At 71.3% G+C, this 55,925-nt stretch carries 58 protein-coding genes and 1 pseudogene (2 of these 59 only partly in view); 35 read left to right on the top strand and 24 right to left on the bottom strand.

The features are described from left to right. Positions 1–537 carry the 3' end of a GGDEF domain-containing protein gene (locus tag OWR29_RS15925; protein WP_267563607.1) on the top strand. It extends 924 nt beyond the left edge of the window, so the window shows 537 of its 1,461 coding nt (coding positions 925–1,461); its start codon lies beyond the left edge, outside the window; its stop codon occupies positions 535–537. Here OWR29_RS15925 and OWR29_RS15920 read toward each other — a convergent pair. Beyond that, positions 486–1,565 carry a DUF3866 family protein gene (locus OWR29_RS15920; RefSeq protein WP_267563606.1) on the bottom strand — a complete coding sequence of 360 codons (1,080 nt, stop codon included), beginning with the start codon at positions 1,563–1,565 and terminating at the stop codon, positions 486–488. The two genes, OWR29_RS15925 and OWR29_RS15920, sit on opposite strands and share 52 nt — an antisense overlap. Positions 1,566–1,576: 11 nt before the next feature. Then, complete coding sequence (locus tag OWR29_RS15915; protein ID WP_438872605.1) at positions 1,577–2,575, bottom strand: cation diffusion facilitator family transporter; 999 nt, start codon at positions 2,573–2,575, stop codon at positions 1,577–1,579. Between the two features lie 133 nt (positions 2,576–2,708). On the opposite strand from OWR29_RS15915, the gene OWR29_RS15910 reads away from it, so the two are divergent. From OWR29_RS15910 to OWR29_RS15875, 8 genes are all read left to right on the top strand, one after another. Next, positions 2,709–3,689, top strand: a complete 981-nt coding sequence (locus OWR29_RS15910) for a helix-turn-helix transcriptional regulator (protein WP_267563604.1) — start codon at positions 2,709–2,711, stop codon at positions 3,687–3,689. 64 nt (positions 3,690–3,753) lie between these two features. After that, positions 3,754–4,716 carry a helix-turn-helix transcriptional regulator gene (locus OWR29_RS15905; RefSeq protein ID WP_267563603.1) on the top strand — a complete coding sequence of 321 codons (963 nt, stop codon included), beginning with the start codon at positions 3,754–3,756 and terminating at the stop codon, positions 4,714–4,716. A 15-nt stretch (positions 4,717–4,731) separates the two neighbouring features. Next, complete coding sequence (locus OWR29_RS15900) at positions 4,732–4,962, top strand: hypothetical protein (protein WP_267563871.1); 231 nt, start codon at positions 4,732–4,734, stop codon at positions 4,960–4,962. Between the two features lie 135 nt (positions 4,963–5,097). Beyond that, the gene (gene tatA / locus OWR29_RS15895; protein ID WP_267563602.1) at positions 5,098–5,430 is read left to right on the top strand and encodes a Sec-independent protein translocase subunit TatA; all 333 of its coding nucleotides are present in this window, start codon (positions 5,098–5,100) and stop codon (positions 5,428–5,430) included. Positions 5,431–5,439: 9 nt separating this feature from the next. Further along, entirely contained in the window at positions 5,440–6,405 is a 966-nt protein-coding gene (gene tatC / locus OWR29_RS15890) for a twin-arginine translocase subunit TatC (RefSeq protein WP_267563601.1), read from the top strand. Between the two features lie 30 nt (positions 6,406–6,435). Further along, positions 6,436–7,335, top strand: a complete 900-nt coding sequence (locus OWR29_RS15885) for a diacylglycerol/lipid kinase family protein (RefSeq protein ID WP_267563600.1) — start codon at positions 6,436–6,438, stop codon at positions 7,333–7,335. A gap of 42 nt (positions 7,336–7,377) precedes the next feature. After that, entirely contained in the window at positions 7,378–7,578 is a 201-nt protein-coding gene (locus OWR29_RS15880; protein ID WP_267563599.1) for a hypothetical protein, read from the top strand. 67 nt (positions 7,579–7,645) lie between these two features. Continuing rightward, entirely contained in the window at positions 7,646–9,280 is a 1,635-nt protein-coding gene (locus OWR29_RS15875; protein ID WP_267563598.1) for an alkaline phosphatase D family protein, read from the top strand. Here the strand turns inward: OWR29_RS15875 and OWR29_RS15870 are convergent. Next, positions 9,277–9,603: a winged helix-turn-helix transcriptional regulator gene (locus OWR29_RS15870; RefSeq protein WP_267563597.1), complete on the bottom strand. Its 327-nt coding sequence runs from the start codon at positions 9,601–9,603 to the stop codon at positions 9,277–9,279. The two genes, OWR29_RS15875 and OWR29_RS15870, sit on opposite strands and share 4 nt — an antisense overlap. 64 nt (positions 9,604–9,667) lie before the next feature. On the opposite strand from OWR29_RS15870, the gene OWR29_RS15865 reads away from it, so the two are divergent. Beyond that, positions 9,668–10,129: a group II truncated hemoglobin gene (locus OWR29_RS15865; RefSeq protein ID WP_267563596.1), complete on the top strand. Its 462-nt coding sequence runs from the start codon at positions 9,668–9,670 to the stop codon at positions 10,127–10,129. On the opposite strand, the gene OWR29_RS15860 is transcribed toward OWR29_RS15865, so the two are convergent. Next, positions 10,121–10,861, bottom strand: a complete 741-nt coding sequence (locus OWR29_RS15860) for an HAD family hydrolase (RefSeq protein WP_267563595.1) — start codon at positions 10,859–10,861, stop codon at positions 10,121–10,123. The two genes, OWR29_RS15865 and OWR29_RS15860, sit on opposite strands and share 9 nt — an antisense overlap. A gap of 64 nt (positions 10,862–10,925) precedes the next feature. On the opposite strand from OWR29_RS15860, the gene OWR29_RS15855 reads away from it, so the two are divergent. Further along, a complete protein-coding gene (locus OWR29_RS15855) occupies positions 10,926–13,676 on the top strand; it encodes a DEAD/DEAH box helicase (protein WP_267563594.1) in 2,751 nt (916 codons plus the stop codon). Positions 13,677–13,683: 7 nt separating this feature from the next. Here the strand turns inward: OWR29_RS15855 and OWR29_RS15850 are convergent, their stop codons facing one another. Then, positions 13,684–14,682: an STAS domain-containing protein gene (locus OWR29_RS15850; RefSeq protein WP_267563593.1), complete on the bottom strand. Its 999-nt coding sequence runs from the start codon at positions 14,680–14,682 to the stop codon at positions 13,684–13,686. 122 nt (positions 14,683–14,804) lie between these two features. On the opposite strand from OWR29_RS15850, the gene OWR29_RS15845 reads away from it, so the two are divergent. Together OWR29_RS15845 and OWR29_RS15840 are read left to right on the top strand one after the other, a co-directional pair. Then, a complete protein-coding gene (locus OWR29_RS15845; protein WP_267563592.1) occupies positions 14,805–15,146 on the top strand; it encodes a YciI family protein in 342 nt (113 codons plus the stop codon). After that, the gene (locus OWR29_RS15840; protein ID WP_267563591.1) at positions 15,143–16,387 is read left to right on the top strand and encodes an RNA polymerase sigma factor; all 1,245 of its coding nucleotides are present in this window, start codon (positions 15,143–15,145) and stop codon (positions 16,385–16,387) included. Before OWR29_RS15845 ends, OWR29_RS15840 begins: the two co-directional genes overlap by 4 nt. A gap of 44 nt (positions 16,388–16,431) precedes the next feature. Here the strand turns inward: OWR29_RS15840 and OWR29_RS15835 are convergent, their stop codons facing one another. Beyond that, entirely contained in the window at positions 16,432–17,682 is a 1,251-nt protein-coding gene (locus OWR29_RS15835; RefSeq protein WP_267563590.1) for an MFS transporter, read from the bottom strand. Continuing rightward, positions 17,679–18,239, bottom strand: a complete 561-nt coding sequence (locus tag OWR29_RS15830) for a winged helix-turn-helix domain-containing protein (RefSeq protein WP_267563589.1) — start codon at positions 18,237–18,239, stop codon at positions 17,679–17,681. The genes OWR29_RS15835 and OWR29_RS15830 overlap by 4 nt, the downstream gene beginning before the upstream one ends. Positions 18,240–18,390: 151 nt before the next feature. On the opposite strand from OWR29_RS15830, the gene OWR29_RS15825 reads away from it, so the two are divergent. Both OWR29_RS15825 and OWR29_RS15820 read left to right on the top strand, forming a co-directional pair. Beyond that, on the top strand, positions 18,391–19,059 hold the full coding sequence (locus tag OWR29_RS15825) for a hypothetical protein (protein ID WP_267563588.1): 669 nt from the start codon (positions 18,391–18,393) through the stop codon (positions 19,057–19,059). A gap of 1 nt (position 19,060) precedes the next feature. After that, positions 19,061–19,582 (top strand): nucleotidyltransferase domain-containing protein, encoded by a 522-nt coding sequence (locus OWR29_RS15820; RefSeq protein ID WP_267563587.1) that lies wholly within the window; start codon positions 19,061–19,063, stop codon positions 19,580–19,582. Here OWR29_RS15820 and OWR29_RS15815 read toward each other — a convergent pair. Further along, positions 19,558–20,091 carry a GNAT family N-acetyltransferase gene (locus OWR29_RS15815; RefSeq protein WP_267563585.1) on the bottom strand — a complete coding sequence of 178 codons (534 nt, stop codon included), beginning with the start codon at positions 20,089–20,091 and terminating at the stop codon, positions 19,558–19,560. The two genes, OWR29_RS15820 and OWR29_RS15815, sit on opposite strands and share 25 nt — an antisense overlap. Positions 20,092–20,114: 23 nt before the next feature. On the opposite strand from OWR29_RS15815, the gene OWR29_RS15810 reads away from it, so the two are divergent. Beyond that, positions 20,115–21,113, top strand: a complete 999-nt coding sequence (locus tag OWR29_RS15810) for an NADP-dependent oxidoreductase (protein ID WP_267563584.1) — start codon at positions 20,115–20,117, stop codon at positions 21,111–21,113. A 7-nt stretch (positions 21,114–21,120) separates the two neighbouring features. On the opposite strand, the gene OWR29_RS15805 is transcribed toward OWR29_RS15810, so the two are convergent. After that, positions 21,121–21,873, bottom strand: a complete 753-nt coding sequence (locus tag OWR29_RS15805; protein ID WP_267563583.1) for an aminoglycoside adenylyltransferase domain-containing protein — start codon at positions 21,871–21,873, stop codon at positions 21,121–21,123. Positions 21,874–21,912: 39 nt separating this feature from the next. Here OWR29_RS15805 and OWR29_RS15800 point away from each other — a divergent pair, with 39 nt between their 5' ends. Then, complete coding sequence (locus OWR29_RS15800) at positions 21,913–22,635, top strand: class I SAM-dependent methyltransferase (protein WP_267563582.1); 723 nt, start codon at positions 21,913–21,915, stop codon at positions 22,633–22,635. A 1-nt stretch (position 22,636) separates the two neighbouring features. On the opposite strand, the gene OWR29_RS15795 is transcribed toward OWR29_RS15800, so the two are convergent. The 3 genes from OWR29_RS15795 to OWR29_RS15785 form a co-directional block, all read right to left on the bottom strand. Next, positions 22,637–24,157 (bottom strand): class I SAM-dependent methyltransferase, encoded by a 1,521-nt coding sequence (locus OWR29_RS15795; RefSeq protein WP_267563581.1) that lies wholly within the window; start codon positions 24,155–24,157, stop codon positions 22,637–22,639. 35 nt (positions 24,158–24,192) lie between these two features. Next, positions 24,193–24,786 carry a bifunctional 4-hydroxy-2-oxoglutarate aldolase/2-dehydro-3-deoxy-phosphogluconate aldolase gene (locus tag OWR29_RS15790; RefSeq protein WP_267563580.1) on the bottom strand — a complete coding sequence of 198 codons (594 nt, stop codon included), beginning with the start codon at positions 24,784–24,786 and terminating at the stop codon, positions 24,193–24,195. Positions 24,787–24,924: 138 nt separating this feature from the next. Beyond that, a complete protein-coding gene (locus OWR29_RS15785) occupies positions 24,925–25,827 on the bottom strand; it encodes a DMT family transporter (RefSeq protein WP_267563579.1) in 903 nt (300 codons plus the stop codon). Positions 25,828–25,857: 30 nt separating this feature from the next. On the opposite strand from OWR29_RS15785, the gene OWR29_RS15780 reads away from it, so the two are divergent. Next, positions 25,858–26,400 (top strand): helix-turn-helix domain-containing protein, encoded by a 543-nt coding sequence (locus OWR29_RS15780; protein ID WP_267563578.1) that lies wholly within the window; start codon positions 25,858–25,860, stop codon positions 26,398–26,400. On the opposite strand, the gene OWR29_RS15775 is transcribed toward OWR29_RS15780, so the two are convergent. After that, a complete protein-coding gene (locus OWR29_RS15775; RefSeq protein WP_267563577.1) occupies positions 26,369–27,178 on the bottom strand; it encodes a helix-turn-helix transcriptional regulator in 810 nt (269 codons plus the stop codon). The two genes, OWR29_RS15780 and OWR29_RS15775, sit on opposite strands and share 32 nt — an antisense overlap. A gap of 121 nt (positions 27,179–27,299) precedes the next feature. On the opposite strand from OWR29_RS15775, the gene OWR29_RS15770 reads away from it, so the two are divergent. From OWR29_RS15770 to OWR29_RS15760, 3 genes and pseudogenes are all read left to right on the top strand, one after another. Then, positions 27,300–27,755 carry a VOC family protein gene (locus tag OWR29_RS15770; protein ID WP_267563576.1) on the top strand — a complete coding sequence of 152 codons (456 nt, stop codon included), beginning with the start codon at positions 27,300–27,302 and terminating at the stop codon, positions 27,753–27,755. Positions 27,756–27,863: 108 nt separating this feature from the next. Then, complete coding sequence (locus tag OWR29_RS15765; RefSeq protein WP_267563575.1) at positions 27,864–28,970, top strand: sensor histidine kinase; 1,107 nt, start codon at positions 27,864–27,866, stop codon at positions 28,968–28,970. A gap of 113 nt (positions 28,971–29,083) precedes the next feature. Continuing rightward, positions 29,084–30,340: pseudogene (locus tag OWR29_RS15760) on the top strand (M14 family metallopeptidase); the annotation flags it as partial. Here the strand turns inward: OWR29_RS15760 and OWR29_RS15755 are convergent. From OWR29_RS15755 to OWR29_RS15745, 3 genes are read right to left on the bottom strand one after another with little or no spacing between them, the layout of a single operon-like run. Continuing rightward, positions 30,334–31,119 (bottom strand): class I SAM-dependent methyltransferase, encoded by a 786-nt coding sequence (locus OWR29_RS15755; RefSeq protein WP_267563574.1) that lies wholly within the window; start codon positions 31,117–31,119, stop codon positions 30,334–30,336. The pseudogene OWR29_RS15760 and the gene OWR29_RS15755 overlap by 7 nt on opposite strands. A 20-nt stretch (positions 31,120–31,139) precedes the next feature. Next, positions 31,140–31,601, bottom strand: a complete 462-nt coding sequence (locus OWR29_RS15750) for a VOC family protein (RefSeq protein WP_267563573.1) — start codon at positions 31,599–31,601, stop codon at positions 31,140–31,142. Then, positions 31,598–32,125, bottom strand: coding sequence for a DinB family protein (locus OWR29_RS15745; protein WP_267563572.1), 528 nt, complete (start codon positions 32,123–32,125; stop codon positions 31,598–31,600). The genes OWR29_RS15750 and OWR29_RS15745 overlap by 4 nt, the downstream gene beginning before the upstream one ends. A gap of 62 nt (positions 32,126–32,187) precedes the next feature. Between OWR29_RS15745 and OWR29_RS15740 the strand changes: the two genes are divergently transcribed. Continuing rightward, positions 32,188–33,123 (top strand): helix-turn-helix transcriptional regulator, encoded by a 936-nt coding sequence (locus tag OWR29_RS15740; protein ID WP_267563571.1) that lies wholly within the window; start codon positions 32,188–32,190, stop codon positions 33,121–33,123. Positions 33,124–33,130: 7 nt separating this feature from the next. Beyond that, positions 33,131–33,877 carry a PIG-L deacetylase family protein gene (locus OWR29_RS15735; RefSeq protein ID WP_267563570.1) on the top strand — a complete coding sequence of 249 codons (747 nt, stop codon included), beginning with the start codon at positions 33,131–33,133 and terminating at the stop codon, positions 33,875–33,877. On the opposite strand, the gene OWR29_RS15730 is transcribed toward OWR29_RS15735, so the two are convergent. Further along, entirely contained in the window at positions 33,871–34,494 is a 624-nt protein-coding gene (locus tag OWR29_RS15730; RefSeq protein ID WP_267563569.1) for a cupin domain-containing protein, read from the bottom strand. The genes OWR29_RS15735 and OWR29_RS15730 overlap by 7 nt on opposite strands. Positions 34,495–34,552: 58 nt before the next feature. Between OWR29_RS15730 and OWR29_RS15725 the strand changes: the two genes are divergently transcribed. After that, on the top strand, positions 34,553–35,248 hold the full coding sequence (locus OWR29_RS15725; RefSeq protein ID WP_267563568.1) for a hypothetical protein: 696 nt from the start codon (positions 34,553–34,555) through the stop codon (positions 35,246–35,248). Here the strand turns inward: OWR29_RS15725 and OWR29_RS15720 are convergent. Genes OWR29_RS15720 through OWR29_RS15710 form a run of 3 tightly spaced genes read right to left on the bottom strand, consistent with a single transcriptional unit; the run spans position 35,245 to position 37,148 of the window. Continuing rightward, entirely contained in the window at positions 35,245–36,123 is an 879-nt protein-coding gene (locus OWR29_RS15720) for an aminoglycoside phosphotransferase family protein (RefSeq protein WP_267563567.1), read from the bottom strand. The genes OWR29_RS15725 and OWR29_RS15720 overlap by 4 nt on opposite strands. A 12-nt stretch (positions 36,124–36,135) precedes the next feature. Continuing rightward, the gene (locus tag OWR29_RS15715) at positions 36,136–36,660 is read right to left on the bottom strand and encodes a hypothetical protein (RefSeq protein ID WP_267563566.1); all 525 of its coding nucleotides are present in this window, start codon (positions 36,658–36,660) and stop codon (positions 36,136–36,138) included. Between the two features lie 32 nt (positions 36,661–36,692). Then, positions 36,693–37,148 carry a MarR family winged helix-turn-helix transcriptional regulator gene (locus tag OWR29_RS15710; protein WP_267563565.1) on the bottom strand — a complete coding sequence of 152 codons (456 nt, stop codon included), beginning with the start codon at positions 37,146–37,148 and terminating at the stop codon, positions 36,693–36,695. 148 nt (positions 37,149–37,296) lie between these two features. Between OWR29_RS15710 and OWR29_RS15705 the strand changes: the two genes are divergently transcribed. Then, complete coding sequence (locus OWR29_RS15705; protein WP_267563563.1) at positions 37,297–37,812, top strand: hypothetical protein; 516 nt, start codon at positions 37,297–37,299, stop codon at positions 37,810–37,812. On the opposite strand, the gene OWR29_RS15700 is transcribed toward OWR29_RS15705, so the two are convergent. Together OWR29_RS15700 and OWR29_RS15695 are read right to left on the bottom strand one after the other, a co-directional pair. Beyond that, entirely contained in the window at positions 37,797–38,492 is a 696-nt protein-coding gene (locus OWR29_RS15700; RefSeq protein WP_267563562.1) for a response regulator, read from the bottom strand. The genes OWR29_RS15705 and OWR29_RS15700 overlap by 16 nt on opposite strands. Then, complete coding sequence (locus tag OWR29_RS15695; protein WP_267563561.1) at positions 38,489–40,021, bottom strand: sensor histidine kinase; 1,533 nt, start codon at positions 40,019–40,021, stop codon at positions 38,489–38,491. The genes OWR29_RS15700 and OWR29_RS15695 overlap by 4 nt, the downstream gene beginning before the upstream one ends. Before the next feature lie 92 nt (positions 40,022–40,113). Here OWR29_RS15695 and OWR29_RS15690 point away from each other — a divergent pair, with 92 nt between their 5' ends. The 4 genes from OWR29_RS15690 (at position 40,114) to OWR29_RS15675 (ending at position 44,515) form a co-directional block, all read left to right on the top strand. Beyond that, positions 40,114–41,487, top strand: a complete 1,374-nt coding sequence (locus OWR29_RS15690) for a cation:dicarboxylate symporter family transporter (RefSeq protein ID WP_267563560.1) — start codon at positions 40,114–40,116, stop codon at positions 41,485–41,487. A 76-nt stretch (positions 41,488–41,563) separates the two neighbouring features. Further along, entirely contained in the window at positions 41,564–43,366 is a 1,803-nt protein-coding gene (locus tag OWR29_RS15685; RefSeq protein ID WP_267563559.1) for a serine/threonine-protein kinase, read from the top strand. Positions 43,367–43,370: 4 nt separating this feature from the next. Further along, positions 43,371–43,922: a hypothetical protein gene (locus tag OWR29_RS15680; protein WP_267563558.1), complete on the top strand. Its 552-nt coding sequence runs from the start codon at positions 43,371–43,373 to the stop codon at positions 43,920–43,922. Further along, the gene (locus OWR29_RS15675) at positions 43,922–44,515 is read left to right on the top strand and encodes a hypothetical protein (protein WP_267563557.1); all 594 of its coding nucleotides are present in this window, start codon (positions 43,922–43,924) and stop codon (positions 44,513–44,515) included. The genes OWR29_RS15680 and OWR29_RS15675 overlap by 1 nt, the downstream gene beginning before the upstream one ends. Before the next feature lie 6 nt (positions 44,516–44,521). Here the strand turns inward: OWR29_RS15675 and OWR29_RS15670 are convergent, their stop codons facing one another. Next, entirely contained in the window at positions 44,522–48,001 is a 3,480-nt protein-coding gene (locus tag OWR29_RS15670) for a PAS domain-containing hybrid sensor histidine kinase/response regulator (protein ID WP_267563556.1), read from the bottom strand. Positions 48,002–48,072: 71 nt separating this feature from the next. Here OWR29_RS15670 and OWR29_RS15665 point away from each other — a divergent pair, with 71 nt between their 5' ends. From OWR29_RS15665 to OWR29_RS15640, 6 genes are all read left to right on the top strand, one after another. Continuing rightward, positions 48,073–50,115, top strand: coding sequence for a response regulator (locus tag OWR29_RS15665; RefSeq protein ID WP_267563555.1), 2,043 nt, complete (start codon positions 48,073–48,075; stop codon positions 50,113–50,115). Continuing rightward, positions 50,112–51,068, top strand: a complete 957-nt coding sequence (locus OWR29_RS15660; protein ID WP_267563554.1) for a hypothetical protein — start codon at positions 50,112–50,114, stop codon at positions 51,066–51,068. The genes OWR29_RS15665 and OWR29_RS15660 overlap by 4 nt, the downstream gene beginning before the upstream one ends. 14 nt (positions 51,069–51,082) lie before the next feature. Next, the gene (locus tag OWR29_RS15655) at positions 51,083–51,736 is read left to right on the top strand and encodes a nucleotidyltransferase domain-containing protein (RefSeq protein WP_267563553.1); all 654 of its coding nucleotides are present in this window, start codon (positions 51,083–51,085) and stop codon (positions 51,734–51,736) included. Positions 51,737–51,855: 119 nt separating this feature from the next. Beyond that, positions 51,856–52,512 (top strand): hypothetical protein, encoded by a 657-nt coding sequence (locus tag OWR29_RS15650; protein ID WP_267563552.1) that lies wholly within the window; start codon positions 51,856–51,858, stop codon positions 52,510–52,512. A 69-nt stretch (positions 52,513–52,581) separates the two neighbouring features. Then, positions 52,582–54,342, top strand: coding sequence for an aa3-type cytochrome oxidase subunit I (gene ctaD / locus OWR29_RS15645; protein ID WP_267563551.1), 1,761 nt, complete (start codon positions 52,582–52,584; stop codon positions 54,340–54,342). Between the two features lie 67 nt (positions 54,343–54,409). Then, positions 54,410–55,225, top strand: coding sequence for a CPBP family intramembrane glutamic endopeptidase (locus OWR29_RS15640; protein WP_267563550.1), 816 nt, complete (start codon positions 54,410–54,412; stop codon positions 55,223–55,225). Here the strand turns inward: OWR29_RS15640 and OWR29_RS15635 are convergent. Continuing rightward, positions 55,212–55,925: the 3' portion of a TetR/AcrR family transcriptional regulator gene (locus OWR29_RS15635; RefSeq protein ID WP_267563549.1), read on the bottom strand. Its footprint extends 42 nt past the window's final position; the window shows 714 of its 756 coding nt (coding positions 43–756); its start codon lies off the right edge, out of view; its stop codon occupies positions 55,212–55,214. The genes OWR29_RS15640 and OWR29_RS15635 overlap by 14 nt on opposite strands.

Genomic DNA, 55,925 nt, shown 5'->3' with positions numbered 1-55,925 from the left:
CAGCTCGTGCGGCAGGTCGAGCGGCAGGCCCAGCAGGTGCGCGAGCTGGCCCGGCGCGACGAGCTGACCGGGCTGCCCAACCGGCGGGCCTGGAACGACGAGCTGCCCCGGGCCCTGGAGGACGCCCGCCGCGACGGCCGTCCGGTCAGCGTGGCGCTGCTCGACCTCGACCTGTTCAAGCAGTTCAACGACACGTACGGCCACCCGGCGGGGGACCGGCTGCTCAAGTCGTCGGCCGCGGCCTGGCAGGAACAGCTGCGTACGGTCGACACGCTGGCCCGCTACGGCGGCGAGGAGTTCGTCGTGCTGCTGCCCGGCGCTGAGCAGGACGAAGCCCGTGAGGTGCTGCAACGCGCCTTGGCGGCGACCCCGCTGGGCCAGACCTTCTCGGCCGGCGTCGCCGTGTGGGACGGGCGGGAGACGTCGGACAAGCTGATCGAGCGGGCCGACCGGGCGCTGTACGACGCGAAGGCGGCCGGCCGCGATCAGATCATCGCGGCGGCGAACCGGCCCGCGACGGCGGCGGCCAGGAAGTAGGCGTGGTCCTGGTCGAGCTTGCGGCCCATCGTCGACAATGGCACCGGGCTCGCGCGCAGCGCCTCGTCCAGACCGTCGACGGGCACGCGGGGCAGGCGGTGCCTTTCCGCCAGCGGCGCCAGCGCCGCGTCGATCACGGCGGCCAGGCGGGGGTCGAGGCCGTCGGGAACGGGCAGGTCGGCGGGGAGCAGGGCCACTTTCCCGTACGCGGTGAGGCTGTGGTGGGAGACGCCGTGATGCCGTTCCCGCCCGTCGCCGGTCGAGATGCGGAGCGACCCGACCGGCCGCCCGCCCAGGATGCCGATCGCGTTGACCGCCTCGCCCAGCGCCACCCCGGAGAAGCCCCACGTGGTGCCCGTGCCCAGGTTGCCCGGCCCTTGGGCGACGACGGTGAGGTCGGCCTGCAGCACGTGCCGGGCGGCCAGCAGCCCGGTGTGCACGGTGCTCGCCTCGAGGTCGCCGCCGAACGCCTGCCCGGTGGTGACCGTGCCCACCAGGTGGCCGGCCAGCCCGTCCAGCGTCCGGGAGAACCAGGCCGGCAGCGCCCCGCCGTCGGTCATGACGTACGCGATCCGGGCCCGCGGCCGGTCGAGGTGCACGGCGGCGACGACGGCCGGCAGCGCGGAGTGCAGGTCGGCCGTGACCACGGGCATGCCGTCGAGCGAGGTGGCCGCGGCCATCACCTCGCGGTGCGGCGACGCCTCTTCGTCGACCCCGAGCCGGATCGCCTGCAACGGCGTGTAGCGGGCCTTGACCAGGTGACCCGAGTCGCGGGTGGCGCCATCCTCCGGCGGGTCGGCCGGCAACCGGTCGGGCAGGGCCACCACCAGCGCGTACCCGCCCGTGCCGAGGCCCATGACGAGCGCGCCGACGTTGAGCAGCACCCGGTCGCCCGGCTCGGGCTCCCCGGTGAGGGCGGGGTAGGCCAGCGCCTTGAGCGGCCCGTCGCCGGTCACGACCTCGAGCTCGACCGCGCCGCGCCACCGCCGCCGGATCGCCTGGACCGTCCCCGACCGCCACCGCACCATGGCACGGAACCCTATTCGACCCCGCCGTCGACGTGGTTGCGGCCCGCCGTGCCGTGCGTCGGGTCGAGGAAGACGTAGCGGATGCCGGGGAAGCGGGACCGCAGGCGGCGCTCGGCCTCGTCGCTGGCCGTCTCGATCTCGCCCCCGCTGACGTCGTCGTCGAAGTCGACCTTGGCCGCGACCAGGATCTGACCGGGCCCGAGCTGCATGGTGAGCAGGGTCGGCACGGACACCACGATCGGGATCGAGGCCAGGTCGGCCGCGATCTGGTTGTGGATCCGGCGCGGGACGGCCCGGCCGACCAGCAGCGACGCGTTGCTCTGGGCCAGGGTCAGGGCGACCAGCAGGAGCAACAGGCCGATGGCGATCGAGGCGATGCCGTCCCACATCCCGTTGCCGGTGAGCTGGGTCAGGGCCAGCCCGGCACCGGCCAGGAGCAGGCCGATCAGGGCCGCCGAGTCCTCGAAGTAGACGGCCTTGACGGTCGTGTCGGGCGTGAGCCGCAGGAACCGGGAAGGCGTGACGCCCCAGCGTCGCGACTCGCCCGCGACCTGGCGGCGGGCGCGCAGGAACGAGGTGCCCTCGGCCCCGAACGAGATCGCCAGCACGAGGTACGACCAGAGGAACTTCCCGGTCTCCTCGCCCTCCACGATCGTCTCGATGCCGTGGTAGATCGAGAAGCCGGCGCCGGCCACGAAGGTGAACACCGCGGCGATGAACGCCCAGACGAAGCTCTCCTTGCCGTACCCGAACGGGTGTTCCTCGTCGGCCGGGCGGGCGCCGCGGCGCAGCGCGACGAACAGGAACACCTCGGTGATGGTGTCGGCCAGCGAGTGCGCCGACTCGGACACCATCGCGGCCGAGCCCGAGATCAGACCGGCCACGAACTTGGCGATCGCGATGGCGAGGTTGGCCGCGCCGGCGATGACCACGGTGCCGACACTCTCGTTCTCCGGGGCTTCGGACTCTTCGGGCGTATCGACCGGGTTGAGCGGCTCGGCGGCGGCCAGGCCGACCGGGAGCTGGTCATCGGGGCTCTGTGCGGTGCTCACACGGCCTACCTTTCCGTCGCGGGGCCGGGGGAAACCGCCCGGCGATGGCGCGTACGTCACTTGACCGTCCAGGCTGCTAGCGTTGCCACTCGTGTCGCGCACCCGCACCGAGCGCCTGGTCAATCTGGTGATCTGCCTCCTGTCGACGCGTCGGTTCCTGACCGCCGCGCAGATCGCCGCGACGGTGCCCGGCTACGAGCACGACCCGGAGGACCCGCGCGACCACGAGGCCTTCCAGCGCAAGTTCGAGCGGGACAAGGCCGAGCTGCGCGACCTCGGCGTGCCGCTCGAGACGGGCACGGCCAGCGTCTTCGACCAGGAGCCGGGCTACCGCATCGCGCACCGCGAGTACGCGCTGCCCGACATCATCCTCGAGCCCGACGAGGCCGCCGCCGTGGGCATCGCGGCCCGCCTCTGGCAGCACGCCGGCCTGGCCGCCGCCGCGTCGTCCGGCCTGGCCAAGCTGCGGGCGGCCGGGGTCGAGGTCGACCCGCAGGCCACCCTCGGGGTCGAGCCGGTGGTCACCGTCGATCCGGCGTTCGGGCCGCTCACCAGCGCCGCCCGCGACCGGCGGGCGGTCACCTTCAGCTACCGGGTGCCCGAGGTGGACGACCCGGCCACCCGCAAGCTCGAACCGTGGGGCGTGGTCTGCTGGCAGGGCCGGTGGTACGTGGTGGGGCACGACCGCGACCGCGGGGCGACCCGCTGCTTCCGGCTCTCGCGCATCGTCGGCGCGGTCAAGCCGCTGGGCCGGCCCGGGGCGTTCACCCCGCCCGAGAACGAGGACCTGATCAGCCACGTCGCCAAGTGGTCGGGGCCGGTGCCGCACAACGGGCGGGCCACCGTCACCGTGCGGCCGGGCAAGGCGGCCGGGCTGCGCCGCTGGGCCACCGAGTCGCTGGCCGGGCCGGACGGCGACCGGCTGACGATCCCGTACGCGGACGCCGAGCGGCTGGCCTCGACGATCGTCGGCTACGGGCCGGACGTGCGCGCCGAGGGGCCGCCCGAGGTTCGCGAGGCCGTGATCCAGCTGCTCAAGGAGGTCGTGGCCCGGCACGAGGTGGCGGCATGACGGACTGCACCGGAGTGAGCGAAGCGGTCGTAGGGCCAGGACGGCATGCCACAGGAGGCACAGCATGACGGGCCCGCGGCAGAGTGCGGACCGACTGGGGCGGCTGCTGTTACTCGTACCTTATTTGCTGGCCCGGCCCGGCATCCTGATCGCCGAGGCGGCCGCCGAGCTGAACGTCAGCGAGCGCCAGCTGCGCGAAGACCTCGAACTGCTGTGGGTGTGCGGGCTGCCCGGCTACGGCCCGGGCGACCTGATCGACATGGCGCTCGACGGCGACCGGGTCACCATCAGCCACGACGCCGGTATCGACCGGCCGCTGCGCCTCACTCAGGACGAGGCCCTGGCCCTGGTGGTGGCGCTGCGGATGCTGGCCGAGACCCCCGGCACCGGGCACCGCGACGTCATCGAGCGCGCCCTGGCCAAGATCGAGAACGCGGCGGGCGACCTGGCCGACGCGCCGGTGGCCGTGAAGCTGCCCGCCAACAGCAAGCGCGTCGACAACGTACGGGCCGCGGTCGAGAGCGGCCACGCGCTGCGGATGACCTATTACACGGCCGCCCGCGACGAGACCACCGACCGGGTCGTCGACCCGATGCGGGTGCTGATGGTGGGCGGCAAGGCCTACCTGGAAGCGTGGTGCCGCAACGCCGAGGCGACCCGGCTGTTCCGGATCGACCGCATCGACGACTTCGCCGAGCTCGACGAGCCGTCCCGCCCGCCGGCCGAGGCGGTGCCGCACGACGTCACCGACGGCGTCTTCCATCCCACCCCCGACCTGCAGCTGGTCACGCTGCGGGTGGGCCGGGGAAGCCGGTGGATCACCGAGTACTACCCGGTGGAAGAGGTGACCCGCACCGGCGGCGAGGAGTGGGTGGTGACCATGCGGGTCACCGACCTGGGCTGGGCGCAGCGGCTGCTGCTCGGGCTGGGGCCCGACGTCACCGTGCTCGGCCCGCCCGAGCTGCTGCGGCGGATCCGCGAACAGGCCACGGCGGCGCTCGACCAGTACAGCACCCCCGGCCGGTAGGGTGGCCCGGTGCTGATGTGGATCTGGATCGCCGTGGTCGTCGTAGCCGTGATCATCATGGGGGTGGCCGGGGTGCGGCTGCTCGGCCGGCTCGACGGGCTGCGCCGCGCCGCCTCGCGCCTGCAGAAACGCCAGACCGAGGTGGCCAAGCTGCAGCAGAGCGCGCTCGCCATGCAGGAGACGGTGCTCGACGTGCAGCGACGGGCCGAGCTGATCCAGGAACACGCGGCGCTCAAGAAGGGGTAGCCTGCGGCGTTCCTTCCCTGTTGTCCAAGGATTTGGGCGATGGTGGCAAACCCACGAGGGTCCGTGGTCCGCATCACCAGAATTGACACGTACGATGGACCCCGCACACCTGATCCGGCTGACTGGAGTTAACCCATGGGCGCCCTCAAGCCATGGCACATCATTGTTTTCGTGGTCGTCCTCGTGCTGCTCTTCGGCGCGAAGCGGCTGCCTGACGCGGCGCGCTCGCTGGGCCGGTCGCTGCGGATCATCAAGGCCGAGACCAAGGGCCTGGTCGACGACAACAACGACGTCGCCGAGAAGGCGGAGCCCCAGCACGGCCGTCAGCCGCTGCAGGGCGACGTCTACCCGCCCGCCGGAAACCCTGGTTACCAGCACCAGGCGCCGCCGCCCCAGGGCTACCAGCAGGCCCCGCCGCCGGCCCAGCCCTACGTGGACCCGGTGCAGCAGCGCACCAACGACCGCTGACCCGCGGACATGAAGCTCGCCCTTCGCCGTCAGGGGCCTTCCAAGTTTCAGCAGGCCTCCGACGGCTCCATGACGCTGATCGACCACATCCGGGACCTGCGTAACCGCTTGTTCTGGGCGTCGCTGGGCATCGTGGCCGGCCTGATCGTCGGGTTCATCATCAGCAAGTGGACCTTCGACATGCTCAGCCAGCCCTACTGCTCGCTGGACACGTCGTGGGCCCTGAACCCGGTCAACAACCAGCTCGAGTGCCGCTTCATCACCCTCGGCGTGGCCGACCAGCTGATCCTGCGGCTCAAGATCGCGCTGTGGGTCGGCCTCATCGTCGGCGCGCCGATCTGGCTCTACAACCTGTGGGCGTTCATCGCGCCGGGCCTGCACAAGCACGAGCGCAAGTGGGCGTACGTCTTCGTGGCGATCGCCGCCCCGCTGTTCATCGGCGGCGCCGTGCTGGCCTTCTTCGTGGTCAAGCACAGCCTGGCCTTCATCATGGACGCCGGCGTGATCGGCGGGACGACCCAGCTCGAGGTCACGAAGTACATCTCGTTCGTGACCAGCATGATCCTGCTGTTCGGGGTGGCGTTCGAGTTCCCGCTGGTGCTGCTGATGCTCAACTTCACCGGCGTGGTCAGCGCGAAGAAGCTGCTCAGCTGGTGGCGGATCGTGGTCTTCCTGTCGTTCGCGTTCGCCGCGATCGCGACCCCCGACCCCGGGCCGTTCGGCATGACCCTGCTGGCGTTGTGCCTGGTGGTGCTGTATCTGATAGCCGTCGGCGTCGGCGCGATCTACGACAAGCGCAAGGGCCGCGGCAAAGAGATCTACGCCGGGCTGGACGACGACCAGATCTCGCCGCTGGAAGAGGAACGGGTCGCCGTCGGGGCGTCCGATCCGATCGAGGCGCCGACCCCGGTCGACGCGCCCACCCCCGTCGCGAGGCCGCGCCCGCTCGAGGGACGCTTCGACGACATGACGTAGGTCACCGGGCGGGCGCTATGCTGCCCGGCTGTGACGAGCTTTGAGATCGCGGTGCTGGCCAACCCCACGGCGGGGCGGGGCCGGCACCGCGATCTGCTGTCCGGGGTGCTGCGGCGGCTGGGCGATTCCGGGCGTACGGTGCGGCTGCTGACCGCCCACAGCGGCGCCGAAGCCACCGCGGCGTGCCGGGCGGCGGTCGCGTCGGGCGTGGAAGCGGTGGTGGCCGTGGGCGGGGACGGGACGGTGCACCGGGCGCTGCAGGCGGTCGCCGAGCAGCCGGTCGGCTTCGGGGTGGTTCCGGCCGGTACGGGCAACGACTTCGCGAACGGGGTCGGCCTGCCGCCGGACCCGATGCGGGCGGCCGGGATGATCGCGGCGGCGCTCGGCGAGGGGCGGCACGTGCCGATCGACCTGGCTCGGGCCGCCGGACCCGACGGCGAGCTGTCGTGGTTCGGGGCGGTGCTCGCGGGCGGGTTCGACGCGCTGGTCAACGAGCGGGCCAACCGGATGCGCTGGCCGCGCGGGCCCCGGCGTTACGACCTGGCCATCCTGCTCGAGCTGGCCCGGCTGCGGCCGCGCAAGTATCAGCTGGAGCTGGACGGCGAGGACTACAGCTTCGAGGGGATGCTGGTCGCGGTGGGCAACTGCGCCAGCTACGGCGGGGGCATGCGGATCCTGCCCGACGCCGACCCCACCGACGGGCTGCTCGACGTGGTGATCGCCGCGCCGTTCGGGCGGGCGGCGCTGGCCCGGCTCAAGCCCCGGCTGCGGCGCGGCACCCACGTCACCGACCCGCGGGTCACCGTCTACCGGGCCCGGAACGTCCGGCTGCGGTCGGACGGGATCGTCGCTTACGCCGACGGGGAACGCCTCGGCCCGCTCGACCTCGACTTGACGTGTGCCCCGGGTGCGATTCGGTTGCTCCGGTGAATTGTTCATCAGAACCCGGGGGAGCGGCCGATCGGGAGGGACATGCAGATCAACTCGCTCAGCTCGCTGGTCACCTCCGCCTACGACACCGCCCGCTCGAACCTCAAGAGCATGGCCGAGGCCGCTTCCGAGCAGCGCACCCCCGACGCCCCCGCCCCCGCCCCGAAGGTCGAGACCCCGTCTGAGGCCCCGAAGCCGGTGCCCGGCCAGCGCCAGGGTGTCTCGCTCGACGCGTACGCCTAATCGGGACTTTCCCGACACGTAAGGTCGGCAGCAATCTAATTCCATCTATGCCCGCGAGTCTGCGGGCATGGCACTCACCCGACGCACCCTGCTGCTCAGTTCGGCCGCCGCCGGTGCGGCGACCACCTTCCCCCTGGCCGCCTCCGCGGCCCCGGCCGCCGGCCCCTTACGCAGCGACCCCTTCACGCTCGGCATCGCCTCGGGCGACCCGGAGCCGGACGGCTTCGTGCTCTGGACCCGGCTCGCCCCCACCCCGCTGGCCGAGGACGGGCTCGGTGGCATGCCGTCCCGAGTCGTCCCCGTGCAGTGGGAACTCGCCGCCGACGAGCGCTTCCGCAAGATCGTGCGGCGGGGCGTGACCGTGGCCCGGCCCGAGTCGGGGCACACCGTGCACGTCGAGCTGCACCACCTGCTGCCCGGCCGGGAGTACTTCTACCGGTTCCGCGCCGAACGCTATGTGTCGCCGGTGGGGCGTACGCGAACCGCACCGCCCCTGTGGGCCGCCGGCGGAACCCTGGCCATGGCGTTCGCGTCGTGCTCGCAGTACGAGCACGGGTACTTCACCGCCTACCGCCACCTGGCCGAAGACGAGCCCGATCTGATCCTGCACCTGGGCGACTACCAGTACGAGTACCAGGCCGGCGTCTACACGATCCCCGGCGGCAACCCGCGCGACCACGCCGGGCCCGAGACGGTCACGCTGGCCAACTACCGGCAGCGGCACGCCCAGTACAAGGCCGACCCCGACCTGCAGGCCGCGCACGCCGTCGCGCCCTGGGCCGTGGTGTTCGACGACCACGAGGTCGAGAACAACTGGGCCGACGAGGTGCCCGAGCAGCCCGACCCCAACTTCCTCGCTCGGCGCGCGGCCGCGTTCCAGGCCTACTACGAGAACATGCCGCTGCGCCGCACCTCGATCCCGCGCGGCATCGACATGCAGCTGTACCGGCGGCTGCACTGGGGCCGGCTGGCCACCTTCCACATGCTCGACACCCGGCAGTACCGCGACGACCAGGCCTGCGGCGACGGCTACAAGGACTGCGCCGACGCGTACGACCCGGCCCGCTCGATCACCGGCGAGCAGCAGGAGAAGTGGCTGCTCGACGGGTTCCGCCGCTCGTCGGCCCGCTGGGACGTGCTGGGCCAGCAGGTGTTCTTCGGCCAGCGCGACAACAACTCGGGCCCGCAGGTGGTGACGAGCATGGACTCGTGGGACGGGTACGTGGCCTCCCGCGACCGGATCACCCGGGGCTGGGTCGACGCCGGCGTCCGCAACCCGGTCGTGCTCACCGGCGACGTGCACGCGCACTGGGCCGACGAGCTCAAGCTGGACTACGCCGACCCCACGTCGAAGACGGTCGGCACCGAGCTGGTCTGCTCCTCGATCACCTCGACCGGCAACGGCGCCGACGTGCCGACCGGCCAGCACCCGTGGGCCGCCTGGAACCCGCACCTGCGCTTCTACAACAACCAGCGCGGCTACGTGCGGACGCGGATCACCCCGGGCAGCCTGACCGCCGACTTCCGCGTGGTGCCGTTCGTGACCACGCCCGGCGCGCCCATCCACACCCGGGCCACGTTCGTCATCGAGGACCGGGTGCCCGGCCTGCAGCAAACGGCCGACAACCCCACCCCGGCGACGTTGCGCTCCGCCCCTGACCTGGGCGCGGACACCGTACGCCAGGAAACGGAACGCCCCTAACCGATCGGGGTGCCGGTGCGGGCCGCTCGCTCCAGACCCCAGTCGTAGAGCGCCTGCAACACCGGGGCCAGGCTGCGGCCCTCGTCGGTCAGCCGGTACTCCACATGCGGCGGCACGGTCTCGAGGTCGGCGCGGGCCACCAGCCCGTCGGCCTCGAGCTCGCGCAGCCGCTGGGTGAGCATCTTCTCGCTGATGCCGGGCAGCCGTCGGCGCAGCTCACCGTAGCGGTGAACCCCTTCTTTCAGGTACGAGAGGATAACCACCCGCCACTTGCCGCCGACCACGTCGACGGTGAGCTCGACCGGGCAGTGGTATCGCTTCATGTCGCCTCCCCGCACCGGAAAGTGCGTACTTGTCGGTCCGGTCGGCCGATGATGGGCTTCTCCTGTGGCTGATGAATACACCCTTTACGAGTGGGCCGGGGGCGCGGGGGCGCTCGAAAAGTTGTGCGAGGCCTTCTACCAGCATGTTTTGGCCGATGATGTGCTGGCGCCGATGTTCGCGGGCATGAACCCCGGCCATCCCCGGTACGTCGCCCTGTGGCTGGGCGAGGTCTTCGGTGGTCCGGCTGCCTACAGCGCGGAACGCGGCGGCTACCCGCACATGCTGCGGATGCACCTCGGCCGGGGGATCACCGAGCCGCAGCGGCGGCGCTGGGTCAACCTGATGCAGGACGCCGCGGACGAGGTCGGGCTGCCCGGCGACCCCGAGTTCCGGGCCGCGTTCGTTGGCTACCTCGAATGGGGCACCCGGCTGGCCGTGCAGAACTCGCAGCCCGGAGCCGACCCGCCGCGCGAGGCCTCGGTGCCGAAGTGGGGCTGGGGTGTGGCCCCGCCCTACCTAGGCTGAGCAGCCGGCCAGGGCCAAAGTGGCGCCGAGGCCGTTGGGGCGGCCCGGCTCGGCCGCGGGCAGCACGAGCGCGGCGCAGCCGGCCTTGACCGCGCCCGCGTCGGCCGGGGTGTCGCCGACCATGAGCGTGCGCTCGGGGTCGGCGCCCAGCATGCCGCAGGCCCGCAGGAAGATCGCCGGGTCGGGCTTGGTGCGGCCGACCTCGTAGCTCAGCGCGTAGGCGTCGATCAGCGCGCTCATGCCCCAGGCCTCGAACAGGGGCCGGATGTCGAAACCGATGTTGCTGACCACGGCCACCTTGATGCCGGCGTCGTGCAGAGTGCGCAGGGTGGGCTCGGTGTCCGGGTACGGCAGCCAGCCCTCGGGGGCCAGCAGGCGGTCGTACAGGGCGTCGGCCAGGCCCTCGACGTCGGTCGCCACCGTGGCGGCCAGGCCGGTGAAGGCGGCCCGGTGGCTGTGGGCGTACAGATCGCGGTCGGCCCAGTGCTCGGCCAGGCCGGGCGGCACCCGGTGCGGCAGCGGGCCGCCGGCGCGCCCGGCGGTGACCAAGCGGTCGGCCAGCACCGTGGCCTTGCCCCGGTCGAGCTCGCGGCCGCACGTCGCGGCGGCCGCCAGGACCCAGGTCACCGGGTCTTCCACCTGGGCCAACGTGCCGTGGAAGTCGAACAGCACGGCGTCGACCTGACGGTGGGACTGATGGGGAGGGTGATCGGTCGATGCGGCATCCGGCACGACTGCACCATACCGATCGCGCCCATGCTCTTTGTTGTCACACCCACGACCTAGTCTTGTGGTCATGACGAGTCCCGCCGAAAGGTATGCGGAGTCCAAGCGGCGGGCGGCCCGGGTGGCCCAGTTTCCGGCGCTGGAAGACTTCATGCTCGACGTCGGCTTCGACCTCGACGATTTCCAGCGGTCCGCCTGCGAATCGCTCGAACGGGGCAGCGGCGTGCTCGTGTGCGCGCCCACCGGCGCCGGCAAGACGGTCGTGGGCGAGTTCGCCGTCCACCTCGCTCTGCGGGCCGGCGAGCGCAAGTGCTTCTACACCACGCCGATCAAGGCGCTGTCCAACCAGAAGTACCACGACCTGGTGGAACGCTACGGCCCCGACAAGGTCGGCCTGCTGACCGGCGACAACGCCATCAACGGCGACGCCCCCGTGGTCGTCATGACCACCGAGGTGCTGCGCAACATGCTGTACGCGGGCTCGCCCGCGCTGAAGAACCTGGCCTACGTGGTGATGGACGAGGTGCACTACCTGGCCGACCGGTTCCGCGGCGCGGTGTGGGAAGAGGTGATCATTCACCTGCCCGCGTCGGTGACCCTGGTGTCGCTGTCGGCCACGGTCAGCAACTACGAAGAGTTCGCCGACTGGCTGGTCACCGTCCGCGGCCAGACCGAGGTCGTGGTCAGCGAGCACCGCCCCGTTCCGCTGTGGCAGCACATGCTGGTCGGCCGGCGCATGTTCGACCTGTTCCACGACGCCGACGCCGCCAAGAAGCACGACGTGCACCCCGAGCTGCTGCGCTACACGCGTGAGATGCAGCGCCGGCTGGAAATGACCGACCGTTCGTACGGTCCCGGCCGCGGCGGCCGCTCCCGCCGCTGGCAGCCGCCGCCCCGGGCCGAGGTGGTCGACCGGCTGGAAAGGGCCGACCTGCTGCCGGCGATCCTGTTCATCTTCAGCCGGGCCGGCTGCGACGCCGCCGTGCAGCAGTGCCTGGGCGCCGGGCTGCGGCTCACCAACGCCGACGAGCGAGCCGAGATCCGCCGCATCGCCGAGGCCAAGGTGGCCACCATCCCGCGGGAAGACCTGTCGGTCCTGGGCTACTGGGAATGGCTCGACGGGCTCGAGCGCGGCATCGCGGCCCACCACGCCGGCATGCTGCCCGCCTTCAAAGAGGCGGTGGAGGAATGCTTCGTCCAGGGCCTGGTCAAGGCGGTCTTCGCCACCGAGACGCTGGCCCTGGGCATCAACATGCCGGCCCGCTGCGTCGTGCTGGAAAGGCTGGTCAAGTTCAACGGCGAGGCCCACGTCGACCTCACCCCCGGCGAGTACACGCAGCTCACCGGCCGGGCCGGCCGCCGCGGCATCGACGTCGAGGGGCACGCTGTGGTGCTCTGGAGCCCCGAGGTCGACCCGCGCCACGTCGCCGGGCTGGCCTCGACCCGCACCTATCCGCTGCGCTCGTCGTTCCGCCCGTCCTACAACATGGCGGTCAACCTGGTCGGCTCCGTCGGCGCCGAGCAGGCCCGCGAGCTCCTCGAGTCGTCGTTCGCCCAGTTCCAGGCCGACCGTTCGGTGGTCGGGCTGGCCCGCCAGGTGCAGCGCAACGTCGAGACCATCCAGTCGTACGCCAACGACGAGGCCTGCCACCACGGCGACTTCGACGAGTACTTCGCCATCCGGATCGCCATCGCCGACCGGGAACGCGCCAACGCCCGGCAGGGGGTGGCCCAGCGCCGGGCCGCGATCGTCACCTCGCTCGAGCGGCTGCGCATGGGCGACGTCATCCGGGTGGCCCAGGGCCGCCGGGCCGGCCTGGCCGTCGTTCTCGAGGCGCCCAGCGGCGGCTTCGGCGAACCGCGTCCGATGGTGCTCACGCAGGACCGGTGGGCCGGCCGGGTCAGCCCGGCCGACTTCGCGGGCGAGGCCGAGGTGCTCGACCGCATCCGCGTGCCCAAGCACTTCAACCCCCGCTCGCCCGCCGCCCGCCGCGACCTGGCCGCCCAGGTCAGCGCGACCGGCCACGACCGCAACGGCAACAGCCGCCGCCGGTCGCGCGGCGGCACCGGCGAGGATCCCGAGATCGCCCTGCTCAAGGTGCAGATGCGGCAGCACCCGTGCCACGCCTGCCCCGAGCGGGAGGACCACGCCCGCTGGGCCGAGCGGCGGCACCGGCTGCAGCGCGACACCGACGCGCTGCGCGACAAGGTGGCCGGCCGCACCGGCTCGCTGGCCCGCACGTTCGACCAGGTGTGCGCGGTGCTGGCCGAGCGCGGCTATCTCACCGAGGCCGGCGAGGTGACCGAGACGGGCCGCATGCTGGGCCGCATCTGGAGCGAGGCCGACCTGCTGGTGGCCGAGTGCCTGCGCCACGGCGTGTGGGACGACCTGGCTCCCGAAGAGCTGGCCGCCGCCGTGTCGATGGTGCTCTACGAGTCCCGCCGCGAGACCGACGACCGCGCCTCGGTGCCCAAGGGCGCGATCACGGCCGCGGTCGACGCCTGCGGGAAGCTGTGGGGCGACATCGCCGGCGACGAGTCCGACCACGGCCTGTCGCTGACCCGCGAGCCCGATCCCGGTTTCGTCTGGCCGATGTACCGCTGGGCCCGCGGCGAACCGCTGGCCAAGGTGCTGGCCAGCGGCCACAACTACGACGCCGACATGCCCGCGGGCGACTTCGTGCGCTGGGCCCGCCAGGTGCTCGACCTGCTGGGTCAGCTGCGTGAGGCGTCGGCCGCCTCGCAGCAGCTGCGTGACACGGCTCGCAAGGCGATCACGGCGATCAACCGGGGGGTGCTCGCGTACCACGCCGGTCTGTGACGCCGGGTCAGTCCGGCTCGGGCAGGTGGGCCAGGGCCTGCCCGGCGTCGCGGGCCACCAGGTCGGCCTCGCCGGGCTGGGTGGCGCCGCGGCGGTAGTACATGGACAGCACGCCGAGCAGCCGGCCCGTGTCGTCCCGCAGGAAGTAGCAGCGCAGGGCGAACAGGCCGGCGGCGCGCATCAGGTCGAGTCCGGGCTGTCCGGCGAAGATCGGGCTGCGGGTGATGTCGGGGACGACGACCGGCCGGCCCACGGCGCGTTCCGCGAGCTGTTCGCGGCCGATCACGTCGGCCGACGCGCGGAACCCGGACGGGAGCCCGCGGCGGCCGGCGCTGCGCAGCATCGTCGCCCCCCTGTCGTACAGCTGCAGGTCGCAGGCGTCGGCCCCGCCGGCGATGGTGGCCGCGGTGAGGATGCCCGAGACGACCGCGGGCCGGTCGGCCACGGCGAGGAAGTCGAGGCCGGTCAGCGCCCGCGGCTCGGTGCGCAGCCGGTGCCGCAGGCGGGTGAGCAGATCCCGCCGGGTGGCCCGCACCTCGCCGTCGACGGCCTGCTGCTGCAGGCGGCGGCGCAGGCGGGCCTGGTCGTCCTCGGCGCGGCGGCGCTCGGCCGACGCGCGGCGCCAGTCCTCGTCCTCGCCGCCGAGCCGCATGGCGGCCCGGGAGCCGCGTTCGCGCACGGAGCCGCCCTCGCGCTCGGTCAGCAGGCGGCCCGTTCCGGCGGCCACAAGGGCGTGGCGGACGGTTCCGGTGGCGCCGACGACCCGGAGCCGGCGGCCGGACTCGAGGGCGGTCTGCTGAGCCTGGAGCAGCAGCCGGATCACGCGGGCCTCGATGAAGCGGGCCGCCTCGAGGTCGATGACGATCTCGTTCTGGCGGCGGGCCGAGGCGTAGGCCTGAGCCGCCCCGAGCACGGCGCTCACCCGGCTGAGCGCGCCGGCGTCGAGGCTGCCGGACAGCGCGAAGACGCCCGGCTGACTTGTGGTGGCGCTCGGGCGGGACTCCATGCTGGGCCGCCAATGCGTGGGGAACGGGCTCCGGAAATCAGGCTACGCTCCGGCCACCGGCCTGTCGAAAGGGCGGGATGTCGTTCGTATGAGTGGTGAGAAGACGACCACGAGGAGGAGCGATGAGGCAGTACCTGCTGAGCGTCTACCAGCCCGACGGTGATCCGCCGCCGCCCGAGGTGCTCGGGCCGATCATGGCGGAGCTGGGCAACTTGAACGAGGAGATGCAGGCGGCCGGGGCGTGGGTGTTCGCGGCCGGGCTGCACCCGCCGTCGACGGCGACCGTGGTCCGCGACAAGGACGGGGACGCGGTGCTCACCGACGGGCCGTTCACCGAGGGCAAGGAGCACCTTGGCGGCTTCACGATCATCCGGGCGTCCGACCTGGACGAGGCGCTGAGCTGGGGCGGCCGGATGGCGGCGGTGCTGGCGCCGCTCGCGATCGAGGTGCGCCCGATCGCGTGAGCGACATCGACCGGACCTTCCGGGCCGAGTACGGCCGGGCGGTCGCCGTCCTTATCCGCCAGTTCGGCGACATCGACCTCGCCGAGGAGGCCGTGCAGGAGGCGTTCGCCACGGCCGTGCTCCGCTGGCCCGGCGACGGGGTTCCGCCCAGCCCGGCCGGGTGGATCATCACGACGGCCCGGAACCGCGCGGTCGACCGGCTGCGGCGCGAGTCGACGCGCGGCGCGAAGGAGACGGCGGCGGTGCTGCTGGCAGGCGGCCATAGCGCGGAGGACGAGCACATCATGGACGACCGGTTGCGGCTGATCTTCACGTGTTGTCACCCGGCGCTGGCCCCGGCGTCCCGGGTGGCGCTGACCCTGCGGCTGCTCGGCGGGCTGAGCACGGGCGAGATCGCGCGGGCGTTTCTGGTGCCCGAGACAACCATGGGGCAGCGGCTGTCGCGGGCCAAGGGCAAGATCCGGGACGCGGGCATCCCGTACCGGGTGCCGCGCGACGAGGACCTGCCCGACCGGCTGGGCGCGGTGCTGGCCGTGCTCTATCTGATCTTCAACGAGGGGTATGCGGCCAGCGGCGGGCCGGGGCTGACCCGGGACGACCTGGCGGGCGAGGCGATCCGGCTCGGCCGGTTGCTGGTGGGTCTCATGCCGGACGAGCCGGAGGCCAAGGGGCTGCTGGCGCTCATGCTGCTGATCGAGGCGCGGCGGCCCGCCCGGACGACCGCCGGTGGTGACGTGGTGTTACTGGCGGATCAGGACCGAACGCTGTGGAATCGCACTCTGATTGCGGAGGGTCAGGGGCTGCTGCGGGAGTGCCTGCGGCGCGGGCGGCCGGGGACCTATCAGCTGCAGGCGACGATCAACGCGGTGCACGCCGACGCGGATTCGGCGGCGGAGACGGACTGGGCGCAGATTCTGCGGATCTACGACCACTTGGCGGCGATCAGCGGCGGGGCGGTCGTGGCGCTGCACCGGGCGGTGGCGGTGGCCGAGGTGCACGGGCCGGCGGCGGCGCTGGCCATCGTGGACGGTCTCGACGGGCTGGAGCGGCATTACGTGTGGCACTCCGTGCGGGCCGACCTGCTGCGGCGGCTCGGCCGACATGGAGAGGCCGTGGAGGCGTACGGCAAAGCGGCTGAACTGACCGGGAACCCGGCCGAACGCCGGTATCTGCAAGGTCGGGCGGCCGAGTTTCAGGGTCCGTCCGCGGCAGCACCGCTTGATCGGGCGGACAGATCCTGAGCGGCGGCTGGCTCGGCGGCACCGCGTGATTGGGCGGGCAAATTTTAGGCGGCCGGCTCGGCGGCACCGCTTGATCGGGCGGACAGATCTTGAGCGGCACCCGGCTCGGACCAGCGCAGGCCGGTGCCGAGGGTGGCGATCAGCGCGGAACCGGCCACCGAGCAGGCGAAGAACAGGATCGCGGTGGCGGGGCCGCGCCAGGCGAGCAGGGTGCCCGCCAGCAGCGGGGCGAGGGAGGCCAGGGACATCGCGGCGACCATGATCACGCTGATCACGCGGCCCTGCAGGCGGTCCGGGGTGATCGCGGCCTGGAAGCCGAAGAGGGCGGCGTTGGCGGCCGGGCCCAGGAAGACGGTCAGCCCCAGCGGGACGGCGGCGGCGATGCTCGACGTGAGCAACGCGGCGCTGGCCAGCAACGCGGCTGCCACCCAGCACAGCGTACGGACCAAGGGAACCAGCCGCAGCCGGCGCTGCAGGGCCGGGGCGGCGAGAGCGCCCAGCAGGCCCCCGGCGGCGACGATCGTCTCGGTCAGCCCGATCACGGCCGGCGCGGTGCCGTGCCGTTGCAGCGCGACGATCACGGTGAAGATGACGCCGTTGATGGCGAAGTTGAGCGGGGCGGCGACCAGCATGAGCGTGCGCAGGAAGGGGTGGGTCAGCACGAAACGAATGCCTTCGGCCAGCGCGACGCCGTACCCCTGCTTCTGTTCCTCGCGCGGCGCCTGCAGCGGCTTGCGGATGAACAGGACGGCCACGATCGACACGAGGTACGAGACGACGTTGGCGGCGAACGGGACGGCGTGGCCCAGCGTGAACAGGAAGCCGCCCAGGGGTGGGCCGGCCAGCGAGGTGCCGTACGAGCGGGCCTCGTTGCGGGCGACGGCATCCGGCAGCTGCTTGATGGGGACGATGCTGCGCAGCGACGCGTCCTCGGCGGTGGAGAAGACAGCGCTCGCCCCGGCGTCGACCACCGCCACGATGAGGATCAGCGCGAGCCCGGCGCGATCGGTGACGACCGCCGCCGTCAGGACGCCGAAGACGAGCAGCCGTACGGCGTCGCAGACGATCAGGGCGTGACGGCGGTCCACCCGGTCGACCAGGACGCCGGCCGGCAGCCGCAGCAGCAGCCGGGCGACCTGGGTCGTCGTCCCGACCACGCCGGCGCTCACCGGCGAGCCCGTCTTGACCAGGACGAGCAGGGAGAGCGCGAGAGACGCGATGCCGTCGCCCAGATCGGACAGCGACTGGGAGCTCCAGAGCAGGTTGAACTCGCGGTTGCGCCACAGGCTGGTCATTTCTGCGCCCGCCGGGGGTACGCGTGCACGATGACCACGACCGTCTCGGCGCCCGGTTCCGGGGCGTCGGCCTCCCGGATCGCCTCGACGATGCGCTCGCGCAGGCGTTCCAGGCCGGCCGGGGTCGTCCGGATCGTGTAGTCGGAGCTGGCAACCGCGCGGTTCCACTCCGGGCTCCAGCGCTCGTGCACGGCCTCGGCGTGAAACTGGTCGATGAGCTGGTCGTAGACGGCCCGGGCGGCGCGGTTGACGGCGGCCGCGTCCTCGGCGCCGGCCTCGTCGGCCCACAGCGTCGACTGGTGGGCCGCCTTCCACCAGCGCTCCCGGCCGTGGGCGCCGCGACCCTGCTCGGGGGCCTCGACCACGAAGCCGTGCCGGGCCAGCAGGCGCAGGTGGTGGCTGGTCTGGCCCGAGTCGGTGCTCAGGCGCCGGGCCAGGATGGCCGCGGTGGCGGGCCCGTCGAGCCGCAGCGAGCCGACGATGCGCATGCGCAGGGGATGGGCCATCGCCCGCATCATGGCGGCGTCGGTGAGCACCGCCCGGGAGTTCTCAGCCATGGCGTGGACGCTAGGCGGGCTCTTCCCGCAGCCACAAGCCTCTTATGCATAGGTCCTCTGCATCGGGCTTCGCTCCTATAGATAATCAATCACTTCCCGGCTAAAAGAACAAGACTTGTTTTGACCGGGCAAAACGGGCAGTTTGGTGCCCGTGAGATGGACACCGGACGGAACTGTGCGCAATGCGTTGTGGATCTGTGGCGGACAATGGGCCGGGAAGACCACGGTCGCGGGAATTCTCGTCGACCGGCTCGGCGTGACGCATTATCACTACGATTTCCATTCCGCGCGGGGGCACGAGGACAGGCGGGTCGCCGCCCTGGCCCGGCGCGGCGAGTACCGGGGCGAGACGGATTGGGAATCGGTGTGGATCGGGCCCACCCCGGCCGAGATGGCGGCCTCCGTGCTGGCCGACTTCCCCGAGCGGTTCCAGTGGGTGCTCGACGATCTGAGCGGGCTCGTCTCGCCCCGGCCGGTGCTGGTCGACGGCTGGGGATGCCGGCCGGAACTGGTCGCGGCGGTCACCGATCCGGCTCGGATGGTGGTCATGGTGCCCACCGACGAATGGCGGCTGAAGCAGGCGTCGCAGCTGCCGCGGGCGCGGGCCCTCGGGCATCGGGTGAGCGACCCGGAGCTGGCCGGGCGCAACCGGATCGAGCGGGACAGGCTGATCGCCCTGGACGCGGTGGAACGGGCCCGCGACTTCGGGATCCCGGTGATCGAGGTGGACGGGACCCGGCCCGCGGAGGCGATCGCCGCCGAGGTCGCCGGGCATTTCCGGCCGTTCCTGGAGGCGGTCCGGGCCGGCGACCATGTATGAGATGAGCGCGGGCGACGTCGTCCGGCTCGTGGCCGCGTTCCGGGGGCACGGGGTCGAGCTGTGCCTCGGCGGCGGCTGGGGAGTCGACGCGCTGCTGGGGGAGCAGACCCGGGAGCATGCCGACCTCGACGTGTGGCTGCCGGCCGAGCAGTTCGAGCAGGCCGTGGTGGCGCTGGCCGAGGCGGGCGTCGATCGGCTCTTCCCGTGGCCGGGGGATCGGCCGTGGAACTTCGTGGTGCACGACGGCGGGCGTCTTCGTATTGATCTGCACGTCTACGAGAAACGCGCGGACGGCGCCATTCATTACGGCTCTGCGGTTTCCTCGGAATCGTTTCCGGCCGAGGCCCTGGCCGGTACGGGAATGGTCGGCGGGGTGAAGATGCGGTGCGAGGCGGCGGAATGGTCGGTGCGGTGGCACACCGGCTATCCGCCGCGTGAGAAGGATCGGCACGACGTGGCGTTGCTGTGCGAGCGGTTCGGGATCGCGCGGCCGGACGGCTACCAGACGTCGCCGTTGCGGTAGTCGCAGGCCAGGGTGGCCTCGAGGTCGAGGTCGGGGCCGCCGGGCACGGGGCGCACGAAGGTGCTGTCGTCGTCCTCGGGGGTGGGTGTCAGGCCCTCGGGGGCGAGGACGGCCGTGCGGCCCCGCCACGGCAGCCAGCCCCGGTGCACGTACAGGCCGCGGCCGGCCGTCGAGGCGGAGAGCGCGCCCAGGTCGTAGGCGCGGTCGATGACCGCCTCGGCGGCCGCCATCACCTCGGCGGCCAGGCCCTGGCCACGGTGGTCGGGGTGGGTGGCGACGGCCTCGACGTAGCCGCACCGGTAGGCGCGACCCTCGTACAGGAAACTGCGTTGCACCACCGCGGCGTGGGCCACCAAGGTGCCGCGTTGCTCGACGAGGAAGTGGGTGCCGCCGAGGGCGTGATCGAAGTCGTCGTCGTCGAAATTGCCCAGGAAGGCCAGGTCCATGAGGCGGCGGACGTCGGCCCGCAGGCCGGCGGAGAGGTCGGCGGTCGGAAGCGCGCTGATCACGCCGCACCGTACCGTAACGACTTGTGAAAGAGATTCGGCTCGCCGCCCGGCCTGACGGGTGGCCCACTGACGACACCTTCGAGATCGCCGACGTGCCGGTGCCCACCGCCGGGCCGGGCGAAGTGCTGGTCCGCAACATCTACATGTCGGTCGACCCGTACATGCGGGGGCGGATGAACGACACCAAGTCGTACGTGCCGCCGTTCCAGGTGGGGGCGCCGCTCGACGGCGGGGCGCTGGGCGAGGTGGTGGCCTCGGAGTCGCCGGACGTGCCGGTGGGGGCGTTCGTCGTGCACGGGCTCGGCTGGCGCGAGTTCTCGGTGACCGAGGCGTCCCGCGTGCGGGTGGTCGACCCGGCCGCGGCCGACCTGTCGGCCTACCTGGGGGTGCTGGGGCTGACCGGGTTCACCGCGTACGTCGGGCTGCTCGACATCGCGCAGTTCAAGGAGGGCGAGACCGTCTTCGTGTCGGGAGCGGCGGGCGCGGTCGGCAGCATCGTCGGGCAGATCGCGAAGCTGCGCGGGGCCAAGCGGGTGATCGGCAGCGCGGGCTCGGCCGAAAAGGTGAGCCACCTTGTCGACGACCTCGGCTTCGACGTGGCTTCCAACTACCGCGATTCGCCCGTACGCAAGCAGTTGCGCGCGGCGGCGCCGGACGGCATCGACGTGTACTTCGACAACGTCGGCGGCGACCACCTGGAGGCGGCGATCGGGTCGCTGAACAAGTACGGCCGGGTCGCCATGTGCGGGGCGATCGCGGGCTACAACGAGACCGCCGCGCCGGCCGGGCCCCGCAATCTGGCGCTGGCGATCGGCAAGGAGCTCAATCTGCGCGGCTTCATCGTGAGCAACCACAACCGGCGCATGCCGGACTTCCTGGCCGAGGTCGGGCCGTGGGTGCGCTCCGGGCAGATCAAGGCGCGCGAGACGATCGTCGACGGTCTGGAGAACGCGCCGGCCGCCTTCATCGGGCTGCTGCGCGGCGAGAACACCGGCAAGATGCTGGTCAAGCTGGCGTCGTAGGGCCGTGTTACCGGCTCAGGCCGTCCTCGATCGCCCAGTGGAGGAAGGCCTCGGTGTCGCGTCCGCGCTCGGCCGGGTCGTCGTAGGTGGTGGGGTCGCCGGGGCGCTCGCGGATGCGCAGGGCGTCCCGGGCGACCCGGTGCCAGCGCGGGTCGAGCCGTTCGACGATGTAGCGGCCGGCGCCGCTCTTCGAGGTCAGCTCGCCCTTGGTCAGCAGGTGGTGCAGCCGGGCCACCCCGGGCACGACCCACAGGACGGCTGCCTCGTCCCGGCCGATCTCCTCGACGCCGGCCGCATCCACCTGGGCGGCGATGGACCGCCAGTACGTGTCGAGGTTGTCGCGGGTGAACGCGCGCAACTCGTCCCGGTCGGTGTGCACGGGCGGCAGCTCGCCCCGGACGACGACGGCCCGCTCGGCCAGCTCGTGCCAGGTCACCGGGTTGATGTCGAGCTTGCCGGCGGGATCGAACTTGTGGTTGAAGAAGACCGGCCGCTTCCCGACGGTCAGCGATGACACGGCCAGGTCGGCGGGCGAACAGTGGAAGCCGTCGAACACGACCTCCGGGTGCCGGTCCCGGGTGGCTTGGTGGGCCGCGGCCAGCGCCTCGTGGTCGGGAGGCTGCGACCACACGCCGACGAAGTCGACATCGCTGTCCGGGAAGAACTCGCCCCAGCAGAGCGACCCGTGCAGGAACAGGCCGGTGAGCGAGCCGGGCTGCCGGGCATCGGCCTCGGCCAGAAACGTCAGTGCGACATCCACGGCGAGCACGGTAACGGTTGCTGTCCATACGATGCAGGCGTGACGTCTCCTTCCGCGCACGCCCGCACGCAATACGCGACCACCACCGGCAATCTCTCGGCCCGGATCGCCATCTACGACTACAGCACCAATCCGCAGGACTGGTATTCGTGGGTGGGGGAGCGGTTGCGGCTGGACGGCAGGGTGCTGGAGGTCGGGGCCGGCACTGGTGCACTGTGGAGCCGCGTCGAGCCGCCGGCCGGGTTGACGCTGGTGGATTTCTCGGCGGCCATGTGTGCGGGGCTGCGCTTGGTTCCGGGCGCGCGGGTGGTGCGCGCGGGCGCGACCGAGCTGCCGTTCGCCGACGGGACCTTCGACGGGCTCATCGCCAACCACATGCTCTACCACCTGGACGATCCGGCGGCCGGGCTGCGCGAGTTCGCCCGGGTGCTGCGTCCGGGCGGCCGGTTGGCGGTCTCGGTGAACGGTCGCGACCACCTGGCCGAGATCGACGCGCTGCTGCCCAGACAATCGGTGCTCAACGGTGTCTCGGCCGAGACCGTTTCCGCGTACGTCGGTCAGGTCTTCGACGACGTCGGTGTCGAGCGGTATCCGTGCTCGCTGGAGATTCCGGACGCCGAGCCCGTGCTGCGGTACCTGGCCAGCCGGAACCCGGCCGCCCTGACGCCGGAAGCCGTGGCCCGGATCCGCGAGCAGGTGGCGGCCGAGGGCGTCTTCCGGGTCCGGCAGCACGCGGTGCTGGTGACGGCGACCGCCCGCTGACTCAGCTGTTGCGAGGGCGGCGGGCGACCAGGACGGCGTGGGTGAACGGCCAGTCGAGCGGGGCGCCGTGGTCGTCGGCCAGTGACGCCGTCGGGGCGATGCGGTTGTCGATGACCCAGTCGTTGCGCAAGGGATGGGAGGCGGGGTCGATGGTGAAGCCGGCCTCGGTCAGCAGGGTGCGCCAGTCGTCGAAGTCGAGGCCGCAGAACTGCTCCTGGGTCTCCGAGAGCCAGTTGTCGGTGTAGTCCTTGCGGGTCAGGAAGTCCATGGCCTGGCCCAGCTCGATCCGCACGACGTCGGCGCCGGCCGGCTCGTACGCGAACGGGAACGCGAAATCGACGGCGAACTGGTCGAGCCGGGCGCGCGTCGACAGCCCGCTCACGTAGGCCGCGACCTCGGCCGAGGACAGCTCGGCCAGATCCTTGCGCGGCTCGGCCGGGTTGGCGCCGTCGTCGGTGCGCAGCGTCAGCCGGACCGGGCGCCGCCGGTCGCCGGGACCGCAGACGTCGCTGTTGATCCAGACGCCGCCCGGGGTGGTGTGGTCGTGGATGCGCCGGGCGAACTCGAGCAGGGAGTCGCGCTTGTTGCCGTACGACCAGATCTCGTGGGTGAGCGCGAACGTCAGCGTCGTGTCGACCGACCGGTCCGGCAGCACGGCCCCGCCGAGCACGTTGCGCTGATAGAAGTAGACGTTCGCGTTGCGGAAGACGCCCTGCGCCTTCTTGTGCACGCATTCCTGGTAGAGGTGCCGGGCCACCTCGACGCCGATGAGGTCGCTCTCGTGCAGGGCGTCGTCGCGGTCGGCCAGCTCGAGCACCGCGCCGGCGCCGCAGCCGATGTCGACGATGCGGCCCGGTTGCACGTACTGGCGCACGGCCGTCCATTTGCGCGCGGCCGCGTCCGCGAAGGCTTCCACGTAGGTGCGGTAGTCGCGCGTGGCGGTCAGCCCGCCCTCGTCGCCGACCACCGGATCGTTCACCACCGACTGCACGTGCTCGCTCAGGCGATAGCGATCGAACACGTCGACAGTGCTCGCATGGGCAAGGTCGCGCCACGAATCGTCACTGGCGGCCAGTCGCAGCAGCACGTCCCACGGCCGCTCGGGTTCGGCGTCCAGGGCAGGGTCGGCCTCGACCGGCGCGATGGTGAAGCCGAGGGCCTCGTACAGGGCCGCCACCTGAGGGGTCGAACAGGCGACGACGGTGTCGGCCGGCGTGAGGCCGAGCCCCGTCGCCACGGTGACCGTCTTGAGCGTGACCTGAGCGAACTGATCGGTCGGGGCGGTGTCGAACACCGGCACGACCAGCGAGCGCAGCCCGGTCTCCACGCTGAAGCGCTCGATCGCCGCCTCGCGCCGGTGGTACGGCACCGGGTTGCGCTTGGTGTTCTCGTGGTTGGCCGAGGTCACCGCCCACACGATCGTCCCCGCGCCGCCGTCCACGAGCCGCCGCAGATAGTCGGCCTGGAACCGGGTCAGCAGGTGGTGCCGCCCAGGAAAGAGCACGTAGCGAGCCGTCGTCACAGCAGTTGATCTTAGCCGCGCCCGGAGGGCCGGGCTCAGGGTGCGAGGAGCCGGCTGACCTGGTCGCGTTGGGACGGGTCGGACAAGGCGGCGCCGAGCGCTACGACTTGGGCCCCCGCATCGAGGAAGGCCGGGGCGGTGGCGACGGATAGGCCGCCGGTGGCCACGAACCGGACGTCGGGGAACGGGCCGAGCAGGCCGGAGATCCAGGCCGGGCCGAGCGCGGCGGCCGGGAACGCCTTGAGCCAGCGGCACCCCGCCAGCCATGCGCGCTGCACCTCGGTGGCGGATCCGACGCCGGGCATGTGCGGCAGGCCGGCCGCCTCGCTGGCGGCGAGCACGTCGAGGTCGAGGCCGGGCGCGACGGTGTACTGCGCATTTGCGTCGGCGGCCGCGCGCACCTGGTCGGTGGTGATGACCGTTCCCGCACCGACGCGCAGGCCGCGCTCGGAGGCAGCGTCGGCTGCCGCGCGCAGCGAGGCGATCGCGTCCGGCGTGCCGATCGGGATCTCGAGGACCGTCACGCCCGCGTCCCACAGGGCCCCGGCCACGGTCACCGTCTCACGCGCCGGCAGGCCACACAGAATGGCCATGACTCGGCTCCCGGCGAAGATCTCGTCGAAGCTCACCGCATCTTCTCCCGACTCACGACGTTGCGAGTGGCCCACAGCACGGCCACCCGGCCGACCATGGCGCTGGCCCAAGTGGCATTTGCCCGAGGCGCGACATCGGTGCGGTGGTTGACGGGGAAAGGGCCGCTCCCAGTGTCACACCGTCGATTCTTCGCGTATGGCGGGCTCGGACTGGGGTGCGGGGCGATCGCGGGGGCGCAGTTCGCTGACGATGACGCCGGCCACGATCAGGGCGGCCCCGACGAAGGCCAGCGGCGGCAGCCGGTCGCCGGCGAGACGGCCGAACACGCCGCCCCAGACGGGCTCGCCGGCGTAGATGACGGCGGCCCGGGTGGGGGAGACGGAGTTCTGGGCCCAGTTCATGACCAGCTGGATCACGTAGCTGGCGGCGCCCAGGCCCACGGCGGCGGTCAGCCAGACCCACGAGAACGACGGGACGGACTCGCCCGCCACCGGCATCGCGGCCAGGGACAGGGCGCCGGCCACCAGCAGCTGGACGACGGTGACCCGGCCCAGGTGGACGCGGCCGGCGTAGTGGCCGATGAGCAGGATCTCGGCCGCGATGGCGACGGCGCTGATCAGGGTCAGCACCTCGCCGGTGTTCAGGGTGAGGCCGGTCGCGCCGGGGCCGGCCAGCAGCACCAGCCCGGCGAAGGCCAGTCCGATCCCGGCCAGCGCGGCGAGCCGGGGTGCGCGCCGGAACACGGCCCACTGCAGCAGCGGCACGATCGGCACGTACAGGGCGGTCAGGAAGGCCGACGTGCTGCTGCTCACCGACTGCAGGCCGATGGTCTGCAACCCGTACCCCAGGAAGACCGACACCCCGATGGCCGAGCCCGCGATCAGTTCACGGCGGTTCAGGCCGGACAGGGCGCGGCGGAAGACGAGCACGGCGATCAGGCCGGCGGTCAGGAAGCGGACGCCGACGAAGAACAGCGGGCCGCTGTACCGCACAGCCTCGTGAACGATCAGGAACGTGGCGCCCCACAGCACGGTGATGGCGATGAGGGCTAACTCCTGGCGGCGGATGTGCAACATACTGCACACGCTAGGTGTAGGATTCTGCACATGCAAGGGGATGGTGTGCTGGCCCACGTCGGCGACAACCTGCGGCGGTTCCGTCAGGACAAGGGGATGAGCCAGAGCGCTCTGGCCGTGGCGTCCGGGGTCAGCCGCCGGACGATCATCAACCTCGAGGCGGGCGAGGCCAACATCAGCCTCTCCGGGCTCGACCGCCTGGCCGGCGCGCTCGGGGCGAGCTTCGTCGAGCTGGTCAGCGCGCCCACCGCCTCCACCCGGGCCATCGACGAGCTCGCCTGGCGCGGCCGGCCGGGCAGCGAGGCCGTCCTGCTCGGCAGCGCGCCCGCCCGCCGCGAGGCCCAGCTGTGGTCATGGACGCTGGCCGCCGGCGACCGCTACGACGCCGAGCCCGACCCGGCCGGCTGGCACGAGATGGTCGTCGTCACCGAGGGGCGGCTGCGCATCGAGCGGGCCGAGGGGCCGACGACGCTCGAGGCGGGTGACTACGCCGTCTATTCAAGCGCCCAGAAGTACTCGTACGTGAACGCCGCCGACGAGGTCACGCGATTCGTTCGTACGGTCGTGTCGTAGTCAGGTTCTGCAGTTTCTCAGCCGAGGGAGAGCCGGGGTCGGCCGAGTAGATGATCACCGTCTGGCCGCTGTCCGCCGTGAGGGCCATCGTCTCGTAGTTCACGCGGATCTCGCCCAGAGCCTCATGGAAGAAGCGCTTGACGCCGTGGGTGTGCTCGTGGAGGCGGTAGTCCTCCCAGTGCCGCGCGAAGTCGGGCGACGCCTCGGTGAGGTCGTCCACCAACTGCCGCGAGGTCTCGGTCTTCTCGGCCGCGCGCAGGATCGCCACCATCTGCGCCGCGTGCTTCTCCCACTCGAGGTAGACGACCCGCGCGACGGGGTCGGTGAACATCCACCGGACGAGGTTGCGGGCCGGGCCGAACCGGAAGAGCTCCCGCGCGGCCGCGTTGGTGGCCAGGATCTCGAGCAGCGGGCCGTGCACGATCGCCGGCACGGGCAGGGCGTCGATCATCGACTGGACGGGCAGCCGGACGCGCGACTGCGACTGCGGGTCGCCCCCGCGGGCCGGGCGCACCAATGACCGCAGGTGGCGCCTCTCCTGCTCGTCGAGCCGCAACGCCCGCTCGACCGCGGCGAGCACCTGGTCGGAGACGTTCGTGGCCCGGCCCTGTTCGAGCTTCACGTAGTAGTCGACGCTGACCCCGGCCAGGATCGCCACTTCCTCGCGCCGCAGCCCGGGAACGCGCCGCCCCTCGCACGAAGCCGGCAGGCCCGCCTCTTCGGGGGTGATCGCCGCCCGCCGCGACGCCAGGAACTCGCGCAGGCTGCCACCGGTCATCCCGCCAGTATGGCCGCGCAAGCCGGGCGGCTGAAGGTCCTGGGTGGTACGGCCAGAGCCATGATCACTGGTACCAGCTCGTGCCTACCGCCCGTCCGGCCTCGCTGGTGACATCGAAGGCATGCCACTTCCGCAAACTCCGCCCACCGATGCCGCCTCGCCGTTCGCCTCGATGCGCGGCCACCACGCGGCCATCCGCTACCCCGATTTCGAGGCGGCCCGCGCCTTCTGGGTCGACACCATGGACTGGCGCGTGCTGCAGACCTGGCCCTACGGGAAGCTGACCCTTGCCTACGTCATGCCTCCGAACCAGGACGACTTCCACCTCGAGATCCTGGCCGGGCCGGGGGCCGCACCCCAGACCGTGTACGGCGACGTCGACGCGAGCCTGGCCGCGCCGGGGTTCAACCACGTGTGCCTCTCGGTCGACAGCGTCGACGAGACGCTGGCCGAGCTGCGCCGGCGCAATGTCGACGTGGTGAACCCGCCGTTCGAGATCGACGACATCAGTGCGCGGCTCGCGTTCTTCCGGGACCCGTGGGGCAACATGTTCGAGCTGTCCGAACGGACGGCCTGACCAGCCGCCTGAATCGCCTGATGTCCGTTATATGGTGAACATGTAGACCGCATCCGACCGATTCGCCTGCTGGGGACCGGGCCGCGCGCCGCGGCCCGGCAGGCCGGGGTGCTCCTGATTTTGGCTGGATTCCTGGCGCTGCTCGGAATCCTGAACGATCCCGGCAGCGCCGAACGGTTGTTGCTGGTGGCGGCGTGCGACGCGGTGCTGGCCATCGTGGCTTTGCTGTTGCCGTGGGGGCGGTGGCAGCCGAACGCGCCGGCCTGGCTCGGTCTGCCCTCGTTCGCGGTGCTCGGGCTTTCGACCTGGTCGTTCGGGGGCTCGGCCAGCGGCACCGGGCCCTTCCTGGTGCTGCTGTACGCGTGGGCGGCGCTGCACTTCCCGCGGTGGATCCTGATCGCGTACGCCCTGCCGGCCACCCTGGCCTACCTGGTGCCCCTGATCGTGACCCACCAGGCGCCGCTCGTGCTGGGCAGCGCCTTCATCCTCATGCCGATCGCCGTGGCCGTCGCCTTCCTGATCGAGGCGCAGGCCCGGCATCTGCGCGAGGACCGGGAGCGGCTGGAACGTATCGAACAGTGGCGGGCGGCCATGATGAGCACCCTCGCCCATGACGTGCGCTCGCCGTTGTCCACGGTGCGCATGGTGCTGGAGGAGTTGAAGGGGCAGGCGCCGCCGAACATCGCCCGCATGCTCGACGCGGCGCTGCGGCAGACGGCCCGGGTGACCCGGCTGGCCGAAGGGCTGCTCGACATCCAGCGCATCGACAGTTCGGGCGAGCTCAAGCTGGACCGGCAGCCGTACAACGCGCGCGCACTCGTGCAGGAAATGCTCACTTATGTTCGTGACGGCTCGGATGTGACGGTCGACGTCGACGAGGAACTGACCATCTATGTCGACAAGCAGCGTTTCGAGCAGATCGTGGTCAACCTCGTCACCAACGCCGCCCGGTACGGCCGGCCGCCGATCGTTGTCCGGGTCCGCACCGAGGGGCAGTTCGACCGGCTCGAGGTGCGCGACCACGGCGAGGGCATCCCCGAGGCCCTGCGCTCGCGCCTGTTCAGCCAGTTCGCGGTGGGCAGCGCGGAGGGCGTCGGCCTCGGCCTGTGGATCGTCCGGCAGCTGGCGGCGGCGCACGGCGGGCGGGCGTTCGCCGAGCATCGCGAGCCGGGAGTGGCCATGGTCGTCACCTTCCCGCGGCCGGTGGTCGTCTAGCGGCTCGTCTCGTCCGGCTCATCACGTCGGTGAGAGGTACCGACTGACATGGGGTGATTGACTGTCATCTATACAAGGCTGAGGGCACCATCCCCTCATCCCGGAGGTCGTTCATGAGACGACGCACGACTGTGGCCGCTCTGGCCGTCGCGATGCTGGGCGCCTTCCTCGCCGGGGTGCCGGCCGACGCCGCGCCGACCGTGAGCACCGAGCCCGCCCAGTACGAGATCTACGACGTACGCAATCAAGCGCAACGCAACACGATCGCCCGCACGGGCGTGGCCATCGACAGCGTGGAGCACGCCGTCGTTACGGTCACCGCCACCCCGGCCGAGGTGCGGAAGCTGCAACGCCAGGGCTTCACCGTGCAGCCCCTGCTCAGCACATTCGACTTCCCGCCGTCGGACGCGCCGTATCACAACTACAACGAGCTGATCACCGAGGTGAACCAGGTCGTGGCGGCCAACCCGTCGATCGCGAGCAAGCGGACGATCGGCCGCACGTACGAGGGCCGCGACATCGTGGCCGTGAAGATCTCGGACAACGTCGGCACCGACGAGAACGAGCCCGAGGTCCTGTACGACGCCAACCACCACGCCCGTGAGCATCTGACCGTCGAGATGGCCGTCTATCTGCTGCACCTGTTCACGGACAACTACGCGAGCGACAGCCGCGTCCGGGCCATCGTGAACAGCCGCGAGCTCTGGATCATCCCGTCGGTCAACCCCGACGGCTCCGAGTACGACATCGCGACCGGCAGTTACCGCTCGTGGCGCAAGAACCGGCAGCCCAACAGCGGCTCGTCGAACGTCGGCACCGACCTCAACCGCAACTACGGCTACCGCTGGGGCTGCTGCGGCGGATCGTCGGGCAGCACGTCGTCGGCGACCTACCGCGGGCCGTCGGCCTTCTCGGCGCCCGAGACCCGGGCCGTCCGGGACTTCGTGGCCGGCCGGGTGGTCGGCGGCAAGCAGCAGATCCGGGCCGCCATGGACTTCCACACCTACTCCGAGCTGGTGCTGTGGCCGTTCGGGCACACCACAGCCAACACGACGACCGGGATGACGACCGACGACTACAACACCTTCTCGACGTTCGGCCGCCAGATGGCCGCGACCAACGGGTACACGCCCGAGCAGTCGTCGGATCTCTACATCACCGACGGCGACCTGCTCGACTGGCTGTGGGGCACGCACAAGATCTTCGCCTACACGTTCGAGATGTACCCGCGGTCGGCGTCGGGCGGCGGCTTCTACCCGCCGGCCGGCGTCATCACCCGTGAGACGACCCGCAACCGCGAGGCGGCGCTGCTGCTGGCCGAGGTGGCGGACTGCCCGTACAAGGTGATCGGCAAGCAGTCGACCTACTGCTCGGCCGCCTGACCCGCGCGCAGGAAAGTCAGGTAGCGACGGGACGCGCGGTCGCCCAGGCGGGTCCGGATGCGCTCGGCCACGGCGTCCAGCAGCGGCTCGCGCACCTCGGGCGCGAGCTTGCGATAGATCGACTGTGACCGCATCAGGTCGGCGTATCCGGCCCCGTCGAGCCATTGCACGGTCGGGTACCAGCGCACCACCGGGGGCTGGAAGGGCACGTCACCCCAGTCCTCGGTGGTACGCAGCACCTCTTCCTTGAGCGGCGGGTGCCCCCAGTCGGGGTCGCCGGGAGCGAATTGCTCGTGCAGGTCGGCCGTCTCGGCGTACACGTCGGGCTCGCCGGGGCGCCGCACGACGGCATGTCCGAGCAGGGCCAGCCAGCCGTCGTGCCTGAGCACGGCGTGCGCCTTCGGCCACCCGGCCGCCGGGTCGACCCAGTGCCAGGACGAGGCGGCCACGAGCACGTCGAACTGAGCGTTTCCGGCGCTCCACTGCTCGAAAGTGCTCGTTTCCACGCGTACGTTGTCGCAATCGGCCAGCCGCAAGCGGGCCAGAGCCGCCAGTCGCTCACCGGGTTCGAGGGCGGTCACCGCATAGCCGCGCGCGGCGAGCGAGCGGGTCGCCTGGCCGGTGCCGCAGCCGACCTCCAGCACCGCCGATCCCGCGCGCAGACCGGCGATCGACGCCAGATCGGCGAACAACTCGTCGGGATAGCCGGGCCGGAACCGGTCGTACAGTTCCGGCACCTCGTTGAACACGTGACCGAGATCAGGCATCCGGCCATCCTCGCAGCGCCTCAGTCGAGGCAGAACTCATTTCCCTCAGGGTCGTTCATCACGATGAAGCCGAGGCTCAGCGGGGGAGCGGGCTCGGACCGGCTGACCCGCTTGGCTCCCAGCGCGACCAGGCGGTCGCACTCCTTCTCGAGCGCGGCCATGCGATCGTCACCCTGCAGGCCGGGCGCCGCGCGAACGTCCAGGTGCACGCGGTTCTTGGCCACCTTGTCCTCCGGCACCTGCTGGAAGAAGATGCGCGGGCCCTCGCCGTCCGGGTCCTCGATGGCCGAGGCCTGGTTGCGGGCCGCCTCGGGCACACCCTGCTTCTCGAGGAAGGCGTCCCAGGCGGCCAGCGGATCCTCGCCGGGCGCGAGCGTCACCCCGGGCGGACCGGGATGCACGTACCCCAGAACGTCCCGCCAGAAGGTCGACAGCTGGGCCGGGTCGAGGGCGTCGAAGGTGACTTGGATGTGGCGGCTCATCGGCCGGCTCCTCTCAGATAGAGGTCGCGCAGCAGGCAGACCTCGGACAGATGATGGATCAGCTCACGGTGGATGTGCAGCACCAGCGCGGCCATCGGCAGATCGGGGTGGGGCTCCTTGTCGCCGCACGGTTCGGTCAGGCCCTCCGCGCCGAGCGAGCGCACGCCTTCCAGCCAGAGGCCCAGCTGCTCCTCCAGTTGCTGCCGGGCCTCGTCGGCCGTCGCGGCCCAAACCCATTTCTCGTACGAGACCTCGGGCGCGCCGAAGTGGGCGGCGTTCCGCAACGCGAGCACCCCGACGATGACGTGCCCCAGCCGCCAGGCGATGGTCGTGAACGGGGCCGGCACCGGCTCCGGGTACGCGAAGTCGATGCTCCCCGGCCGGCCCGGGCGCACGGTCCACGCGTCCGGCACCGGCGACCAGAAGTACTCGTCGTCGGTCAGCCCGTCGAGCCGCTTGCTCAGCTGGTTGTCCCAGTGCCAGGTCCACTGCTCGCGCAGCGCCTCGTTCCAGTTGACGTCCATGGGCCCACCCTGGCACGGAACGAGGACAGGATCGGTCCGCTATGTCTGCGAGACTGAGAATCATGGACGAGCGGGGGACGACCGAGCGCGTGCTGGCCCTGCTCGGCCTGCTCCAGCAGCGGCGCGTGTGGACGGGGCCCGAGCTGGCGGACAAGCTCGGCGTCACGACCCGCACGGTCCGGCGCGACGTCGAGCGGCTGCGCGCCCTCGGTTATCCGGTGCACGCGGGGCAGGGGGTTGGCGGCGGCTACCAGCTCGGGCCGGGCCAGGCGTTGCCGCCGCTGCTGCTCGACGACGAGGAGGCGATCGCCACCGCGGTCGCGCTGCTGGCCGGGGCCTCGTCGGGCGATGCCGCGCTGCGCGCTCTGACCAAATTGGACCGGGTGCTGCCGACCCGGCTGCGTCACGAGGTGCGGGCGCTGGCCGGCTCGGTCGAGTCGTTCGGCGGTGACGGCCGGGCGCCCGTCGACTCCGAGGTGCTGATGACGCTGGCCCGGGCCTGCCGGGACGAGGTGGAGGCCGAGTTCGGCTATCGGGACGAGCGGCGCCGGGTGGAACCGTACCGACTGGTCGCCTCCGACCGACGGTGGTACCTGCTGGCGTACGACATGATTCGCGACGACTGGCGCACCTTCCGGGTGGACCGGATGAGCGACGTGAGCGTTCGGACCTGGCGTTTCCGGCCGCGCGAGGCGCCCGACGCTGCCGCGTACGTGCAGGAAAGCATTTCCAGCCGCGTCTACCGCCACCAGGCGCGTTTCCTCGTGCGCGCGCCGTTCGAAACGGTGCGCGCTCAGATCCCGGCGTCGGCCGGGCTCGTGAAGAAAGCCGACGGCGGCAGCGAGGTGGTGAGTGGGGCCGCCAGCCTGGACTTCATCCTCATGCACATGGTCCTGCTCGGGCACGACTTCGAGGTGCTCGAGCCGCCCGGACTGCGCGAGCGCTGCCGCATCCTGGCCGATCGGCTGCGTGCCGCCGGGGCTCAGAAGGGCGGATGATGGGCCGATGACCGATGGCGTTCAGTGGCAGCCCGTCGACGAGGACTGGCAGCGGGGACTGGCGATCGTGGCCCACCCCGACGACTTGGAATTCGGCGCGGCGGCCGCCGTCGCGCGCTGGACCGGGCAAGGCAAAGACATCGTGTACGTGCTGCTGACCAGCGGCGAGGCCGGCATCGACGCCATGGACCCGGACGAGGCGGGCCCGGTGCGCGAGGTCGAGCAGCGGGCGTCGGCCCAGATCGTGGGGGTCAAGCAGGTCGAGTTCCTGGGCCTGCCGGACGGCGTCATCGAGTACGGCGTGACACTGCGGTCCGTGCTGGCCCGGGTGATCCGCGTGCACCGGCCGGAGATTGTGATCACCAACAACTTCCGCGACAGCTGGGACCCGGACGGCACGGCGCTCAACATGGCCGACCACATCGCGACCGGTCAGGCCGTGCTGGACGCGGTGCGGGACGCGGCCAACCGCTGGGTGTTCCGCGACCAGATCGAGGAGAACCTGGAGAAGTGGGGCGGCGTCCGCCAGGTGTGGGCGGCCGGGTCCCCGCGGGCCAAGCACGGCGCCGACACCACGGCCACGTTCGAGCTGGGCGTGCGCTCGCTCGAGGCGCACGCGGCCTACCTGCGCGGGCTCGGCTCGGGCGACTTCGACTCCGAGGAATTCCTCGAGGGCTTCGCCCGCCAGGGCGGCAGCAAGCTGGGCACCAAGTACGCCGCCGGCTTCGAGGTGTTCCGCTTCGACCTCTACTGAGCCGTGTAGGTCAGCTCGACCACGAACCACTCACCCGGGCCGGTCAGCGTCAGCGGGCCGCCCGGGTGGAACGACACGTCGCCGTCGTTCCGCAACGCGGCGACGACGTGCGGAAGGTCGGCCAGGTCGAGCTTGCGCTGGTCGTCGACGGCAACAGTCCACACCTTGACGTGCGGGTGGTCGATCACCGGCAGACGGCCGTCCGGGGTCTGCGGCCCCGGGCGCTCACCCTCGACGCTGCGGTCACCGGCCCCGACATCCACCGGCGACGGCCGGTTCTCGCCGAGGTCTTTGAGCTCGACCAGCCGGTTCTGATAGAACCGGTCGCCGATGTTGGTGAGCCGGTGCACGGGCGACAGCGGCCGATAAACCGACCCGCCGCGATACTCGTTGAGAAAGCGCGGCTCGCTCCCGTCCAGCCAATCCATGCGCGCCTCGGAACCGGCCAAGCTCAGCACGACGTACGGGTTGTGGTGCAGATGCCAGGGGTGGGTCTCACCGGCCCGCAGCGACACGTCCCACACCCGCACGACCGGATTGTCCAGCAGCACCGTCTGCCCGACGTCATCGAGGACAACCGCTTCACCGGCGGGCGAGTGCACGATCTGACCCTTCACGGCCACCACCCCACCATCCGACCCCGTCGATGTCAAAAGGCGATGGCAGGATGCCCGGATGCGGCGCACCCTGATCTGGCTGAGTGGTCTGTTCCTTGTCCTGCTGGTGCTCGAGGCAGCTCTGTTGTGGAGAGCGTCCGCGCGGATCGACGTAGGGGCCGAGTTGGCCAAGGGACTCATGCCTCTGTGCGCCGCGGTGCTCGTCACCGGGATCATCACCTACACGCTCAATCAGCGGAACTTCGAACGGACCCGTGAAGCCGAGAAGATGCGCATCCTGACCGGCGCTTTGCAGGACCTCAAGGCCGGCTTCGAGCGCGCGTCGATCGCCCGGCATCTGCTCGCCGCTCACCCGACCGGCAAGCGATTCGAGGAGCAGATGAGGACGCTCGCTGAGGCGCGCGCCTTGCTGCAGCGGATGCAACGCGAACGCTTCGTGCTGCACGACGACATCGAGCAGCGGGTGGACGAGATGCTGCACTATCTGGCCGACCTCGCCCTGGAGTTCCGGGCACGATATCCCGCGATCATCGCCAGCACGGTGCTGGAAGAAAAGCTGCTGGCGGAGCTGCGGTCCGGTGGCCAGGCCGACATCACCGAAGCACACCTGACCCGTGGGAACCAGTTCCCGTTGCTCGCGGCCTTCGTCGACGACGACGAGTGGAACAGCAGCTCCTTCGTCAGCGACTACGACGGGGTGAAAGCGGTTCTGAAGAGCCGCATCAAAGACCTGGACGTCGCCCGGACCTTCTAGAAGCTCGCGACGATACGGGCAAGGGTGCGGCGGCCGGTTTCGGCCATGGGTGGGTTGGTCTGGTCGTAGTACCAGGGGAGGCCCATGGCCTGAACGAAGGCCCATGCCTGGCCTCGCTGCCACTGCAGGTCGTCGGTGGCCAGGGCGCGGCGCAGCGTCGCCCGCGGACCGTCCTCCAGCAGGTGCCAGGCGGCGACCAACTCGAGGGCGGGGTCGGCCGGGCCGAGACCGCCGACATCCAGGACGCCGGTCAGGCGGCCGTCGGTGACGAGGAGGTTGCCGGGGATCAGGTCGCCGTGAGTCATGAGGTCGGCGTGGTCGCCGCGCGGGAGGTCGCGCAGGTCGGACCAGATGCGGCGAAGGGTCGGCACGTCCAGAAGAGACTCGCTGCGCTCGAAGCACGTCTCCATCCAGTCGTCGTGGTCCTTGAGGTCGCCGCCCCGGCCGCCGCCGCGGAAGGTGCGGCCGCGGGTGTCGATGGCGCGGACGCCGGTGATGAACTCGGCCAGGTCGAGCGCGAAGGCATCGCCCAAGGTTTGCGTGGTGACGACTTCGCCGGGCAGCCATGTCTGGACGGACCACGGTGAGGGGTAACCCGGGCCGGGCTCGCCCAGGGCGACCGGCTTCGGAGTGGCGAAGCGCGTGCGGCCCAGCAGTTCGGCGGCGGCCTCGGCTTCGGAGCGCAGCCACTCATGGGCGCCGGGGCGAAGCTGCAGGGGGAAGCGGGCCGTCAGGTCGTCGCCCAGGCGGAAGATCGCGTTGACCGTGCCCTGCGTGGACAGCGGCCGGACAGCGAGGTGGCGCCACTGCGGGAACTGGTCGTCGATCAGCGTACGGACAGTTGCGGGCGAGATCTCGAGCTGGTCGGCGTGCACGATCGTCCGGCGTCAGAGGTCGTTGCAGGTGTTGCGGACGTCGACGACCAGCTGGTTGACGCGCGTGATGTCGAAGGTGACGACGGCCTGCTGCACCTGCTGGGCCTGGGTGGCCAGGGCGCGGTACTTCTGGTCGCGCTGGCCGGCTGCCTGGGCCAGGGCGATCGCGCCGCCGAGCTGGTACGTGTTCTCCTCGGTGACCGTTTCCTGCTTCCAGTCGTCGGGCACCCGCTCGAAGACGCCGCAGGCGGCCGCGGCGTCCTGGGCCGCGTCGTCGTCCCCGGCGCCGCCGACGAACGAGCTGGCCGCCCACAAGATCCCGACGACGAGAGCGCCGATGACCGCGCCGGCGACGCCCGCGATCAGCCACGGCTTCGCTTTTCCGCGTACGGCGTTCTGGGGCGGCACCTGACCCTCGGCGCTCACCGGCGCCGGCCCTGCAATAAACGGGTCGCCGGGCGCGGGCGCGGCGTCCGGCCCGGGCTGCGCGGCCGGGCGCTGGAAGTTCTCGGGCGAGGGCGGCTGCGGCGTCGTCATGGCCGAAGAATCCCACATCGCCCGGATCCTGATCACTCCGGTGCCGAAATCCGATCCGGGGCCCGGCCGAGCAAATGATCCAGGGCGGCATTGAGCGCCGCCTGTTCCGCGGCGGGCAGCGACAGCGCCAGTTCCTCGTCCAGCTGGGCGGCCACCTCGGTCGCCGAGGCGAGCAGGCGCAGGCCGGTCTCGGTCAGGCGCAGGCTCTGCCGTCGGCGGTCGGCGGGATCGCGTACGCGCTGGATCGCCCCTCGCTCCTCGAGATGGTCGGCCAGCAGCACCACCAGGCTCGGCGCCACCCCCAGCAGCCCGGCCAGTTCCATCTGCGACTCGGCGCCGCGCAGCCGCAGCACGCACAGCAGCGCCACATGCTTCGGCTTCAGGCCGAGGCCGGCCAGCCGGGTCGCGTACAGCGCGTCCTGCGCGACCCCGAGCAGCCCCAGCCGGAACGAGACTGTCCCCATCGGAGTGACCGCATCGGTTGCCATGAGTTCACGATAACCACGGCGAATCATTCAAATCCTGCACGACCGCGCCCGCAGTGAGACGTCGGTTACTCGGGCCGTCGCGGGCGACCCCCGATTGTCACAGCCGGGGAGGAAGCTGAGGGGCACCAGCACGAGAAGGGAAAGACCCATGACTCGTACGACTCCTCTGGGCGCGGTTGTGCGCGGCCTCGTCGCCGGCGCGGTCGGCACCCTCGCCATGGATGCGTTGCTCTACTGGCGCTACAAGCGCGGCGGTGGCAAAGACGGCTTCTTCGACTGGGAGTTCTCTTCCACCGTGCACACGTGGGACGAGGCGCCTGCCCCCGCTCAGGTCGGCCGCCGTCTCTACGAGGGCCTGTTCCAACGCAAGCTCCCCGACAGCCAGGCCGCGCTGGTCAACAACATCACGCACTGGGGTTACGGCATCCTCAACGGCGCCGCCTACGGCGTGCTGGCCGGGTCGCTGCCGAAGCCGCGTGCCGCCTACGGCCCGCCGTTCGGGGCCGGCGTCTGGCTCACCGGCTACGCGGTTCTCCCGCCGGCCGGTCTCTACAAACCCATTTACGAGTACGACCGGGTCACCCTGGCCAAGGATCTCGGTGCGCACCTGGTCTACGGCTCCGCCACCGCCGCCACGTTCGCCGTCCTTCAGAAACGCGACTGACGGCGGTATTCGACCTCCGGCCGCCCCGGCCCGCCGTAGCGCGGGCTCCGCACGACCTGCCCGCTCTCGGCCAGGTGCTCCAGGTAGCGCCGCGCGGTGACCCGGGAGGCGCCCATCCGGGCCGCGACCTCGGCCGCCGACAGCCCGGTGTCGTCCCCGGCGCCGCGCAGCACTCCGAGCACCAGGTCGAGCGTGCCCTGGTCGAGGCCCTTGGGCAGCGAGTCGGGGGAGGCGCCGCGCAGCGCGGCCAGCGCCCGGTCGATCTCGTGCTGCGCCGCGACCGGTTCGACGCCGAGCATCTGCGCGCGATACCGGGCGTAGCCCAGCAACTTCTCGCGGAAGGTGGCGAACGTGAAGGGCTTGAGCAGGTAATGCGTGACGCCCAGCGAAACCGCCGAGCGCACCACGGCCAAGTCGCGGGCCGAGGTCACCACCAGCACGTCGGTGCCGATGCCGGCCGCGCGCAGGGCCCGGGTCAGCTCGAGGCCGTTCATGTCGGGCAGGTTGAGGTCGAGCAGCACCAGGTCGACCGGCGTGGTGCGCAGCGTGGCCATCGCCCGCTGGGCCGTGTGCGCCACGGCCGCCACCTCGAAACCCTCGACCCTTCCCGCGTAGGCGGCATGGGCCTCGGCGATCAGCGGCTCGTCCTCGACCACGAGCACCCGGATGGCCGCCGTCACGGGCGCACCGGCAGCCGTACGGTGATCACCGCGCCCCCACCCGGGCCGGCCGCCACGCCGATGCTGCCGCCGTGCCGGTCCACCACCTGCTTGACCAGGGCCAGACCCAGCCCACGGCCTTCGGCCTTGGTCGACCACCCGCGCCGGAAAGCCTCCTCCGACGACAGCCCGGGCCCGGTGTCGCCCACCCGCACCAGGATCTCGCCGTCCGCGTCGACCACCAGCACGGTCACCTCCCTCGGCGGCTCGGTGCCGGCCACCGCCTCGAGCGCGTTGTCGACCAGGTTGCCGACCACGGTCAGCAGGTCCCGGCTGGGCAGCGGGGCGCTGTCGAGCCGGGAAGTATCGTCCACGATCAGCTGCACGCCGCGCTCGGCGGCCTGGGCCGACTTGCCCAGCAGCAGGGCGGCCAGGGCGGGCTCGCTGAGCGCCCCCACCACCTGGTCGGTCAGCTGCTGGGCCACCTCGAGCTCGGCCGTGGCCAGGCGCACGGCTTCCTCCGTGCGGCCCAGCTCCACCATGGTCAGCACGGTGTGCAGCCGGTTCGCGGCCTCGTGGGCCTGCGCCCGCAGCGCCTCGGTCAGCCCGCGGACGGAATCGAGCTCGCCGGTCAGCGCCCGCAGCTCGGTGTGGTCGCGCAGGGTGAGCACGGTGCCGATCCGCTGCCCCTCCGAGCGGATCTCGCGCTGGTTGGCCACCAGGATGCGGTCACCCGCCAGCACCGGCTCGTCCTCGACGGCCGTCCGCGAGGCGACCAGCGCGCTGATCTCGGGCGGCAGCTCGCCCTCGCCCAGCAACCGGCGGCCCTCGTCGTTGACCAGGGTCACCGTGCCGGACCGGTCGGCCACCACCAGGCCCTCGCGCACCGAGTGGAGCACCGCGTCGTGATACTCGTACATTCTGGTCATCTCGGCCGGGCCGAGGCCGTGCGTCTGGCGGCGCAGGCGACGGCTGAGCAGCCACGACCCGGCCGCCGCGAGCAGCAGGGCCAGCGCCGTCGGGATGGCCACGGCCGGCGTACGGGAAAGAAGCTTCTGATTGATCGCCTCGGTGGTGATGCCGACCGACACGAGGGCGATCACCGCCCCGGCCGCGTCGCGCACCGGCACCACCGTGCGCACCGACTCACCCAGCGTGCCGACGCTCGTCTCGATCACCGTGCCGCCGTCGAGCGCGCCCCGGATGGTGCCGATGAACTTCTGGCCGATCAGCTCGGGCCGGGTGTGCGTGAAGCGGGTGCGGTCGGTCGCCATCACCACGATGAAGTCGGTGCCCGTGGCCTTGCGGACGTCCTCGGTGTACGGCTGCAACACCTGCGACGGGTCGGCGCCGCGCACTGCCGCGATGACCATCGGGTTGTGCGCGACCGCCTGGGCGATGCCCTTGACCTGGTCGATCGCGGCCTGCTCGGCGTCGTCGCGGGCCAGCAGCACCGCCCCGGTGGTGCCGATCGCCACCAGCGCCGTCACGACCAGCACCTGCAGGATGAAGAGCCGGCGGGCGATGCTCCAGCCTTGTGTCATCGGCATGTTTCGGTCTCGGTTCCCGGCGGTGAACGAAGCGGTAAACAGAATGAACTCAATCTCGCCCTCGATATGAGACGCAGGACACAGTCTGCGTCATGGAGACCCAGACCCCCACCCCCACCCCGCGGGTCCGGCGGGACAGAACGCACTACCTCTACCTGGCGGTCATCGTGGCGGTCGTGGCGGGCATCGTGCTCGGCCTCGCGGCTCCGGACGTCGCCAAGGAGCTCAAGCCGATCGGCACCGGCTTCGTCAACCTGATCAAGATGATGATCGCCCCGGTCATCTTCTGCACCATCGTGCTCGGCGTCGGCTCGATCCGTCAGGCGGCCAAGGTCGGCCGCGTCGGCGGGCTGGCCCTCGGCTACTTCCTGATCATGTCGACCGTCGCCCTGGCCATCGGCCTGGTCGTCGGCAACATCATCCACCCCGGCGCCGGGCTGCACCTGGACGCGGCCGCCGCCGCGGCCGGGCAGAAGGCGGTCGGCGACACCGGCGAGGAGGGCCTGGCCGACTTCATCCTCGGCATCATCCCCAACAGCCTGCTGTCCTCGCTGACCGACGGCGAAGTGCTCGAGACGCTGCTCGTGGCGCTGCTGGTCGGCTTCGCGGTGCAGGGCATGGGCCGCCGCGGCGAGCCGGTGCTGCGGGCCATAACCACCATCCAGCGGCTGGTCTTCAAGATCCTCGCCATGATCATGTGGCTGGCCCCGATCGGCGCGTTCGGCGCGATCGCGGCCGTCGTCGGCGAGACCGGCGTGGACGCGCTCAAGAGCCTCGCGCAGATCATGCTCGGCTTCTACGTCACCTGCGCCATCTTCGTCTTCGTGATCCTGGCCGTGATCCTCTGGGCGTTCGCCCGGATGAACATCTTCTCGCTGCTCAAGTACCTCGGCCGCGAGTTCCTGCTGATCCTGTCGACCTCGTCGTCGGAGTCGGCTCTGCCCCGCCTGATCGCCAAGATGGAACACCTGGGCGTCAGCAAGCCGGTCGTCGGCATCACCGTTCCGACCGGCTACTCGTTCAACCTCGACGGCACGGCGATCTATCTGACCATGGCCTCGCTGTTCATCGCCGAGGCGCTGGACCAGCCGCTCAACATCGGCGAGCAGATCTCCCTGCTGGTCTTCATGATCATCGCGTCCAAGGGCGCGGCCGGCATCACCGGGGCCGGCCTGGCCACGCTGGCCGGCGGCCTGCAGAGCCACCGGCCCGAACTGGTCGACGGCGTCGGCCTGATCGTCGGCATCGACCGGTTCATGTCCGAGGCCCGGGCGCTGACCAACTTCGCCGGCAACGCGGTCGCCACCGTGCTGGTCGGCACCTGGACCAACGAGATCGACCGGGACAAGACCCGGGCGGTGCTGTCCGGCGCCGACCCGTTCGACGAGGCCACCATGCTCGACGACTCCGACGACGAAGCCACGCAGGACACGACCCCCGAACCGGCGCCGGCCGGCAAGGCCTAGTTCCGCGGCCCGGCTTCCTCCGACCCAGCGGAGGTGGCCGGGCCGCTCGTTTTCCCCGGGTGAGTAGCATGTCCGGGTGCTGTCCCCGGGAACCATGCTCAACGACCGTTATCGCTTGACCCAGCGGATCGCCGCCGGTGGCATGGGCGAGGTCTGGCGGGGCGAAGACCTCATGCTCCACCGGCCGATCGCCGTCAAGACGATCCTGCCCGCGCTCATGGCCGACCGCGAGTTCCTGCAGCGGTTCCGCACCGAGGCCCGCATGATGGCCGCGCTGCGCCACCCCGGCATCGTCCAGGTCTACGACTACGGCGAGAACGCCCAGGTCGGCGCGAACCGCATCGACTACCTGGTGATGGAGTTCATCGAGGGCATCTCGCTGGCCAAGCGCATCGAGCAGGCGGGCCGGCTGAGCCCGGGCGAGACGATGACGATCGTGGCCCAGGTGGCCGACGCGCTGCAGGTCGCGCACGAGGCGGGCATCGTGCACCGCGACGTCAAACCGGCCAACCTTCTGGTACGGCGTAACGGCGCCATCGTGCTCGTCGACTTCGGGGTCGCCCGCTCCGCCGCCGGGGCCGGGCTCACCGGCACGAATGTCGTGCTCGGCTCGGTCAACTACATGGCCCCCGAGCAGGCCGAGGCCAAGCCGATCGGCCCGCAGACCGACGTGTACGCCCTGGGCGCCGTGGCCTACTGCTGCCTCACCGGCCGTCCGCCGTACGTCGGGGACAACCCGCTGCAGGTGATGTCCCAGCTGGTGTACGGCGATCTGCCCACCCTGCCGCCCGACGTGCCGCCGGCGGTGGCCGCGCTGGTGCTGCGGGCCCTGGCCAAGGAGCCGTCGCAGCGGTTCTCGAGCGCGGCCGAGATGGCGACGCTGGCCCGCTCGCCCGGCCGTCCGCCCAACACGCAGGCGACCCGCTTCCAGGGGCCGACGAACACCCAGGCCACCCGCCCGTACGGGCAACCCGGGCCGGCCACGTCGGGCCGCATGCCGGCCCCGCCCGTGCCGCCGCGCGGCTACCAGAACACCGGATCGGCCCGGCCGGTGTCGTCGGGCGGCTACCCCGTTGCCCCCGGCGGCCACCCCGCTTCCCCCGGCGGCCACCCCGCTTCCCCCGGCGGCTACCCCGCTTCTTCCGGCGGCTACCAGGCCGGTCGCGCCTCGGCCGGGGTGCCTCCGCAGAACACCTACGGCGGTCAGTCCGGGCGGTTTGCGGCTGCCGGCGCGGCTGACCTCGACCGTGGCGCCGGCTCTTCCTCCGAGGGCTCCCGCAAGCGCCCGCGCAACATCGTGCTGGCCTCGGCCATCGCCGCGGTGGTGGTCGGCGTGGGCGGCATCGGGGTGGCCTTCGCCATGTCCGACGGCGGCGGCGAGGACCCGTCGGCCGGCGGCGCGATCGTCGACACCAGCAGCCCCACGGCCAAGCCGTCCAAGACCCGCAAGCCGACCTCGAAGCCGCGCACCCAGGAGCCGGCCCCCGACCCCACCGAGACGACCGAGTCGCCCGACCCCGAGCCCAGCGAGATCGAGAACACGCTCGAGCCGGAACGCCTCTGCGGCGACGACTTCCAGGTGCTCGACCAGGGCAAGGTGCGCGGCGACGACGGCGAGGAGGTGGGCCAGGTCTACCTGCTCTCGCTGAACGAGGGCGAGCAGGTCTGCACGGTCACCCTGCGTTCGACCAGCGACGGCAAGAAGATCAACATGTCGGCCTACCTGGAGATCGACGGGCAGCCGCGGGCCAACGACCGGCGCAAGGACGAGTTCTACGCCGGCGGGGTGCAGGCCGGCCCGGTGGCCGACGGGGCGTGCGTCAAGTGGGGCGGCGTCATCGCCGGCGCCGAGTACGACGGCCGCTACTGCGCCGACTGAGCCCATGGACTGGATCACGCCCGTCGGGAGCGGGGTGGTGGCGGTGGCCGGCCTGATCTTCGGGTGGGCCACGACCGTCCGCAGCCAGCGCCAGACCGCCGAACTGGCCCGCGAGAACAACCGGCATGCGCAGGCCCTGGCCGAGCTGGCCGGCGAGCACGGGCGACGCCTGGAGGAGCTGCGGCACACTCAATCCGGGAGCGACCGACGGGACCGCCGGCTCGAGGACTCGTACGTGGAAATCGCCACGACGGTCGTGCGGGTCAGCGCCGGCGGGGACAGCGACGACGATCTGGTGCGGGCCCGCGTGCTGGTCGGCCTGTTCGCCGAGCCACCCGTCCGCGAGGCGTTCGAGGCCTGGCTCGACCGCCACGAGAAGCTGCGGTACGCGCTGACCAAGCAGTCCGAGGCCGGCGACGAACCCACCGAGAGCACCCGAGACCTGCACAGCCCGCGCGACATGTGGCGCCGCCAGGCCACCGACGCCCGCCTCAAAGAGGTCGACGCCCGCGAACGCCTGATGACCGCGATGGCGTCCCACCTGAGCCGAGCCTGATGAGCAATTCGCGCGTCGCCCGGATCCACACGACCGACGACCCCCAGGCCGCCCTCCGCCTGGCCCGGCAGCTGGTGGCCTGGTCGGACGACAGGTGCAGCTGCTCGCGCCACGTCCAGGTCGACGTCGAGACGACCACTCACGAGCTCGGACGCTACTTGGACCTGGGCGCCGGCGTGGTAGCGGTCGACCGCCCGGCCGGCCGCCTGCCGGAAGTGGTGTCACACCTGTTTCCCGACGGGAACCACAGTGCTTTCCTCGACCTGGTGCCCCAGGTGGTGACCACCTTGCGGCAGCTACCCGACCTGGCAGTCCGGGTTTCCACGACGGACCGGCCGGTGGACAGCGGCGTGGAGGACATCGCAGTGGCCGCGGCCGGGGAGGATCCGGTGTCGATCAGCTGGATGATCTGCTGGCCGATGGACCACAGCCTGGCCGGCTTCGAGCTCGGCCTCAACGGCGCCGACACCTGGTTCGAGGAGAACCGGCCCGGCCACAGCATCTTCGTCCACTCCAGCTGGGCCGAGGTGCTGCCCCAGGTCGCCGACGCCGTCGGCTGCCGCGTCCTGGGCGAGCCGGGCTGGGGCTGGTGAGCGGCCTCACGGCAGTTCGGCCGCCACCGGAGCGCGCAGGATGACGGTGACGGCCTGGCGGACGGCGTCGATCTCGGGGTGCAACGCGGCCAGCGCCTCCACCGCCGTTTCGAGGTCTCCCGCTCGGGCCTGGTCTTCCAGGTGGCCGCAGGCGTCGGCGGCTGTGGCGGCTCCGATGTTGGCCATGATGCCCTTCAGTTGGTGGGCCTCGTTGCGCAGCGTGGGAGTGTCGTCCAGGGCCAGGGCCTGGCTGATCTTCTCGATGTGGTCGGGGATGCGGTCGACCATCGTGCGGAGCAGGCGTTCGATGATGGGGGCGCTCTCGGCCGGGTCGGGGCCGCGCAGCTGGTTGAGGCGGGTCTCGATCTGGGCGACCACGTCGGCGCCGGTTGGGGTCGGCTTCGCCCACTTCGCCAGGGCGGCGGCCACGTCGGCCGGGACCAGGGGCTTGGCTATGTGTTCGTCCATTCCGGCTTCCAGGCACCTTGTCCTGTCCTCGGTCAGGGCGCTCGCGGTCAGGGCGATGATCGGGACGTGGCGGCCCTCGCCCTCGCGGCGGCGGATCTCCGCTGTGGCGGCGTAGCCGTCCATCTCGGGCATCAGGCAGTCCATGAAGATGAGCTGGTAGTCGCGCCGGCCGGCCATCTCGACGGCCTCGCGGCCGTTCACCGCCACGTCCGCGCTGTAGCCGAGGTTGGCCAGGATGCCCAGGGCCACCGTCCGGTTGATGTCGTTGTCCTCGACCAGCAGCACGTGACCGCGGCCGACGGGGGCCGGCGCCGGGGGTGAGGCGGGCTCCTCGCTCGGCACGAGCACGCCGACCAGGGCGTCGTACAGCTGGCTCTGCCGCAGTGGCTTCGTGAATGCGGCCGACACCGCCTGCGGGTCGGGCTCGGACGGCAGCGCGGTGGGGTCGTTCGTGAGCAGGATGGTCTTGGGGGTCGGTGTGCCCTCCGGCGCCGGTGTGCGCAGTCCCGCCGTACGCACGTCCTGAATGACCAGGTCGATCGGGCGCCCGGTGGCGGCGGCGTCACGCAGGATGTCGTACGCGGCCTCGCTGCTCTCCACGCCGGTGGCCTGCATCGACCACGCCGCCAGCTGGTCGGCCAGCACCGCGCGGTCCCGCTCGTCCTCGTCGACGATCACCACGCGCAGGCCGTCGAGCGCGTGACTCGAGGCCACGTCCACGCCGGCGCGGGCCGCCCGCAGCGTCACCGTGAACCAGAACGTGCTGCCCCGGCCCGGTTCGCTGTGCACGCCGATGTGGCCGCCCATCACCTCGACGAGGTCGCGCGAGATGGCCAGTCCGAGGCCGGTGCCGCCGAACCGGCGGGTCGTGCCCGCGTCGGCCTGCGTGAACGGCTCGAACAGTTTCTCCTGCTCGTTGTGGTCGATGCCGATGCCGGTGTCGCGCACCTCGAACCGTACGGGAACGGCGTCGGGCCCCGCCGGCTGGTTGGCGTCCGGCATGACAGTGATCGAGACATTGCCGTACGCGGTGAATTTGATGGCGTTTCCGGCCAGGTTCAGCAGCACTTGGCGCAGCTTGGCCGCGTCGCCGCTCACCGTCGACGGCAGGCGCGGGTCGCATTCGCCGGTGATGGTGACCGTGCCCCCGGTGCCGGGCGGCGCGACCAGGGCGACCACGTCGTCGACGAGGCGGCGCAGCTGGAAGTTGGTGTCCTCGAGCAGCACCTTGCCCGCTTCCAGCTTGCTGAAGTCGAGCACGTCGTTGATGACCGACAGGAGCGCCGAGCCGGCCGTGCTGATGCCCTCGGCGTACCGGCGCTGCTGTTCGTCCAAACTGGAGCCGAGCAGCAGGCTGGTCAGGCCGATGACGCCGTTCATCGGGGTGCGGATCTCGTGGCTCATCGAGGCCAGGAACTGCGACTTGAGCCGGGCCGTCTCGATCGCCTGGTCGCGTGCCTCGGCCAGTGCCTGCTCGGTCTCGCGGCGCGCGCTGATGTCGCGCGCGAATGCGTGGAGTTGCGCGTTTCCGTCGTGCTGGATGCGCCACATGGTCAGTTCGACCGGTCGTTCCCGTCCGTCGTGGTGCAGGGCCTGCATCTCGGTCGGGCGGTCGAGCAGCCACTCCCACCGGCCGTCGAGGAACCGCTGCAGCGCCGGGCGGTACCGGCCGGGCAGCACGGTGTCGGCCACGTTGCGCCCGATGATCTCTTCGCGGGGCCAGCCGAAGACCTGCTCGGCCTGGCGGTTCCACTCCTTGATGACCCCGCTCGCGTTCATCGAGAAGAACGGGTCGGCCGCCGCCGACATGATCATCTGGAGCTGTTCGCGCTCGATGCGCAGCCGCGTCTCCGCCTTGACCCGGGCGGTGATGTCGTGGGCGACGGTCGACGCGCCGATGATGTGTCCGTCGTCGTCGCGCATGGGGGCCATGCTCAGCGAGACCTCGATGATCCGGCCGTCCTTGCGCATCCGCCGGGTCTCGTGCTGCGGCAGCGTCTCGCCCTGGTTGACCCGGCTGAGCAGGTGTTTCTCCTCGTCGAGCCGGTCCGGCGGCAGCAGCCGGGTGACGTCGTGGCCGATCATCTCGGCCGCCGTGTAGCCGTACAGCCGCTCGGCCCCGGAGTTCCACGTCTGGATCGTGCCGTCGAGGGCCTTGCTGACGATCGCGTCGTTGGACGACTCGACGATGGCGGCCAGGCGCGCGTTGGTGTGGCCCTGCAGGCGGCGGGCGGTGACGTCCTGGATGGCCGCGAGCACCATCGTCTTGCCCTCGGCCTGCACGGGGGAGAGGCTGACGTCGACCGGGAACTCGGTGCCGTCCTTGCGCCGGGCGGTCAGCAGCATGCCCTCGCCCATCGGCCGGGCGCTCGGGGTGGCGAAGTAGCGGTTGCGGTGCTGCACGTGGACCTTGCGGCTGGCCCCGGGCACCAGCGTCTCGATGGCCGCGCCGGTCATCTCGTCGCGCCGGTAACGGAACAGTTCGACCGCACGGCTGTTGGCGTGCACGATCTGGCCGTCGCTGTTGACGCACACCATCGCCTCGGGCGAGGCGTCGAGCAGGCTGCGGAACTTGCCCTCGGCCAGGCGCAGCTGGGTCACGTCGACGCCGGCGCCGAAGATCGCGTACGGCCGTCCGCGCCCGTCCCGGAGCGCGTGCAGCGTGGTCACGAACCACCGGCCGTCCAGCTCCTCCTCGTACGCGACCGGGCCGTTGCCGATGAGCACGTCGGTGTCGTGCCGGTGGATCTCGGCCATCTTGTCGGGGGAGTGCACCTCGTGGTCGAAGCGCCCGGCGGCCTCGCCGATGCCGTGCAGCCGCTCGTAGGCGGGGCTGACGATCCGGTAGCGCCCGTCCAGCGTCTTGACGAAGGCGGGGGCGGCCGTCTCCTCGAGGATCGCCGCGAGGTGGATGTACCGCTCGAGGCGCCGGCGGTCGTGACGGCGGACGAGGCGGCGCCAGGCCCAGACCAGGGCTCCGGTGGCGACCGCCGCGGAGGCGACGTGTCGGCTACTCACGGTGAATAACCGTACAAGGGATCTTTCCTGCTTTAGTCTTATAACGGACATGAGCAGATGAGGAGCCGCCGGTGGCGACGGTGATGGTCGTGGATGACGTGGCCGCGAACCGCGACATCGTCCGTTTGCTGCTGGGGTATCGCGGCCACGAGGTGATCGAGGCCCACGACGGCGCCGACGCGCTCCGCCTGGCCCACGAGCATCATCCCGACGTGGTCGTCTCCGACGTGCTGATGCCCGGCATCGACGGGCTCGAGCTCGTGCACCGGCTGCGCACCGACGACGACGAGCTGGCCGCCCAGGCGCCGGTGATCTTCTACACCGCCAACTACCTCGAGCCCGAGACGCGGCCGATCGCCGAGGCGTGCGGGGTCAGCCAGGTCGTGCTGCGCTCGCAGGACCCGCACGAACTGCTCGACGCGGTGGACGCGGCGCTGGCCGGCGGTCCGGTCTCGATCGACGCCGTCCCCTCGGGTGATTTTGCGCAGGCTCACGTGCAGGCGGTGAACGCCAAGCTGATCGAGAAGGTGCGCGCGCTGCACCACACGGAACGGCGCTTCGAGGCGATGGCCGTGGCGTCCCCGGTCGGCATCGCGCTGATCGACGCCGACGGCGAGGCCGACTACATCAACCCCCGGCTGGCCGAGATCATGCGGACGCCGATCTCGGGCCTGCTCGGCCGGGGCTGGCTGGCCTGCCTGGACGCGCCGGCCCGCCGCGACGCGCTCGACCTGCTGCGCGGCCACGCGGCCGAGCGCCGGTTCACCCACCGGATGGAGTATCCGGATGGGGCGGTCCGGCACCTGCGCCTGCAACTGCGACACATCCAGGACGACGACGCCGAACTGGCCGGCGGCGTGCTCATGGTCGACGACGTCACCGATGTGATCGAGGCCGAGGAGCGGCTGCGCGACGAAACCAAGCGCCGGCAGGCTGACGCCCGGCGCCGCGATGCCGAACGGTTGGACAGCCTGCGGCGCATGGCCGGCGGGGCCGCGCACGACTTCAACAACATCCTGGGCGCGATCCTCGGCTACACCTCTCTCGCTATCGAGTCCATAACCGAATCCGTTACGGCCATTCCGGATGACCTATCCGCTTCGCTGTTGTCGGACCTCGACCAGGTGGTGAAGGGCGGCGAGCGGGCCAAGGCGCTCACCCAGCAGCTGCTCGCGTTCGGCCGGCGCGACATCACCCAGCCGGCCACCTTCGACATCAACGGCCTGCTGCGGGACATGCTCGGCACGCTGCGCGACTCGGCGGGCGAGGCGTCAGTCGTCCTGCAGCTCATGCCCGGGCCGGCCGACGTGCGGGCCGACCCCCGGCAGATCGGCCAGGTGCTGGTCAATCTGGTGGCCAACGCGGCCGACGCCATGCCGGGCGGCGGCACGATCACCATCGCGACCGAGGCCGCGGCCGACGGCGAGGCGGTGGTGACGGTCCGCGACACCGGGCGTGGCATGGAGGCCGAGGTGCTGACCCGCGCGTTCGAGCCGTTCTTCACCACCAAGCGCTCGACCGGGACGGCCGGGCTCGGGCTTTCGACGGCCCACGGCATCGTCAGTCAGGCCGGCGGCCAGCTGTCGCTGGCCTCGACTCCGGGCGAGGGCACGACGGCGACGATCCGGCTTCCCGGCGTACGCGACGAGCCCGCACCGCCCCTGTCGGACCCGGCAGTCCAAGCGGCGCCCGCTGTCCCACCCGCTCACGCCGACGCCACTGACGCACTCCCGTCACCCGGCGGCGAAACCCTGCTGCTGGTCGACGACGAGGCGGACCTGCGGGAAGTCACCGCCCGCTTCCTCGACGGCGCCGGCTACCGGGTGCTGTCCGCGGCCGACGCGGTCGAGGCGCTGAGCCTGCTCGACCGCCACCACGACCCGATCGCCGCGATGATCACCGACGTCGTCATGCCCGGCATGAACGGCCGCCAGCTGGCCCGGGTGGCCAAGCAGCGCCGCCCCGACCTGCGGGTGGTGTTCGTGTCCGGCTTCGCCGAGGCGCTGATCGACGAGGCCGGCAACAACCTCGAACCCGACTCGATGATCGTGGCCAAGCCGTACACCCGTGACCAACTTCTGGCCGGCGTCCAGTCGGTGCTGCGCCGGTCTTGAGGATCTGGCCGGCGGTCGTGGCCGTGCCGGCGCTGCTGGCCGCGGCCGCCTTCGTCCCGCCCGCCCCCGAACCCGAGGCGGACCCGTGCGAGGCCGGCTACTCGATCGAGAGCGGCCGGCGGATCCTCGTGTTCTGCGCGACCGCCGTCCTCCGCTACGAGAACGAGAACGCCCGCTACCCGGTGCCGGACGCCCCGCCGCTGCTGCCCTACCTGCCGTCGGTGTACGCGACGCAACCCTCCGACCTGCGCGTGGGCGGCGAGCCGGCGTGCGGGGCGGGCCCGGTCGGCACCACGGAACCGGTAACTCTGTCGGCTGCGTACACGGTCGTGCTCGGCCCGCCGCCCACCCGCGCCGTCTTCGAGTACAGCCCCGACTACCGCGGCCTGTACGGAAAGATCCTCGACCCGGTCGGCCGGGCTGTCCTGACGCTCAAGCCCGGCGAGCTGGCGCCCGGCGACTCGGTCCGCTGGCGGGTCAGCCTCACCGGCGACGACGACCGGCTGCCCATCTGGTCGCCGTGGTGCACCTTCACGGTCGCCGCCGACGCCCCCGACCTGCGCGGCCTCGAGCCGGACGTGATCGCCGCGCTGACCGAACTGGGCCTGCGCCCCGAACGCGAGTACACCGTGACGCTCCCGCGAGACCAATGGCGTACGGCGCTGGAGCCCTTCGGCATCTATCCCACCGACAACGCCGCCATCAACGAGGCGGACCCCGACAACCAGGACGATCCGACCTCGGACCTGCGCACCCAGCTGCCCGGCCCCGCCACCCTCACTGGCGCGCAGTGGTCCGACCTGATCACGTCGCTGGCCCAGTGGTCGGCCTACGACTGGGAGTCCTACGACGACTCCAGCCCGCCGATTGACCCCGCCGTCTACTGGGCCGTCGTCGACGAGATCTCCACCCAGCTGGGCGGCCCGCCGCACCCCCGGCTCGGGCTCCGCTGAGGCACTATCATCGGGTGGACCCGCTGACCGACGCCCGCGACCTCGTGCAGGCCCGCTTTCCCGACGCCGCTTGGGCTCTGCTCACCGGCAGCGTGCTCGGCCCATCTCGTACGGCCGGGTCCGACTTGGACATCGTGGTCATGCGCGCCGACGGGCCCGGGCGCGAGAGTCTGCACTTCCGCGGCTGGCCGGTCGAGTTGTTCGTTCAGACCCCCGACAGTCTGGCCGAGTACATGGCCCGCGAGCTGGCCGCCCGCAAGCCCAGCACGCACCGCATGCTCGCCACCGGCGTCCCGCTGCTCGGCGACCCGGGCGAGCTGGTGGCCCGCTGCGCACGAGTTCTGGCCGACGGCCCGCCCCCGCTGACCACGGCCGAACGCGACCGCCTCCGCTACCACCTGACCGACCTGCTCGACGACCACAGCCACGCCACCGACCCCGGCGAACGCGAGGTGATCGCCGCCGCCCTGTGGACCGAGACGGCGCGCGCCGCCCTCGCCTTCGGCGGACGCTGGCTCAGCAACGGCAAGTGGCTGCTGCGCGAGTTGCGAGAGCTCGACCCCGCTTTTGCCACCCAGTGGCTGGCCGCGCGCGACGACCCGTCGACCTTGGCCGCGGAAGTCCTGGCGCGGGCGGGCGGCCCGCTCTTCGACGGGTACCGGGCCTAGAAGCCGGCTTGTGAAGGTGTTGTGCAGGCTGTGGCCGCCCGATGGCACCGACTGCCTCCGCACCCGGGCGGCGACCGGCGTGAACCGGGCGTGCAACGTGGGGCACCGATGCTGGGGCGGTGAGAAAGCTGAAGACCGCCCTCCTGTCCGCCGCCGTGCTCGCCGGAAGCGTCGTCGCGCCCGCCTCGGGGGCGGTCCGGCAGCCGGTCGCGGTCACGGTCAAACCCGCTTCCGCGTACGGCAAGAGCCTGACCGTCACCGTGCGGGCCGCCAGCCGGCCGCGCACACCGGTCACCATCCGGGTCACCGCCGGCGGCACGACGCTCACCAAGACGGTGACCACCAACGCCTCGGGCGTGGCAACCTGGTCGCCGGCCGCGCACGGCAACGGCGTCGCAACGGCGACTTTCGCCAAGAAGCCCGCCACGGCGTCGGCTCGCTTCACCACGGCCGGCGCGACAGTGGTCAAGTTGAGCGGCTACGCCAAGGTCAGCAACGGGGTCGCGCACTACCGGTCGTTCGCCGCGGTGCGGGCGGCCATGCAGATCTTCCCCAAGCGCGCCGGCAAGGTCACCGTCAGCCTGCAGCACCGCAGCGGCGCCGCGTGGGTCACCGACCAGACCTCGACGTTCCCGACCTTCGGCACGGGCGGCGCCTGGGCTGGAATGGCGCAGGGAAACCGCAAGATGACCTATCGATACGTGGTGAAGGCGGCCGGCGACGCGGCGGCCGGAACCTCGCCCATCGTGAGCACCGTGTCCTTCATGGTCGATTGAGACTCGTACGGGATGTGGTCTTGAAAATCAAGGCGTAGCGTCAGGCCTCGGCACGCCCGAGGAGGTCACATGACCGCGGTCGAACCGAAGCCTGCCGCTCCGCAGCCGGTCGTCACCCGGCCCTGGCCGGTGCGGCCCCAGGTGCGGGGTTCCGCCCTGGCCCGCATCATCCGCACGACCGACGCCAAGCAGATCGGCCTGATGTACCTGGTCACGTCGTTCGTGTTCTTCATGCTCGGCGGCCTCATGGCGATGCTGATGCGCGGCGAGCTGGCCCGGCCGGGCATGCAGTTCCTGTCGCCCGAGCAGTACAACCAGCTGTTCACCATGCACGGCACGATCATGCTGCTGCTGTTCGCGACGCCGATCGTGTTCGCGTTCGCCAACTTCGTCGTGCCGCTGCAGATCGGCGCGCCCGACGTGGCCTTCCCACGGCTGAATGCGTTCGCCTACTGGCTCTACCTGTTCGGCGGCACGCTGGCCGTGAGCGGCTTCTTCGTGCCCGGCGGCGCGGCCGATTTCGGCTGGACGGCGTACTCGCCCCTGAGCGACTCGATCCACTCGCCCGGCGTCGGCGGCAACATGTGGGTGGTCGGCCTGGCCATCAGCGGGCTCGGCACCATCCTCGGCGCGGTCAACATGATCACCACCATCCTGACCCTGCGGGCGCCCGGCATGACGATGTTCCGGATGCCCATCTTCACCTGGAACATCCTGGTCACCAGCCTGCTGGTCATCCTGGTCTTCCCGTTCCTGGCGGCCGCGCTGCTGGTGCTGGCGGCCGACCGGACGCTCGGCGCCCAGGTCTTCGCGCCCGAGACCGGCGGGCCGATGCTGTGGCAGCACCTGTTCTGGTTCTTCGGCCACCCCGAGGTGTACGTGGTGGCGCTGCCCTTCTTCGGCATCATCACCGAGGTCATCCCGGTCTTCAGCCGCAAGCCGGTCTTCGGCTACAAGGGACTCGTGTCGGCCACCCTGCTCATCGCCGCCCTGTCGATGAGCGTATGGGCGCACCACATGTTCGCCACCGGCCAGGTGCTGCTGCCGTTCTTCAGCCTGCTCAGTTACCTGATCGCCGTGCCGACGGGCATGAAGTTCTTCGTCTGGATCGGCACGATGTGGCGGGGGCAGATCTCGCTCGAGACGCCCATGCTGTTCGCGATCGGCTTCCTGGTGACCTTCCTGCTCGGCGGCCTCACCGGCGTGCTGCTGGCGTCGCCGCCGATCGACTTCCAGGTGCACGACAGCTACTTCGTGGTGGCCCATTTCCATTACGTGCTGTTCGGCACCATCGTGTTCGCGGTGTTCGCCGGCGTCTATTTCTGGTTCCCCAAGATGTTCGGCCGCATGCTCGACGAGCGCCTGGGCAAAATCCATTTCTGGCTGACCTTCATCGGCTTCCACGCCACGTTCCTGGTGCAGCACTGGCTCGGCGCCGAGGGAATGCCGCGCCGCTACGCCGACTACCTGGCCGGGGACGGTTTCACGTTCCTCAACACCTTCTCGACGCTCGGTTCGTTCGTGCTGGGCGCGTCGACGCTGCCGTTCCTCTACAACGTGTGGAAGTCGTACCGGGTGGGCCAGCTGGTGACCGCGGACGACCCGTGGGGGCACGGCAATTCGCTGGAATGGGCCACCTCGTCACCGCCGCCGCTGCGCAACTTCGACAGGATGCCGCGCATCCGGTCCGAGCGGCCCGCCTTCGACGCCAGGTTCCCGCACCTGGCCGCGGGGGAGCAGACCGAGGCCGGCCCGCCCGAGGGTGGGGCCCGGCCGCTCACCTCGGAATCGACCGGTGGCGCGACCTATCAGGAGGACAAGTCGGACTGACTTTCGGCCGAGCGGGTCGACTTTAGTCGGCAGCGCCCGGCCGGTCGGCGGCCACACACTCGTACGCATGGGGCGACCACATGTGGCGGTGCGGATCGGCATAGTTTTCGGTGCGGCGACGGCGATCTGGCTGTTCCTGCACTGGGCTCGCGACGCCGTTTTCGGTGCGAGCGACTACGACCGCGGGGCGCACGTCTTCTCGGCAGTGACGGCCACCGTCCTTGCGGTGCCGCTGGTCGTGCTGGCCTGGCGCTACCTCAACCGGGTGCCCTGGACGAGGCTTCGACGGGCCTCACCTCGTACGGTGGGAAGGCTTTTGACGGCCGGCTCGGTGGGCTATCTGATTCCGGCGGCGGCCGCGCTCACGATCTTCCTCATTGCCGGGTGGCTGACGATCGACCTCGACGGCTCGATCGGTGACCTGGTGCTTTCGGTGCTGACGCTGGTCGTGCTGGTCTTTCTGTACGAGGCGCTGCCCGAGGAATTCATTTTCCGCGGCTACATCTTCCGGAATTTGGCCGCCGTGCTGCCGACATGGGCGGTCGTGTTCGTGCAGGCGCTGCTGTTCGCTCTGTTCGGAGTGCTGGTGGGCGCCGCGGGCAGCGTCGAACGGATCGTGATTTTCTTCGGATTCGCCGTCGTCCAGGGCTGGCTGCGCGCGGTGACCGACACGCTGTGGGTGCCGATCGGGTTTCACCTGGCCTTCCAGTCCTGCGAGCAGATCGCCGGCCCGAACTGGAACCGCTTCGTCGTCGACGACCTCGCCCTGCTGCAGGACCTCGTGCTCGGACTGATCCCCCTGGCGCTCGGTGTGCTGGTCGTGCAGTCGCTCGGCCGATGGGCGCGCCGCCCGGCCGTCCGGAACGAGGTCAGCCTGACTTAGACCCGATGCCGGCTGACTTAGACCCGATGCCGGCTGACTTAGACGCGATGCCGGCTGAGTCAGACGCGATGCCGGCTGAGTCAGACGCGATGCCGGCTGAGTCAGACGCGATGCCGGCCAGGAAGATGTCCACCCCGGCCAGGAACTGGGCGCGGTCGTCATGGTCGCGCAGCAATGACGCCGACTCCTGCACGAGCGGGTCGGCGTCCTGCTGCGCCCACTCGTGCGCGAGGCGATCGAGGTAGTCCTGGCGGGCCGCGTCGTCGGCGGCGCGCCGGGCGCCCGCCGCGTGCTGGGCGGCCGCGCCGAGCACATAGTTGACCAGCGCCGCGCCCGCGTCGGTCAGGGCCTTCCCGCTCAGGCCGAGTGCATGCAGCCGGCCGCCGAGGTTCTTCCAGATATCCAGTACGGCGATTTGCATCGGATCGCGATTGAGCTGGGCGCCCACCCACGGATGCCCGTCGATCGCCTCGAAGATCCCCAGCGTCAGGGCCCGGATCGCCCGCCTCGGGTCGTCGTCGCCGGCCGTCCCCGCCAGCACCGGGCCGATGACACCGTCGGCGGCCGCGGCCAGCAGGTCGTCCTTGTTCGTGACGTGGTGATAGATGGCGCCCCGCCCGGTCGACAGGCGGGCCGTCACCGCGCGGACGGTCAGGGCGCTCTCGCCCTCGCTGTCGAGGATCTGGATGGTCGCCTCGAC

This window comes from Paractinoplanes pyxinae (assembly GCF_026626335.1).
Lineage (GTDB): Bacteria > Actinomycetota > Actinomycetes > Mycobacteriales > Micromonosporaceae > Actinoplanes > Actinoplanes pyxinae.
This window is presented reverse-complemented; position numbering and strand designations above follow the sequence as displayed.

Coding starts and splice junctions, on each gene's coding strand:
- OWR29_RS15870 (WP_267563597.1), bottom strand. CDS start 9,603: ATGAAGCGATACCACTGCCCGGTCGAGCTCACCGTCGACGTGGTCGGC.
- OWR29_RS15745 (WP_267563572.1), bottom strand. CDS start 32,125: ATGGACGTCAACTGGAACGAGGCGCTGCGCGAGCAGTGGACCTGGCAC.
- OWR29_RS15690 (WP_267563560.1), top strand. CDS start 40,114: ATGGAGACCCAGACCCCCACCCCCACCCCGCGGGTCCGGCGGGACAGA.
- OWR29_RS15750 (WP_267563573.1), bottom strand. CDS start 31,601: ATGAGCCGCCACATCCAAGTCACCTTCGACGCCCTCGACCCGGCCCAG.
- OWR29_RS15855 (WP_267563594.1), top strand. CDS start 10,926: ATGACGAGTCCCGCCGAAAGGTATGCGGAGTCCAAGCGGCGGGCGGCC.
- OWR29_RS15875 (WP_267563598.1), top strand. CDS start 7,646: ATGGCACTCACCCGACGCACCCTGCTGCTCAGTTCGGCCGCCGCCGGT.
- OWR29_RS15820 (WP_267563587.1), top strand. CDS start 19,061: ATGAGCGCGGGCGACGTCGTCCGGCTCGTGGCCGCGTTCCGGGGGCAC.
- OWR29_RS15775 (WP_267563577.1), bottom strand. CDS start 27,178: ATGACCGGTGGCAGCCTGCGCGAGTTCCTGGCGTCGCGGCGGGCGGCG.
- OWR29_RS15735 (WP_267563570.1), top strand. CDS start 33,131: ATGACCGATGGCGTTCAGTGGCAGCCCGTCGACGAGGACTGGCAGCGG.
- OWR29_RS15880 (WP_267563599.1), top strand. CDS start 7,378: ATGCAGATCAACTCGCTCAGCTCGCTGGTCACCTCCGCCTACGACACC.
- OWR29_RS15785 (WP_267563579.1), bottom strand. CDS start 25,827: ATGTTGCACATCCGCCGCCAGGAGTTAGCCCTCATCGCCATCACCGTG.
- OWR29_RS15715 (WP_267563566.1), bottom strand. CDS start 36,660: ATGACGACGCCGCAGCCGCCCTCGCCCGAGAACTTCCAGCGCCCGGCC.
- OWR29_RS15850 (WP_267563593.1), bottom strand. CDS start 14,682: ATGGAGTCCCGCCCGAGCGCCACCACAAGTCAGCCGGGCGTCTTCGCG.
- OWR29_RS15845 (WP_267563592.1), top strand. CDS start 14,805: ATGAGGCAGTACCTGCTGAGCGTCTACCAGCCCGACGGTGATCCGCCG.
- OWR29_RS15675 (WP_267563557.1), top strand. CDS start 43,922: ATGAGCAATTCGCGCGTCGCCCGGATCCACACGACCGACGACCCCCAG.
- OWR29_RS15770 (WP_267563576.1), top strand. CDS start 27,300: ATGCCACTTCCGCAAACTCCGCCCACCGATGCCGCCTCGCCGTTCGCC.
- OWR29_RS15725 (WP_267563568.1), top strand. CDS start 34,553: ATGCGGCGCACCCTGATCTGGCTGAGTGGTCTGTTCCTTGTCCTGCTG.
- OWR29_RS15780 (WP_267563578.1), top strand. CDS start 25,858: ATGCAAGGGGATGGTGTGCTGGCCCACGTCGGCGACAACCTGCGGCGG.
- OWR29_RS15710 (WP_267563565.1), bottom strand. CDS start 37,148: ATGGCAACCGATGCGGTCACTCCGATGGGGACAGTCTCGTTCCGGCTG.
- tatC (WP_267563601.1), top strand. CDS start 5,440: ATGAAGCTCGCCCTTCGCCGTCAGGGGCCTTCCAAGTTTCAGCAGGCC.
- OWR29_RS15740 (WP_267563571.1), top strand. CDS start 32,188: ATGGACGAGCGGGGGACGACCGAGCGCGTGCTGGCCCTGCTCGGCCTG.
- OWR29_RS15905 (WP_267563603.1), top strand. CDS start 3,754: ATGACGGGCCCGCGGCAGAGTGCGGACCGACTGGGGCGGCTGCTGTTA.
- OWR29_RS15830 (WP_267563589.1), bottom strand. CDS start 18,239: ATGGCTGAGAACTCCCGGGCGGTGCTCACCGACGCCGCCATGATGCGG.
- ctaD (WP_267563551.1), top strand. CDS start 52,582: ATGACCGCGGTCGAACCGAAGCCTGCCGCTCCGCAGCCGGTCGTCACC.
- OWR29_RS15920 (WP_267563606.1), bottom strand. CDS start 1,565: ATGGTGCGGTGGCGGTCGGGGACGGTCCAGGCGATCCGGCGGCGGTGG.
- OWR29_RS15680 (WP_267563558.1), top strand. CDS start 43,371: ATGGACTGGATCACGCCCGTCGGGAGCGGGGTGGTGGCGGTGGCCGGC.
- OWR29_RS15695 (WP_267563561.1), bottom strand. CDS start 40,021: ATGCCGATGACACAAGGCTGGAGCATCGCCCGCCGGCTCTTCATCCTG.
- OWR29_RS15755 (WP_267563574.1), bottom strand. CDS start 31,119: ATGCCTGATCTCGGTCACGTGTTCAACGAGGTGCCGGAACTGTACGAC.
- OWR29_RS15835 (WP_267563590.1), bottom strand. CDS start 17,682: ATGACCAGCCTGTGGCGCAACCGCGAGTTCAACCTGCTCTGGAGCTCC.
- OWR29_RS15900 (WP_267563871.1), top strand. CDS start 4,732: ATGTGGATCTGGATCGCCGTGGTCGTCGTAGCCGTGATCATCATGGGG.
- OWR29_RS15640 (WP_267563550.1), top strand. CDS start 54,410: ATGGGGCGACCACATGTGGCGGTGCGGATCGGCATAGTTTTCGGTGCG.
- OWR29_RS15705 (WP_267563563.1), top strand. CDS start 37,297: ATGACTCGTACGACTCCTCTGGGCGCGGTTGTGCGCGGCCTCGTCGCC.
- tatA (WP_267563602.1), top strand. CDS start 5,098: ATGGGCGCCCTCAAGCCATGGCACATCATTGTTTTCGTGGTCGTCCTC.